Below are 57,671 nucleotides of genomic sequence, written 5' to 3'. Positions count from 1 at the left end.
TAATTGTTTCACTTTTCATATTGTACTTCTGTTGATTTGTATCGTATGGCTTTTAAAATTTTCCCGTAAACAGGAATTCACATTTACACAATTAACAATGCGTGTGCCATTATGCTATAAAATACGTTCTGAGGGTTTTAGGATAATTCAACAGAATTCATGGTGTATAAAGTTTACACACTTGTACAATGTTTATACAGGTTTTGTGTGTATCCGGCAGCCCAAATTCCCAACAAATACAGATGCTTTAAAGTAGTACATCTTTGTTTTTTATTTTGAAAAGTACTCAAAATGATAACCGGAATTTCTTTAATAGTAACGATAAAAAAAAGGAAATAGTATCCCCTATTTCCTTTTTACTCTTCACTCTTTACTCTTCACTCTTTACTCTTTACTCTTTACTCTTCACTCTTTACTCTTCACTCTTCACTCTTCACTCTTTACTCTTCACTCTTTACTCTTTACTCTTTACTCTTTACTCTTTACTCTTTACTCTTTACTCTTTACTCTTTACTCTTTACTCTTTACTCTCCACTCTTTACAAATCAATCTTTCTTCCCTTTTATCAATTTTCCTTCTTTAGTAAATTCAAGGTCAATTTTGTGGGTTAAATCTACATCAAGGTCTTTGTGTCCGTAATCAATGTGGGTGATTTTTTCGTTTGGATAGTTTTTAGCCACATAATCTTTGACAGCATCGGGAATAAAGGCAGTCGGAATAGGTTGGTCACCACCATCGACCTCACGGTAGGAACCGTCTTTCCAGAACTCTACTTCTGTTCCGTCTTTCAGCTTAACCTCGTATCCTTTTTCACCATGTTCTGCGTCTTTTTTCGCGACGTGTACAGTGGTGTAGCTAAAATGTTTTTTCAGAAAATCCTGAGCCGGCTGTGGCAGCTCTGTCACTGCGATTTTCTTCTGTGCGTTGGCCGATATTGCAAAACCCAGCAATAATACAGCAAATGTGATTCTCGTTTTCATGGCTTGTGTGTTTTAAAATTATTGTTTTACTAATTTACAACAGGAGAAAAAAGCTACAAAATACTTTAAGAAATCTTTATAATTTCTAATAAATTCATTTATAAGTTATTACTAAAAGCAGAAATGATCTAAAATAACACTTCACTGCTCGTTAATTTCATTATTTCAGTTTTTATGATTTGAGTCATAAAATGAAATTTTAGTCCCGGTTTACATTTGCGAATGTAAATGCTAAAATAAAACGAAAAAGCCTTCAATCTGTTCAATTAAGATTCAAAACCAATCCGATATCTAACTGTTTTTTTCGTTTTTTGTATGAATTGTATCCCATTATTTTTTCCTCTTTTTACCTTCATTTAAGCTGAGAATTTATCTAAACAGCTGTTAAAACTTTAATAAATATTAATGTTGAATTCTGTAAGAAAACGTATATTTGGGTAAACAGAATATTTAAAAGCGTGCAAAAAGAATCAAAATCAAATCATTTTATATTTCCTAAAACTCCAACCGGAGTTGACGGTCTGGACGAAATTACAGAGGGAGGTTTTCCAAAAGGACGACCAACCTTAATCTGTGGCGGAGCCGGCTGTGGGAAGACATTGTTATCGATGCAGTTCCTGATAAAAGGTATTACATTGTATGACGAACCGGGCGTTTTCATGTCTTTTGAAGAACCCTCGAACGACCTCACCCTCAATGTTAAATCATTGGGGTTTGACCTTGAAAAGTTAAAAGCAGACAAGAAACTTATAGTAGATTATGTAAGAGTCGAAAGATCTGAAATCGAAGAAGCAGGTGAATACGATCTTGACGGTTTATTCATCCGATTAGGACATGCCATCGATTCGATAAAAGCGACCCGTGTTGTTTTGGATACTATTGAGTCCTTATTTTCAGGCCTGGACAATCAGGCGATCCTGAGAGCTGAATTGCGAAGACTGTTTCATTGGCTTAAAACGAAAGGCGTAACAGCCATTATTACCGGAGAACGTGGTGAAGCAACCCTCACACGACAGGGGCTGGAAGAATATGTTTCAGATTGTGTGATCGTTTTGGATCACCGTGTTATCGAACAGGTTTCCACGCGAAGACTTCGAATTGTAAAATACAGAGGTTCTACGCATGGTACTAATGAATATCCGTTTCTTATTGACGAAGATGGAATTTCGGTACTGCCCATTACCTCCTTAAAACTCGATAACGAAGTTTCGTCAGAAATAGTTTCCACCGGAGTACCGGGATTGAACACCATGTTTGAGGGAGGAGGTTTTTTCCGTGGCAGCAACATATTAGTTTCCGGAACAGCAGGTACCGCCAAAACAACCATTGCATGCTATTTTGCAGCAGAACAATGCGAAAAAAAGGAGAAAACACTCTACTTTGCATTTGAGGAATCACCACAGCAATTGGTTCGGAATATGAAATCGATAAATGTTAATCTGGAAAAATATATTAAGAATGGTACTTTGCAGATACATTCTTCACGTCCGTCACTCAATGGTCTTGAACTGCATTTGCTTACCCTAAGAAAATTAATTAAAGATTTTAAACCCACGACCATCATTATCGACCCGATCAGCAATCTGATTACGGTGGGCAGTGAACATGAAGTCCGCTCCATGCTGGTACGATTAATAGACATGCTGAAAGCCAATAATATCACGGCTCTTTTTACTTCTCTGAATAAACAAAATGACAATTTCAGACCGGATCTCGCAGAAGAGTCCGTATCGTCATTAGTAGATACGTGGATAACAGTGCGTGATATGGAAGGAATTGGGGAACGAAACCGTGGTGTTTTTATCGTAAAATCGAGAGGAATGGGACATTCCAATCAGGTTCGTGAATTTATTATCTCAAACAACGGAATTGAATTACTGGATGTCGAATTCGGACCACAAGGAATCTTAACCGGAACAGCCCGAAAATCACATCAGATCAAAAAAACGATGTCGGATATTAAACTTCAAAACGAAATCAGTCGCAAAGACAGGGAGATTGCGCGGAAACGAAAGGTTCTTGAAGCTAATATAGAAGCGCTTAGAAATGAATTCGAATCTGCTGAAGAAGAATTAAGTATTCTCAAAGCAACAGAAGAATTACAGAAAAAGCTGGCTTCTAAAAAAAAATAGAGATCATATGAAAAAGGAAGTCGCAGAATGGCAGTTATTGCTTTATATAGCGGGACAAACGCCTAAGTCAATAACAGCACTCGAAAACATAAAAAAATATGCCGAAGAACATCTGGCAGGTAAATATAGTATTGAAATTATTGATTTACTTAAAAGTCCGCAACTGGCAGAAGGTGATCAAATTTTAGCAGTACCCACGTTAGTTAGAAAATTTCCGGAACCCATCCGTAAAATAATAGGAGATCTTTCTAACGAGGAAAGAGTACTTGTCGGACTTAATATCAAACCTGTAATCTCTCACTAATGGATGATTCCGCCGGCGGCACAAATATAAGCAAACATAAATTTATGCTTTTTGTCTCGGGCATGTCTCTAAAATCGGGACATGCCATAGAAAACCTGCGCAAAATCTGTGACAGGTATCTGGCAAATAATTACGAACTGGAAATTATAGACATCACCCGTGACACAGAACAGGCTTTAATTTATCAGATTGTAGCGGTGCCCACATTAATAAAAACAGATCCTGCACCAAAAAGAATTATACTGGGAGATTTATCAGATAAACAAAAGGTGTTACGGATACTAAATATCAGTGAATAATTTGGAATATAACAATAAAAATATAGAATCCTTATTGGAAGAAATAGCTTCATTGAAGGAACAACTTTATGAAGCCAATGGCATTGTCGATGCCATAAAACAAGGAGACGTTGATGCATTAGTAGTCAATACCAATGGAATTCCCCAGCTTTATTCGCTCGAGACCGCCGATTACACTTTCAGACTTTTAATAGAGAAATTTGGACAGGGCGCACTAAGTATTTCCAAAAACGGACTTATTTTATACTGCAATGATTACTTTGCAAAGCTTGTAAACCTGCCATCTGAAAAAATAATTGGAAACTATCTGTACGAATATTTCGATAATCCGGAAAACTTTACCCCATTAATAGAAGCCCTGAAATATGGTGTTACCACACACGAAATTGTGTTTAAAACCGAAAATGAGAAGACTATTTTTCCGGCTTATATTGCCTTAACAGATCTTGAACCATCAGTACAGGGAATTGGAATTGTGATTACAGATTTAACCGAAAAGAAAAAGCATGAAAAGGCATTAATAGAGCATCAGAAAGAACTGGAGGGAAAAATTCTTGAATTGAACAGGATTAACAGCAATCTCGAAGAATTTATTCATGTAATTTCACATGATCTTAAAGAGCCGCTTCGAAAAATCGTTATGCACAATACCAAAATTGACGGGAGTTATCTTTCAGAAATGGATGCTAAATCCATGAATGTAATGAAATTATCCGCATTGCGTCTGAATTCGCTTGTAGATGATCTGGTACGCTATTCTTCCCACACAGCACAGGAAGAACGTCTGGAAATAAATCTGGCAGAAATAATTACTGAAGTTAAAGATGATTTAGAAGTAATAATCAGCGACAGGAATGCCTCTATTGAAGTGGGAAAACTCCCTTTGATCAGGGCCTCAAGAGTACAGATGCGCCAGCTTTTTTCTAATCTTATTTCAAATGCCATTAAATACAGCAAAAAAGAAGTCCATCCGGTTATTCAAATTTCACAAATAGAAAATTTTAAATCCGAAATACCAAATCAATCCACTAAATTTGTAAAAATTCAAATCAAAGACAACGGCATTGGAATGGAACAAAACCATCTTATAAAAATTTTTACTATATTTCAGCGCCTTCATGCTAAAACCGAATATTCCGGTAATGGTATTGGTCTGGCGATTTGTAAAAAAATAATGGAAAACCATTCGGGAAATATTACTGTTGAAAGTGAATTGAACCATGGAACCACCTTTAATCTTTTTTTTCCAATAGTATAATGCCGATGCTAAATAACCTCCATATTGTTATTGCCGAAGACGACAGCGATGATGCTGAAGTGATGTACGAGACTTTTAATAAAAACCCGGATTTTGGAAAAGTAAGCCTTGTAAACAATGGTGAAGAGCTTCTGAATTACCTCAAAGACGTTTCTAATCCCGTTCCCGATGTGATTCTTACCGATATAAATATGCCCATACTGGATGGTATTGAAGCGCTGAAAGAGATTTTAAATGATACTAATTTAAAAACGATTCCGTGTTTTGTATATTCGACCAGCATAAATCCGTCCTATAAAGAAAAATGTGATTCACTGGGCGTAAAAGCGTATTTAATCAAACCGTATTCTTTTGAAGCTTTTGAAGAGATTCCAAAAAACATTGTTAGTATTATAGCACAAGAATAATCGTAATGAAAACCCTGAATTTTTTCGAATCCAATTATAAAAAACTGGGCTTTATGGTGCTCAGTCAGGATGCTGTTGACGAAATTAATACTGATGCTTATAAGCCTTACATTAAAGTGCTTTATTTACCTGAGGATTGTTCTGTAACCATCGATTTTAAACAGTACAAAACCACTGCGTCTTCCTTGTTTTTTATCAATAGCAATCAGTATCTGCAAATTGAAAAAGAGGGAAAAACGCAGGGTTATTTCATGTACTATAACCGTGATTTTTATTGCGTACAAATTCACGATGCCGAAGTGGCCTGCGATGGTTTATTATTTAATAATATTTTCGAAATGCCCATGACAGCCCTGCCCGACAAGGAAGTTTTATTTGTGGAAGGAATTTACAATCAGATTCAGGAAGAATTTGATGCTCCCGACGCTTCGCAGGAAGAAATGATCCGGACCTATTTGAAACAACTTATCATAAAAGCAACCCGAATCTGGAAAGTACAGCAATTAGGCGCTCTGAATAATGAACCTTCACGGGAAATGGATTTCTTCAGGGATTTTAGCCGCCTGGTCGAAATTCACTTCAGAAACAAACATACCGTGGCAGATTATGCTGATATTCTTGGCGTAGCCCCAAAAACACTATCCAATAAATTCAATCGTCTGGAACTTAAACAGCCCAACGATATTATTAAAGACAGAATCATACTGGAAGCAAAAAGGCTTTTAGGCTATTCTTCTTTAAGCGTAAAAGAAATTGCGTACCAGCTCGGATATGATGATCCGGCTTATTTTAACCGGCTTTTTACCAATAAAGTTGGCGACACTCCTTCCAATTTCAGAAAAAAATACCTTCAAGGGAAAAATGTACAATTAGAATAGACTTTTATCTATTTTTAACACCTTACTACCGCCATATCTTTGCCCTATCAAATTATAACTGATAAAACATAAAAGATATGAAAACTATTAAATTATTACCACAAGGTTTATTTATTGCAGCATTGTTTATGATAAACACAATGGCTACAGCACAAGAAAGACAAATTAAAGGAGAAAATGATCCTCAGGTCTTTACAGAAGTCCGTTCGTTTTTAAAAGCTTTAAATTCAGGTGACGGAAAACCATTAGAACAATTAAGTGTTTCTGATGCCAGAAATGTCCTGGTTGGCGCTCAAAAATCGGTAGAAGTTGATTATTCCGGTATCGATGAATCTGAAAAAGTAATTTCACAAAACGGATACAACGTTAAAATTCACATTACAAAACCAAAAGGAGTTAAAGCCAATGCGCCCGTATTTATCTTCATTCATGGTGGTGGATGGGTTTTAGGAGACTATCCTACCCACAGAAGACTGGTTCGTGATTTAGTTGTAAAAAGTGGTGCCGTTGCGGTTTTCCCGGATTACACTCCTTCTCCGGAAGCACAATATCCGGTGGCCATCAATGAAATTTACGCCGCCACACAATGGGTAGCAGAACACGGAAAAGAAATTGGTGTGGATGGTAAAAATCTTGCCGTAGCAGGAAACAGTGTGGGTGGAAATATGACAGCAGCGATCACTTTAATGGCAAAAGACAAAAAAGGACCGCATATTAAACTGCAGGTTTTATTATGGCCGGTAACCGATGCTAATTTTGAAACTGAATCGTACAATTCTTTTGCAAACGGAAGATTCCTAACCAAAAACATGATGAAATGGTTCTGGGACAATTATTTACCTGACACCAACAAAAGAAAAGAACTCTACGCTTCTCCGTTGCAGGCCAGCTTAGCCCAACTGAAAGACTTACCTCCTGCACTGGTGCAAACTGCTGAAAATGATGTTTTGAGAGATGAAGGCGAAGCGTACGCCAGAAAACTAAACGAAGCCGGAGTTCCGGTAACACTAACAAGATATGCAGGATTGATTCACGACTACGGTCTTCTTAATCCAATTGCGAATGTACCTGCTGTACAAACTGCCGTTGAACAAGCTGCTGTAGTGATCAAAACTACTTTGAAATAAGCCATACAAAAATTAAGATTTTAAAAGGGGATAGTTTAAAAAAGCTATTCCCTTTTCCTTTTTAATATTCAAAATAATGCAACAGATTAATTACTCCGACAAACCCCAGTGGAAATTCAAAAGTTATGCGGCAACACTTTTGGCCTGTTGCTACATCAAAAACCGGAGAAATAATTAGTATTTCCACAATCCCAAAAAGAGACGGCATTTAAAGGATTTTCGCTCCGGAAACCAGGTAAATAATTCATCATGATACCTTCTTCAAAACATACACATACCCTAAATAAAATTTTTATACTGAAATTTGTTACCTTAAAACTTTACTAAAACCACTATTTAACCATGCGCCAAAAAATACATTTCTTATTTGCTGCAACGCTGTTGGCTTCCTGTTCGGTGAAGCAATATCAGACGATAGACGACGGCATCATTGTAAGCGTGAAACAAAACACCAAGACAGATGTGCAGAAAGTACGTATCCAGGTACTGCAGGACGAACTCATACATGTTTCGGCAACTCCTGATGCTGCCTTCGCAAAAGATTCTTCACTGATAATTGTCGCCGGAAAATCAAAAGTTCCTTATAAAGTAGAAACGAATGTTGCCGATTCTATTTCGGTAGTCACTGCACGACTGAAAGTGATGGTTTCTAAAATAAATGGCGGAATCAACTTTAGAGACAAAGACGGAAAACTCATTTTAGCCGAAAAAGCAGGCGGAGGACGAAATTTCACGCCGATTGAAGTAGAAGGAACCAAAGGCTACACGGTTCGCCAGATCTTTGACTCCCCTGCGGATGAAGCTTTCCACGGACTGGGGCAGCATCAGGCTGATGAATTCAATTACAAAGGTAAAAATGAAGAATTGTTTCAATACAATACCAAAGTTTCCGTGCCTTTTATTGTTTCGAATAAAAACTACGGTGTTTTATGGGACAGTTATTCTTTGAGCCGTTTTGGTGAAAGCCGTCCGTATGCACAATTGAATACCGTTTTTAAATTATACGATAAAAAAGGAAATCCCGGTGCTTTGACCGGAACATATGTTTCTAATGTCAAAGACGTGCAAGACATCGAGCGCAAAGAAGAATCTATTTTCTTTGAAGACATTAAAAGCATCAAAAAATTACCGCAAAATTTCCCTTTAAAAAAAGCTGACGTTACGTATGAAGGATTAATTGAAGCACCGGAAAACGGGACGTATAAGTTTACGTTGTATTATGCCGGATATGTAAAAGTCTACTTAAACAACGAATTAGTTGTTCCGGAGCGCTGGAGAACCGCCTGGAATCCGAATAGTTATAAATTCTCTTTGCCGTTAGAAGCCGGAAAACGCGTTCCCTTGCGCATTGAATGGAAACCGGATGGCGGAACTTCTTATTGCGGTTTACGGGTACTGACGCCTCAGCCGGCAGAAGAAAAAAACAATCAGGTGTGGTGGAGCGAAATGACACCCAAAATCGATTATTATTTCGTGCACGGAAATTCTGCAGACGAAGTCATTAAAGGCTACCGTACCTTAACAGGGAAATCCCAGATTATGCCAAAATGGGCCATGGGATACTGGCAAAGCCGCGAAAGATATAAAACACAGGATGAAATTGTCGGTAATCTGAAAGAATTCAGAAAACGTAAATTTCCGATTGATAATATTGTCCTGGACTGGAATTACTGGGAAGAAGATGCCTGGGGAAGCCATGAATTTGACAAAAAACGTTTCCCGGATCCACAGGGAATGGTCGATTCTATTCATGCTCTGAACGGAAAAATGATGATTTCAGTCTGGCCGAAGTTTTACAAAACAACCGAACATTTCAAGGAATTTGATGAAAAAGGCTGGATGTACCAGCAAGCCATAAAAGACAACGTTAAGGACTGGGTTGGCCCTGGTTATGTCGGATCTTTTTATGATGCCTATTCCGGTGGTGCCCGTAAATTATTCTGGAAACAAATCTATGATAACTTATACCCGCTAAAAATCGATGCCTGGTGGATGGACGCCAGCGAACCAAACGTACTGGATTGTACCGATATGGAGTATCGAAAAGCGTTATGCGGCCCAACAGCGCTGGGTTCTTCTACCGAATTCTTTAATACCTATGCCTTAATGAACGCGGAAGCCATCTATGACGGACAACGCAGCGTGGAACCCAACAAAAGAGTATTTCTGCTGACAAGATCCGGATTTGCAGGTTTACAGCGCTATTCTACAGCCACCTGGAGTGGTGATATTGCGACACGCTGGGAAGATATGAAAGCTCAGATTTCTGCCGGACTTAATTTCGCGGTAAGCGGTATTCCGTACTGGACGATGGATATTGGCGGTTTCTGTGTGGAAGACCGATATGTAAGCGGACAGCAGCAATACGACAAAAATGGCCAGGAAAATGCCGATTATAAAGAATGGAGAGAATTAAATACCCGCTGGTTTCAGTTTGGTGCCTTCGCTCCTTTATACAGAGCACACGGCCAATTTCCGTACCGCGAGCCCTGGAACATAGCACCTGATACGCATCCGGCTTACCAGTCTATTTTGTATTATACCAACTTGCGTTACAGACTAATGCCGTACATCTACACCATGGCGGGAATGACGTACTTTGACGATTATACCATCATGAGACCTTTGTTTATGGATTTTGCAGCCGATAAAAAAGTACAGAACCTGAGCGATCAGTTTATGTTCGGACCATCCTTTATGGTTTGCCCGGTTTATAAATACGAAGCCCGTAGCCGCAATGTATATTTCCCGGAAGGCACCAACTGGTTCGATTTCTATACCGGACGTTATATTACAGGCGGGCAGCAACTCAATGTGGATGCACCTTATGAGCACATCCCGTTATTCATTCGCGAAGGATCAATTATTCCGGTTGGACCTGAAATGCAATACAGCACAGAGAAAAAAGCGGACAAAATTGTACTTTACGTTTACATGGGACAAGATGGAAAATTCACCTTGTATGAAGATGAAAACGAAAATTACAACTACGAAAAAGGAAGCTTTTCGAATATCGCTTTTAATTACAATGAAGCTTCCGGAACCCTGACCATTGGGGCGCAAAAAGGAAAATTCGACGGAATGATTCAAAATCGTAAATTCGTGATTGTACCCGTCAGTAAAGATAAACCGCAGGCTTTTACCTACGATGCCACAGGAAAAGAAATTAGTTACAACGGAAATCAGCAAACCGTAAAGCTGAAATAAGATCAAAAGAGGTTTATACGCATTAGTATAAGCCTCTTTTTTTATGAAATAAAAACCAAAATTCTGGCAGTATTCCGCACTGCTTTATACCTTTGGAAGGATTTCGCAAAAAACACAGTTCTTGAAATATTATCCTATATTGTGCTTCCAAAAGCTGCTTACTTTTAAATGAAACCGTTTAACCGATTCCTTTACGTATTTTTTCTGTCACTCATGGCCTGTCTGGATGCTGTGGGACAATCGTATACGTTTCATCATTTAAGAACAAACGACGGACTTTCGAACAGTACAATAAAAAGTATTTTAAAAGACCGTTACGGCTTTCTGTGGATTGGGACTGAATCAGGCCTGAACCGTTATGACGGCTACGGATTTAAAATATATTCTACAAAATCTGATAAACCTTCGTCCATCATCAACGACGATATTCGTGACTTACAGGAAGATGGCCTGGGGAATATCTGGATCAGTACCGAAGCCAGTTATATTGTTTATCAGCGTAATAAAGATAATTTCAGAAGCGATATTCCGAATGTACTCAAAGATTTGGGGATTAAAACGGATGAAAATTATAAAATCTACGTCGATAAAAACAAAGACTTATGGGTTTTGTCCAAAAACAAAATCTTTGTGTACGACACCCGTAAAAAAGTCTTAAAAACCTTTACCTCCCAAGAAAAAATAAACGACGCTGCCACTGTATTTTTAGGCGATGACGGCAATTCTATTTTTAGAGTGCTCCGATCCGGAACTATTTTAAAAACAGACAAAAGAAACGGAAAGGAATCACTTTTTAAACTGCCTGATGCTGTAGCACAGAATATTCAGAACAAAAAGAATAAAATTTATGTCGATTCCCAAAACGGATTGTGGCTTTTCTCGAATACCGCGGCGCTTTATTATCAAAAAAGCATCCACGCCGGATGGAAAAAAATCGCGGTCAGCAATACCGTAAATGTACAAAGCGATGTCATATTCGATATTAAAGATGACGGAAACGGCAAGGTATGGATTGGCACAGACCATCAGGGAATTTTTATCTTTAACACCGAAAACAGCAGCATTTCCCACATTACCCACAACCCGGATGACGCTGCTTCTATCGCATCCAATAATATCGGCTGTCTGTATAAAGATGATACCGGAACCATTTGGGCGGGCCACAACAAAAAAGGAATTTCGTATTATAATGCCAGTTTTGGCAATCTCGTGAATATCGAATTACAGGACTGTAAGGACGTCAGCACTTTCCTGGAAGATAAAAAAGGAAATCTCTGGCTGGGAACCGATGGGAACGGTCTGTATTTCAAGGAAAAATCCGCTGCAAATACAATCAGGAAAATGCCTCTGGCGAGCAATGTAATTGTTTCCTTACTGGAAGATCAAAAGGGAAGAATCTGGATTGGCACCTACTTAAACGGTTTATTTTGCTATGAAAACGGAAGCTTTCAGCATTTTACCAAAGAAAACAGCACTTTAAACTCGAATGACATCTGGAATCTAAAAGAAGACCGTTACGGCAACATATGGATTGGTACACTCGGACACGGCATTCAATGCCTCAGAAACGGTGCAACCCGTTTTGAAACCATAGCCAAAACAGTCAAAGGCCTCGAATTTACCCTGGATATGTTTTATGACAACGGAGACCTATTGTACGTTGGCACAGACAGCGGGCTTTTCAGTATTGATATTCTGACCGGACATCAGGTCAAAGCTTCGGGAAACAAAAGCAAAACCCAAAAATTCAGGCAAATATTTACCTCCAGTGTTTATAAAGATACCCGGAATAATATCTGGCTGGGGCATTCTAAAGGGGTATCGGTCTGGGATACCAAAAAAGATACCGTCTACTATTTTGACAAGACCAATGGATTGTCTGACAATATTGTAAAAGGAATTATTGAAGACAATCACCAGCACATCTGGGTCACGACAAGCAACGGATTATCGGTACTGACGGTTGAACCCAATGCAAAAGGCATCTTAAAAATAAGCAGCAGGAACTTTTCAACCAAAGACGGACTTCACGACAATTACTTCAACACCCACGGGATTTACAAACTCCGGAACGGAGACATTCTTTTGGGCGGAACAGAAGGATATACCACTGTAAACCCGAATAAAATGGCAGAAAAAAGCAAACCTCTTGCACAGGTCATTTTTACCGGACTAAGCCTCGGTAATGTACCCGTTCAGGTAGATTCGCTTTATAACGGGCATCGCTTACTGAAACAATCCATGGAGCAGACCTCTGAAGTTACATTTAGCCATGACGATCAGTTAATTGCTATTCAGTTTACGACGTCTGATTTGGTCAATGCCGATAAAGTGAGCTATCTCTATAAACTGGAAGGCTTCAGCAATCAATGGCTTCCGACAGAAAAAAATAAAATTGAGTTTTCATCACTTGCTCCGGGCACTTACACCCTTTTGGTAAAAGCCTCCAACAGCGACGGAATCTGGAACGAAAAACCGGCTGTTTTAACCATTACGGTCACTCCACCCTTCTATTTATCAGGTTGGGCGTTTCTCTTCTATGCACTGGCAATCGCAGCCATTGCAGTATACGTTATCAGTTATACGAAGAAAAAACATCAAAAAGAACTGGAGCAGCAGCGCATACAACTGGAGCATTTGCAGCAAATCAATCTGAATGAAATGAAACTGCGGTTTTTTACGAATATCAGCCATGATCTGAGAACACCGCTGACACTGATTACGATCCCGCTTCAAAACATTCTGAACAAGGAACTCGAAGAAAGCCTTCGCGCCAAGCTGGCGATTGTCTATAAAAATGTAGAGCAGCTGATGACGCTGATCACTTCGCTGCTGGATTTCCGTAAACTGGATGTGGGTACCGAAAGCCTGAATCTTACCTCAGGAGATTTTGTGTATTACATTCAGGAAAGATGCTCCCTTTTTCAATCGTATGCCACAGACCGGAATATGAAGTTCACTTATACCAGTGAAATGGAAACGCTTATGATGAAATTTGACAGTGTAAAAGTCCAGAAAATACTTTTTAACCTGTTATCCAATGCCTTTAAATATACTCCGGACGGAGGAAGCATCCATTTGCACCTGTACCGCGAAGGCAAACAGGTGGCTGTCTCGATTTCAGATACGGGTCAGGGAATTCCCGAAAAGGACAAGAAACCTATTTTTGAACGCTTTTATCAGGCTGCACAAAGCGAAGAAAATACCGGAAGCGGCATTGGCCTTCACATTGTAAGCGAATACATCACGATGCATGGCGGGAGTATTTCGGTTACGGACAATTTCCCAAAAGGAACCATTTTTACCTTCAGGCTGCCGGTTCAGAAAGTAAAAAACAAAGAACAGATTCCGGTAGTGGAAAATATTCCTGAAAAGAGAGCCAACGAAAAACCGGTATTGCTTTTTACAGACGACAACAAAGATTTCTGCGACTTCATGTCCGAAAGCCTTTCAGAATTTTATACGGTTCTCGTTGCCCATGATGGCCTTGAGGCCCTGGAAAAATTACAGCAAAATAATGTCAATATTGTGGTGAGCGATGTCATGATGCCCAAAATGAATGGTACCGAATTGTGCGCCCAGATCAAAACGACCATAGAATGGTCACATATTCCCGTAATACTGCTTACCGCCCGAACTGCCGAAGAATACAAAATAGAAGGACTTATGCTGGGTGCTGATGATTACCTGACCAAACCTTTCAATTTTAATCTGCTTAAACTCCGCATCGATAAATTTTTAGACTGGACCAAAAAATCGCATCAGGCTTTTAGCCAGAAAATGGATGTTGCACCTGGTGAAATCACGATTACTTCGCTTGACGAACAATTAATAGAAAAAGCAATCAGAACCGTCGAGGAAAACATCGCCAATCCGGATTTTACAGTAGAGGAACTCAGTGCTGTCGTAGGACTGAGCCGAACCCATTTATACAAAAAATTAATGCATATTACCGGAAAAGGCCCCGCGGAATTCATAAGGACCGTCCGATTGAAAAGAGCCAGACAGCTGCTGGAAAAAAGTCAGCTTCAGATTGCCGAAATTGCGTATGCCGTTGGTTTTAATTCCCCTAAACGATTCACTGCTAATTTTAAAAATGAATTCGGAATCTCCCCTTCTGAATATGTACGTAATCTGAAATAAGGTTTTAAGAAACCAGTCGCTTTCTGATCATACTCAGAAAAACAGGTGTAATCCCCAGATAAGAAGCAATTTGCTTTTGAGAAATCCGATTCCTCAGCATTGGATATTGTTGGTTAAAAAGTACATAACGGACATCCGCAGAGGTTGACAACGCCAGTGTAAGACGATTTTGGTACAGGGCAAATCCGTTTTGAAACAGAATCCTGAAGAAACGTTCCAGCTTCGTCACCTGGATATAAAGTTTTTCCAGATCCCTGTAATCAATTCCAATTACTTCTCCGTCTTCCAGTGCATCAATCGAATACGTAGCCGGAATTCCGGTAGAAAAACTCATAACATCGGAAGCCCACCAGTTTTCGGGACAAAAAAGAATATTGGTTTCTTCCCCGTTTTGATGGCTTTGGTAAATGCGCAAACAGCCTTTAGTCACAAAATAAATCATTTTGCTATGCTCACCTGCCTTTAAAAGGGATTCATTTTTAGAAACCGCCCTGCAATGTAATTTCGCTTTCAATAGCGCTTCTTCTTCAGCATCCAGCTGAATGTGTCTGGCAATATTTTGAAAAAAGAGTCCGTGCATCATTTTAATTTAAAAGCTAAATGTAAGGACTCTTTTGAAGGATAAGAAGTAAATCACTGTTTTTTATGCTTTAAAGAAGCCTGTCAAGCGGATAATCTTCCGGTAATTTAAAAAAACTTATTAATCGGGTAATCTCAAAATTACTATTGAATTCAAAGTAATCATACCCGTGATTTTTTCGCCCTGAAATATCCACTTCCCAGGTATACTTTCCAAAGCTGTGGTGAAACTCCGGTTTTTCCAGAATACTGAATTTCCGCGTTGGCATAATTTCAAAAGATTTTTGTGCAAAACGGGCTAATTCATCAAGACCATTCACCTCTGAATAGGGATCGATGTAAACGGCATCAACTGCCCAACATTTTTCAAATTCTTCTTTATACGCTTCCAGGTTATTTTCATTCCAGGCGGAAACATATTGTTCAATCATTTTTTCTACTGATGCATTCATAATGGTTTATATTTTTAATTTGATACAAACCTACAGCTGCTATTTCAGGAAAAAATGTAACTAGTTTAATAAATAAACTGTTTTTTCATGCTATTAAAAAACTTCCCGTCGGAAGCTAAAATTAAAAGTTTAAAAATTTTCAACCTAAATCAAATCCAAAATTTCAATTTGAGCGTAAGTATAAAAAACGGTACTCTTGATCGGGGTAAATTCAAATGGTAATAGGTTTTTTGGAGCATATTGGATTTGTCACACTCTTGATTATCGTTTTCTTTTTTTATTAAATTTTAAGAAGCTAAAAGTTGGAAAAATTAAACGTTCAGAGATTAAAAAGAACTTTAGATTATTTGGAAAGTAAACAGCGGGAGCTAAAAAACCACAAAGGCAACGATACCAGAAGCCTGGAATCTATGATCAAATATCTGAAAAAAGACATGATGGAACAGTTTAAATTATCCGACCATGTTTTATTATCCATGAAACAGGAAATTAAAAATACGGAAACTTTTATCGTCATTGTACAGAATATCATAGATGCCAATTCTTAAGATTCAGTAATCCGGTCTGAAGTGCCTTAATCAGAGTGATCTAAATGTATCACAAAAAAAAACGCCTCAGATGATGAGACGTTTTCTAAAACATTTATCGGTTTAGTTTTATGCTTTTGCCTTTCTTTTGACCGTACAGCCAATTTCTTTAGTTTCGGTGATAGCAGGTTTTTGATTGTTTTTTAAAGAAGTAATCACCTCTTCCACATATTTTGTCTTTTCGGTTTTAGTTCCTTCCGGATCATTATCGATCGCTCCGGTATATTCTACGACAGTCCCTTTTGCCGTTTTAGAAACCACAAAAAGATGCGGGGTGTGTTTTGCGCCGTATTGGTCGGTCACCACCTGCCCCTGGTCAAATAAATAAGGGAAAGCATATTTTTTCTCTTTCGCCAGATCCTGCATTTTATCAAAAGTATCTGCTTTTGAAGCTTCAGGATCATTCGGATTGATGGCAATGACAGGATAACCTTCCGGTCTGAACTTTTGATCCAGATCAATTATTCTTTGCTGATAGGCTTTGGCATACGGACAGGTATTACACGTAAATACCACAATAAACCCTTTTGCTTTTGGATAACTTTCGAAAGAAATGTCTTTATTATCGACATTTTTTAGTTTAAAATCCGGTGCCGCTTCCCCTGCTTTTAGCGTTTTGCCTTGTGCCTGAGCTAAAATCGCTGTGAAAATCAGCATAATAGTGATGTACTTTTTCATGATCTATAATTTTTTATATTCGGTTAATAATTGCTCATAGGTAAGTTCGGTTTCAATAAATTTTCTATTGTCGTTTTTAATGAAAAGGGTTGCCGGAATACTGCCCGACCAGGACGGATCGATCCTGTCGATATATTCCTGCGGATTGCTTTCGTTCAAAAGAAAAACGGGACTGGTTAGCTTCTTTCTTTTTACAAAGGGCACCACCGCTGTATTCAGTTTCGATTTAAAATCAACACTCACCAACAACACTGCCAGTTTCCCTGATCGATATTCCTGACGCAGTTTTTCAAAATGGGGCAATTCTTTAATACACGGCGCACACCAGGTCGCCCAGAAATTGACCACATACGTGCTGTCTTTTCCGTTTTTTATTCTTTCCTGCAGCTGATCAACACTAAGCAGCTTTACCTTCTGACTGTAACACATTACCGGGCAGCAAAGAAAAAAAATACAAATTATAAAGGCTCTTATTTTCATGGTATAATGGCGTAATAACTGTTTGAATATCAGGATTACTTCCTACAAATATAAACTAATACTCAAATATTTTTAACAATCAAATCCTGCATTTTATACTATTAGATCCAATTTTAACAAAATAAAGGAACTGCCAGCGTGAATTACTGCCTCTTAAAATTTAAGTGAAGATATTCCGGAATAAGCTTTAATTTTGCGAAAAATAAAAACTCCTGATGAATCTGTTCGAACTTACCGTAAACGATACTGAAAAAATTGCGCTGAATGATTTATTTTTTAGTGCTGAAAACAAAACCGCACTGGCGCAGACCATCAAAGAGCATCAGTATCTGGAGGAATTAAAAAAATACGATCTCAAAGCAGACCATAAGATATTGCTCTACGGTCATTCGGGATGCGGAAAAACAACCACCGCCAAAGCGATTGCCACTGCTTTAAACAAAAATATCGTCATTATTAACCTGAGCACATTAATTAATGCCCGAATTGGTGAAACCTCCCGAAATGTAAAAGCCCTGTTTGACAAAGCAATCCGTGAAAAAGCTGTTTTATTTCTGGATGAATTTGACCAGATTGGAAAAAGCCGAGACAGCGAAGATAAAGATGTGGGCGAAATGAGACGCCTTGTCAACACCATTATCCAGCTGATTGATTATTTTCCGTCTGACAGTTTACTGATTTGTGCTACCAATCATTACCACAGTATCGATACCGCTTTATTGAGAAGATTTCAGATCCGTCTGAAATTCGAAATGCCCGACGAAGAGCAGCTTGATCTGTATTACGACAACGTACTGGAACGTTTTCCTTCTCACCTGCAGGACATTCCCCGAAATTATAACATTTCGTATGCCGAAGCCAAAGATTACACTCATACCCTCATGAAAAAACAAATCATTGCTGAATTGGAACTTTCCCATAAAAAAAACAGCGTTTAGAATACTTGTTTCTAAACGCTGTTTTTATTTTTTTGAAGAACCGGACGCCCTAATACTGCATTTTTGACATGGTCTTTTTTTAGGTCATTTCTCCGTCACCGCTCCGTCACTCCTATACGTAAACTTCGTCCGCGAATTTTAGAGTTTATATTCCTTTTGCGCCATTTTGTCAGGTAAATAGTACACGGTCCACTGACTGCGATTTACCAGAAGACTTTGTAATTCATTTTAAATTATAATTTTTAGTTACCTCACTTCACGACCGTTGCCTCTACTTCAACTTTTAAGGTTTCGAAAAGCGACTTCACTTCCAGTAAAGTACTCGTTTGTCGGATCCCGTGTCTGGCGATCCAGTCCTGAAAAATATCGAAACAGGCAAAAAGTTCTGCTTCTGAAGTGGTATAGACATTTAGCCGCACTATGTTTTTACAGTCATAACCCGCTTCCTTTATCACTTTTTCAAGATTTCCCAAAGTCTGAATCAATTGTGATTTCATGTCGGCATCACTGGATATGCCCGCAGCATTAATTGCCGTTTGCCCGGAAACATACAACGTTCCTGCCGGATTTTTAACTTCTACAGCCTGTACATAACTTCGTTTGTCCTGCCATTCCCAGGGGTTAATTACCTTCTTTTCCAGTTTGTTGGTTTTGGTTTGGGCTATTACAGGCAAAGCACTTACCAATGCTATTGCCAGAATCTTTACTACATTTTTCATTTTTACAGTTTTAAATTATACCTGCAAAATTGAATCGACTGAAGCATTCTAACGCGTGACAAACATCACAAATTTCTAACGGGAAAGGAAAATTAAGACGAAAGCCGGCTTAAGGTTTCGCGGGAAACACCGAGGTAGGAAGCCAGCATGGTTTTGTTGACCCGCTGAAATAAGGAAGGATGCTGTTTCAGCAGCAAATCGTAGCGGTCTTTTGCGCTGGAAGTTAAAAAAGATAATATTCTTCTTTGGGAGGCAATATGCCCTGCATTGGATTTTTTAAGAAGAAAATGTTCCATCTTCTGCAATGCGGTACATAACTTCTGATAATTTTCAATTGAAATACAGAAAACATCGGTGTCTTCAATACACTGAAGAGACATCGTGGCTTTCGAATTTGTAAAAAACGCTATAAAGTCGCTTTCCCACCAATCTTCCATCGAAAAGGACACAATGTGTTCATTTCCGTTATCATCGCCGTAAACGAGCTTTAAAAGGCCTGAAACGATGTAATAGCACTCTACGTTGCTGTCGCCTTTGGCAATCAGAAATTCTTTCTTCTTAAAACTTCGGAAATGAAAATGAGAAAGTACCAATGAAAATTCATCATCCGTCAGTGTTATTATTTTCTCAATATGTTCTCTTAGTTTTTGATGCATTCGGTTTTGGGAAATGGATAATTTTTAAATTTTAGAAAGGTACCGGAAAAGCAAAAATATTCTTTTTATGGACAGCTCCGTTTTTTTTTTGCAACCATTTAATTGTCTTAAAATTCGCAGTAGACTTCTAATCAAAAGAGAGCTTTTTAAAACGAATTGGAAGTAAATCGGCTTTCCGTTTTGGAAGCTAAAGGAGCAAAAAAAACAACAAAATTTTGTAAAAAGTCCGTCTTTTTAAATAGCCTTCAATACAGAGCTGGCCTTGCAAAAAATTATACTCTTGATGCTAACAGTAAACGGGCCGAAAAAGTCATAAAACAGCTTCGAAAAAAAAAAACAAAATAGTACTTATTTTCTTTTTTTTTAAAGCAAACAATAACTTTAAATTAAAACCGTAAAATAAATGATAATCAATAATTTATAATTAACAAGATAAACTAATATTAGCCTAAAAAAGCAGCCTGCGCTATCATTTTAATTTTGTTGCAGCTCTGACAATAAAAGCACCGCTGCTGCACATTTTAATATCTGTTCTATGGTGGAAATTCCAAATAAAAGAGCGTATAACAGTCTTTTTGCAAATTCGCCGCCCGAAATACCCGTAAGCTTACCTTCAGCAGCCGTATTTAACCAACGGAAGGTGAAAATCAATCGTAAAAAATAGCGTGTTATACGCTGATTGAATTCCTGAGATCATAAAAAAACAATCGATAGCGGTGCTATTTTTTTTCAGGCCTGATAGTGAATTATTCATTCAGATAACAAAACACAATCATCTGGTTTACATTACACTTATGCCAATTCCTACAAATTGATATTTGAACAAAAAAGCACAATTTTAAGTCCCTCAAAAAGCAAATTTAATTTCTAAATAATTGAGCTTCCCTGCTTTAAAAACTTCAAATCAGCGTCCGCTTAAAACTTCCCGATTTTTAACGAAAGTCCGTTAAAAAAAATTAAATTTGGGCACCCTAATTCATACATTCAATTATGATTCAAAAGAGAAGTTTTATTGGTTTATCAGCGGTACTGGCATTCCTTTTTTTTGCACCGCTCACCTACTCGCAAACCACTGCTAAAAAAACAGAAAGCCGTTCTAAATTATTTGAAGAAACAACAACCGACAGTGATTACCTGATGGCGATTGAAAAAGCCAGTGCCGTAATGGAAACTGCCTATAACGATGCCGATTTTGACGGGGCAAGCCATCATCTGTTTGGCGAAATCAGAAGAACCCAAAGCAAGCTCGATTTAATTTTAGCCAGTCTGAAAGGAGCCAATCCGAATGTTCGGAACCAGCAAATGTACCGCGTGGTCCTAAAAGAAATTCAACAGGAACTGGACGAGCAGAATGACGCGATCAACTTACGCAATAAAAACCTGGAAAAAATCAAAGACCGTTTTATCGAATTGCGTAAAGATAAAACCCTCGTAGGTCTTATAAAAGATACCATTCGCCGCAAGCAGTTTAAAAACGAATTTGCCAATCTTCGAAAAAAATACAAGAACACCGACAGTCTGATGACTAAAAATCAGGGGGTTTTAAATAAAAATAAAAGATTGACCGTAGAAAGAAAAATTGCGGTCTCTAACGCGCTTATTACCGTAGAAAATAATCTTGAAAAGTCTGGAATCAGTATGCTGAAAAAGGAATATCCTTTTATCTGGAATATTACCGATTCAATCACAAACAAACAGGTTGCCCAAACCATTAAGGCAAAAGTACTAATCGAAGAGAGTGTTGCGGCGTACTACCTGAGCTATCGTGCCGGAGGACTGATTGCGCTGGCTTTTCTGATGGGATTGCTGGGCTGGTATATTTATCGCAATCTGAAATACCTGAAAAGTAACGGACATGCCGACAGTCTGGCACTTTTTAATTTTAAATACCTGAACAAAGGTGTTATCATTCCCGTAGCCATTATCGGGCTTAATATTGCCGTGGTCAGCAACCTGTATGCACCGGCCCTGTTTATTGAAATACTGGAACTGATCTTACTTGGAATCCTTACGATACTTTTTAAAAATAAATGGCCGGCAAACGCCATGAGAAACTGGACGTTCCTTTTGGGACTGTTCTTAGCCCTTTGTTTCCTGGACTTATTCATTAGCGTCGGATTATTGCAACGTTGTTGCTTTATTGTTATTAATGCCCTCGGAATCCGTTATGGGCTGGTACAAATCAAAAGTGTAAAAGAAGAATTATACATTAAAGGCTTCTTTAAATGGGCCAGTATTATTTTTATTCTTTTTAACGGATTATCTATTTTGTACAACATTTTCGGAAGGGTTTCCCTTTCTAACATGTTAAGCCTGACCGCTTTTATTTCGCTTACACAGATTATTGCACTGAGTGTGCTTTTAAAAATAATTCTGGAAGTAATCATTCTGCAAATCTACACGACAAGGGTAAAACGCGGCATTGAAAAGATTTTTGATCACGAAAATTTATCAGAAACCCTCAAAAAGCCTTTTATTATCATTATCAGTTATATGTGGCTGGTAGTCATTGGATCGAACCTGAATATCTGGGAATCCCTGCGGACTTCTTTCGGAGCCATACTCAGCCATCCGAACACCATAGGCAGTATTACCTTCACGTTAGGAAACATCTTATTGTTTTTTATTATTATCTGGATCGCGCATTTACTGCAAAAGTATGTAGCGTACTTTTTTGGCGAAATTGACGATGAAAACGAAGAAAACATCAATAAAAGACAACATTCCAAACTGCTTATTACACGACTTGTTGTGTTAATCGTCGGCTATCTGCTGGCAGTAGCCGCTTCGGGCATGCCTCTGGACAAATTAAGCATACTTTTAGGCGCTTTGGGTGTTGGTGTCGGACTTGGACTTCAAAGCGTCGTAAACAACTTTGTTTCGGGTATTATCCTGATTTTTGACAAACCGATTCAGATAGGTGACGTAGTCGATATAAGCTCTGAATCCGGTCGTGTAAAATCAATGGGACTTCGCACCACCAAAATCAATGCTCCAAATGGCGCCGAAATTATTATTCCGAACGGAAACCTGTTGTCGCAAAACATTACCAACTGGACGTATACGGACAATTTTAAACTGGTTGATATTGCTATTGAAATTACCGGAGATACCACTCCTGATGACATCAATACTACCATAACGGAAGCCCTCGAAAGCATCACTTTGGTCAATAACTCAAAACCATCCCAAATTTATTACACTGCCATTTCTGACGGAAAATATAAAATTCTGGTCAAATTCTGGTGCAGCATTTACAGGACAGAAGAAACGGTGAGTACTGCCCGTCAGGTACTGTTCACTAATTTTAAAGCAAAAGGCCTGACTTTTTCAGCATAAAAAATCAGTTTTAATTAAAACCAAAAAAGCCGTCAGTATTATACTTGACGGCTTTTTCATGGATTCATTATTTGAATTAAAACTTCCCGGCAAACTCTTTAGCAAAATCTTCCAGTTTGATTTTTCCATCCACAGGAAAATTACCTTTTAAGAAATCAGCCGCAATTTTACCGCTTCGCAAACCGGAACCCATTTCGGTATACAAACCGGCAATTTCTTCCGGTAATCCGGCTTGTTTCATTCCCTGCAGCGATTGTTCGTCAGTGAACTCAATCCACGACAAATCAGCTTTGTCGATTGCTGCTCCTATGGCTTTTGCTATTTCCCCCGGAGTACGCACATCGCTGACAATGTAACGGATATTTTTGCCTGTGGTTTCTTTTTGCAGTTCTTCTGCTGCCGCTGTTGCAATATCTTCATGATGTACCAGTGGCATCTTCGCATCAGCGGGATAATTAGCCCCCATAATCCCTGCTCCTTTTATCATCGGAACGTCATTGTATAAATTGGTAAAGAAAAATCCGGCACGTAAAAAGGTAACCGCTGTATTTTCCAGTTGATCATACACCCCCTCGATCTGATGAAGTCCTTTAATAGGTCCAGTTCCGTCCGGTAAGTCTGCACCAATACTGCTCAGCATTACCACACGTTTCACAGCTGCTTCCTGTATCGCGCTGGCGAAAGCTTTACCCGCTTCAACCGTATTCGAAATCACGTTACTGCCTCCTAAATTAGGCGGTGTCATGGCAAAAAGCGCATCTGCTCCTGCAAAAGTCGCAGCTAAAAAAGCAGCATCACTAACAGAACCAATAGCCGCCTTTGCACCTGCTTTTTCGATGGCTTCTTTTTTGTCCGCACTACTGCTGATTACCGTCACATCATGTCCGGCAGCTACAAGTTTATGGGTCAATGGTTTTCCGATGTTCCCTAAAGAACCTGATAGTATAATTTTCATCTTTAAATTGTTTTGTATTTATAAAAACAAAGGTATATTTGTACTTACTTTTATACAAGTACTTACCCTAAAGTATGTATCATGACCGCAATCAAAAAAACTTCGACCATACAGGAAAACAAACAATACGCTCTCGACACCTGTCCTGTGACCTACGTCATGGAAAAAATTGGCGGCTACTGGAAGCCCATTATCCTCTATCATTTGTCCACCAGCGACAAACGCTACAGCGAACTGAAAAGAGCCATTCCGGCCATCACCGAGAAAATGCTTATCCAGCACCTCAAACAATTAGAAACCGATGGCCTTGTGATCAGGGAAGCAAAACCGGTTGTGCCTCCCTTTGTGACCTACAGCCTGAGCAATGCCGGAAACGGCTTGATTCCCGTTATTCATGCTATGGCCGAATGGGCTTTTAAGGAAAAGGATGGGGTTTATGGAGGTTAAGTTTTAGAGTAACACAGCTGTCATTTCTTATCTTTTCCATTACTCTTTTTTCTATTTCTTCTATTTTACATACGGTTTCTCATTCCAGGGAATGAGGAATCGCACACCCGGTACTTCCTTCCCTAAAGCCGCCAATCTTATTGATTTACCTCTGTGATTTTCTTTAGAAAACCAGATCATGGCGAAACGGCTACTAAGCCAGCTATAGCTTTTTTCTTCCAATTATTTCAAAAAAGTACCACTTATAACTTTCCAAACTTGCTGCCTATTATCATGAATTATTTTTGCATTGATTTTCAATAGCAATTAAATTTAAGATTAAATGATATTTATTAAATAAAATCGTTATTTCAATATAAAATTTCATCTAAAAAAACTAAAACATGGGATTATTCAAAAGAAACAATAATAAAATCGAAAAGGCCGAAGTTCTTATTGAAGAAAGAAGTCATAGTTGTCCAATCACGGCGGTTGTTGAACAGGATAATAGGGTTGCTTATTTCTATTTATACGGAGATAATGAAGATTTTGGCATGAAATGCTGCTGGATCAGAAATTTGATGGAAGCGCCAAAGGAATTAGAGGAAAAATTGATGGAAAAAGGCATTCCTCCAATGCTAACAAAAGAGTTTTGTAAATTCCCTGAAGGACAAACAAAATTAAACAGAAACAACCTTGAAATTGTCTGGCTGGAGGAAGGAGATGGAGCAGCTTTGTTGGAAAATGGAGAAATTTTATGCGTAATTCCGAGCTGGAGTGGTAGCGGCGGATTTTATGGGTACGCCCGTGATTGCATTGGTACCGGTGATTTTGCCTGGGAGTTTACAGAAGAAAACGAAATGCATAAACGTGTTGAACGCTCTCTCGAATTTTTAAAATTATGGGATAATGACACAAATCCTTTTGGTTTTCTGCAGCCGGAGATTTTAGAGTACTACGATGAAATATTTGGAAAAAGTGAAAAGTATTATGCAATTGATAATTCAGAGTGGCCTCCAAAAGGTTTGTATGTACATGAAGGTCATGAGAAGATTGTTTTTGCAACCGTAGCCGTATCATTACGACCACAACCAAAGGTGGAAATGTATTCTGAAAATCCAGGCAAAATGAATAGGATTGAACTCGGGATGATTTTAAAATCGGGACTAAAGAATGATCAGATAAACACCATCGCCAGCTGGATAAGCGGAACAACAGCAATACCGTGGGATTTTGTTACTTTTTTGGCAGAAAATCACACAATAGATCTTCATGCCAATGTAAGTAAAAAGTTCAACTTTGCAGTCCTTACGAACCAATTAAATGTTTTGCCCAAAATTAAGTTAGCTAACTACAGAGGCTCAAATACTAACTTTTTATGGATTGTACCTATTTCACTTAGGGAAAGAGAAGAAATGATACAATCCGGAGTTGAAGCAGTGCTATCAAAACTTGACAATATTGGAGAAGAGATTTTTAATTTAGAGCGAGAAGAAGTTGTATAAATGATTTAAAAAACGGGATCAGTTCCCAAAGGTATTCTCCTGAAAAGTAAAGGCAAACGTCTGACTTTTTGCCCAAAATGATCAGCCAAGCGGCATAATCAACAAAAAGGCAACCTGCTGTTGGAACAGGTTTATCAAATCAGGATTGAAAAGACGTATCGAAGAAAGACGAAGATTTTAATACTACTCATGAATACAAAGCAAGCCTTATAATGTTTTCCATAAAAAGCGAAGTAAATAAATTAGGCGGGTTCTTTTGTTTTGATGATAATTTTTTTTTCGGATTTGTAATTGATGACGGCAAAATTGCCGGGCTCCATGCAGTTGAAAGACCGGAAAAAAATGATTACTCTTTACTTTAAAGATAAAACAGTTTAAACCTTTCACAATAATTAAATTCAACTATATAGAAAAGGACTAAAATTTTAACAATGATACGATATGAAAATGAATTTTGCTTTAGGACTTTATAGTTATACAAACAAATCGGTAGATTCAAACACCTTCAAAAAATTCTATATACTAATTACTGCCATTTTTGACAGCTGTGGAATAACACCAACTTATTTTGCCGCATTAGGAAATGGATATAGTGGCAATCTAACTAAATTTGGAGGGCAACAGCAAACTAAAGCAATAAGCACAAATTTTTCCGAAATCACTACTTTATCAATAGTGGCAAATCCAAAAAATAGTAATGAGCCTGGTTACGACAGCTTAGTCTCTGCTTCATTAGGATATATTGAAGAGACTGGGGAAACCTTGCTATGCTTTGCATTTGACGAAGAGGCAATTGATCCTCAATCAAACAAATTCGAGCAATTCATATGCGCCTTGATAGATTTGAAATTCTGGGACTTCGGATATGGGGCATCACAACGTGAAACAAATAATCCCGAGTTCCACATATTATCTCTGGACGACGGTAACCTAAGTGAAAAAGAGAATTCAAGCCTAATCAAGTGGTATGACTCCGCGCCTAAAGAGCGGCAAACGAAACTTCGAGGAATTTATCCAATAAACATTCTGAATGAGCGCCAGCTCAAATTAAAAATTGACGATTCTAATACTTTAGAGAACTTAATTAATAGCGATAAAAATTCATCGTTAAAACTAATTCCAAATAGTGCGCTCTGGCTCTGGAAAATAAAGAGAAGTGCGGTAAACAAACTGAGAAAGAAACTCGAAAATTCGGAGAGTTTAATTATCTAACATGCTGTATTTTAACAGTAATTCCATAAAGACTCGCGACTTTAGGCAAGGAATTTCTAGTGTGTTTTCTCCTGTGTCGGAATAACAAACTTAGTCTGAAATATAATCCTGCTCCATTCCCAACAAAAAGTTTCCTGAATAAGAATTTAAAATATTAAATTTAACCTCCTAAATCAGAACGCACAAAAACATGTGTACTCTTTTTAGGGATTACTTTTAATATCAAACCAAAAACAAAACAGCATCATGATATGGGAAATCAGGACAACATTAGAAAAGTAGCCATTGTGGGGTATAACAGGATTCCGTTTGCGAGAGCGAATACGTTTTATTCAGACATTAGTAATTTGCAAATGATGACCGCAACACTCGATGGTCTTATTGAAAAATACAAACTGCAGGGCCAATTACTAGGAGAAGTAGTGGGCGGCGCTGTGATCAAACATACTACCGACAATAACCTGATCCGTGAATGTGTCATGAGAACGGCTCTTGATCCCGCCACTCCGGCCTGCGACTTACAACAGGCTTGTGACACCGGAATTGAAAGTGCTATTTACATTGCCAATAAAATTGCTTTGGGTCAGATCGAATCCGGAATTGCCTGCGGTGTTGATTCCATCAGCGATATGCCGATTGCGGTGAGTGAAAAGCTGCGAAAAATACTGCTCGACGCCAGAAAAGCAAAATCGCTGGGAGAAAAAATCAAAACCTTTTTGAAAATCCGACCAAAAGACCTGACACCTTTAGTACCCAGAAATGAAGAATCGCAAACCGGTCTTTCGATGGGAGGTCATACCGAAATTACGGCTAAATATTATCAAATCGCGAGGGAAGATCAGGATCATCTGGCGTTGCAAAGTCATCTGAATATGGCAAAAGCGTATGACGAAGGTTTTTTTAGCGATATGATTACGCCTTTTAACGGACTGGACAGGGACAATAATTTACGAAAAGACAGTACTTTAGAAAAGCTGGCCAAACTGGCTCCGGCATTCGATAAAGCCAACGGAACGCTTACGGCAGGAAACTCTACGCCGCTTACCGATGGTGCCTCCAGTATTCTTCTGGCGAGTGAGGAATGGGCCAAAGAACACAATTTATCGATTCTGGCGTACATTACCCATGCCGAAGTTGCCGCTATCGAGTATGTAAAAAACGAACAGAATCTATTACTCGCGCCTTTGTTTGCTGCCTCGAGAATGCTCGAAAAAGCAAACCTGACCTTACAGGATTTTGATTATTATGAAATTCACGAAGCTTTTGCCGCCCAGGTTCTGGCTACCCTCAAAATTTGGGAAAGCCCTGAACTTAGTGCCGCCATTGGGCTTAAAAAACCGCTGGGCGCGATCGACAGAAGTAAGCTTAACGTAAAAGGAAGCAGTCTTGCGGCAGCGCATCCTTTTGCTGCCACGGGAGGAAGAATTATTGGTGTAATGGCCAAATTGCTTCATGAAAAAGGTGCCGGTAGAGGTTTTATCTCTATTTGTGCCGCAGGTGGACAGGGAATTACTATGATTATTGAAAAATAATACTTTTTAAAGTCTGTATTTTTGGTCTTTTTTTAATCACGCAAAGACACAAAGTCGCAAAGTTTTTTTATTAAATTTTACTTTGCGACTTCGCGTCTTTGCTTGAAGTAAACCTTTCTATAGATGAAGTTATAAATTTGAATAAAATATCTTTATTGTTATGGAAATCATTTTCACCCTGAGCGGAGCCGAAGGCTTTTTACATCAAAAGGGCTTCGACTCCGCTCAGCCTGACACCCAACAAGCTATTTTTATAATCTCGCAAAAGAGCAAAGAAAAATAAAATAACTTTACGCCTCTGCATCTTTGCTCCTTTGAACCTTTGCTCCTTTGAACCTTAGATAATCAATTAAAACGTAAATTCTTTAATGAGAAAATCCAAAGGAAATACTCATAATAATGATACCGATTACGATTGCCGTAATCACCACATACAGATAATCTTTTTCCAGAAGAAACGAAAATAGCGAAAGTAATACCCTAAAAACCGGAGTCAGAAAAAGCAATACAATCCCCAAAAATATAATAGATTCTCCCCTGCCTTGTATTACACCATTATAAACAGCTCCGATTACTTCAAAAATATTTCGGTCATTTTCTTTAAAAACCGAATAATTTTCGATGTCATTGCCGTGATGCAGCAAATAAACAATCCCTCCAATAAAGGCCACCGATAAGGAAATCCAAACGCCATAGCGCAATAAATTACCGACAATTTTCTGAAAATCTTTTTCTCCGAATTTTTCCTGTGCCATAACTTTAGATTTTTCCATTAAGTCCGCTGTAAATCATGTTTAACGCCAGTACGAAAATCAGGCAGGCAAAAAAGATACGCAGCTTTTTAGGGTTGGTACGAACTAATATTTTGGCTCCGGCCATTGCCCCAAACAATACACCGATCACCACCGGCATGCAGATTCCGGGCTCGATATATCCTTTTTGGATGTAGATTACTGAACTTGCCATTGCCGTAACGCCCATCATGAAATTACTCGTAGTAGTCGAAACCTTAAACGGAATTCGCATGATATTGTCCATCGCGATTACCTTAAAAGCTCCGGAACCAATTCCTAATAAACCCGACATCATTCCGGCAATTCCCATCATGCTGAACCCTCCTATTACATTTTTGGTTCCGTAATGTATGATCTGTCCATCGTGTGAAGGATACGTTCCTTCTAACTTCAGTTTTTTGGCCAGCAGACTGGATTCCAAAACAATATGTTCTTCTTTTTTTCGTAACGAATTGATGGCTGAGAAAATCAGGGTAAGTCCGAACAATACGGCGATAAAGGACGTGGGTGCAATAACGGAAAGCAATGCGCCTCCCACGGCTCCCAAAGTAGTGGCTATTTCGAGAAAAATCCCCAGACGCATATTGGTAATGCCTTCTTTTACATACGCTGCAGCTGAACCCGACGAAGTTGCAATGACAGAGACCAAAGCCGCCCCGATGGCATAATGAATATCGACTCCCAGAACAATGGTCAAAAGCGGGATAATAATGATTCCGCCGCCTAATCCTGATAACGAACCTATAAAACCAGCTAAAAATGCCCCCAAAATCATGATCAGGGTAAATGTGAGTACTGTCATTTGGATTTATTTATTTGAAAGCTAATTTACGAATACATATCCGCTATTGAAGCATGCTCTTTTAAAATGAATCCATAAAAGGCATAAAAAACAAATTAAACAACTGATTATCAGAACGTAAAATCAAACTTAAAAATACCTTAAAAATGCTGACACTTGTCAAAAAGCTTTGAATTCCGGGTTTTAGAATCTTCACTACCAGTTTAGTTTACTAACAAAATTACAGTGACGTTGTTTTGATTAGCCTGAATAAAATTTAGCGGCACAAAATAAACAACAGAGGTATTACACTACCCTAAAGTAATACTAAAACATAAAAATTATTGATCCTCCTTTTGACTTTACCCACAGATTATGAAATGTTTAGGTGATTTTCTGTAAGATAAAATTGCGGGATTGCAGGTAGCTTTGAAACATAACAGACTTTAAAAGTAACTAATTTTTAAAATATACTCTAATGAAAAAAGATAACAACATAAATTACGGTCAGGTAGAACGTAATTTTCACCATGATGAAGCTACACTTACCGATACCGAAAGAGATGCTTCCGTGGAAAATTTATTCGATAAAGATCCGTTCAACGAAGATGATGTTGAACACAAGGAAGATGACCTGCATGATATCAATCACGAAACAAATGATTATAACCGGAATGAAAATATTCCGAATGAGGAACGGGTAATTAATGAGGATGAACATATTACTAATGATCAGCCTGATAATCCGGATGATGATTTCAATCAGAACGATATCGATCCTCTTGAAAAAGACGGTGATTTAGACAATGATGATGCCAGTGAAGACCTCGAAGAATCCGATGAGCATTTTCCTGAAAAACATCCCAGAGAATAATTTATTTGAAAAAAACTAACATACAGCCGTTGCGAATTGCTCGTGACGGCTGTTTTTTGTCTTATTGTAAAATTTTATAACTGAATTTAAAAACTATATAAATTTGGAAGCAGGTATTGTTGTAATTTTAAGAAATTGATTCTAAAAAAATTAAACAATAACTCTCATGGATATTAGTACTCAAATCATTTGGCTTTTTATTCTGTCCATACCTATTTCCTGTATCAGCTGGTCGGTTACCCACGAAGAAATATTTCGCGAACCCCGGGAATGGTGTGTCAAAAATGCTGCTAACGGCCGTACTCTGTTAATCCGAAAAGCTTTTTACCTTTTTACCTGCGAATATTGCTTTAGCCATTATGTCACGATATTTTTTATTATTTTCTCTGATTATAAGTTACTCCTGGACGACTGGCGCGGCTATATCATTGCGGGATTTTCTTTGGTTTTTGTAGCTAATATTTATATGAGTCTTTTCGGATTGCTGAGACAGGCTATTAAAAAGGAGAAAGTAGAAATTAAAAAAATTGAAACTGAGGAGGAACATATTTCCCAGTCTTAATTTTGTGAACATGGAGATTCTGTAACAAATCCTAAAAATTATACAAAGAACAAAGTGCGAAAAAAGCTGTTTTTAGCCAATCAAAAAACAAAAAACCCGGTAAACTTAAACGATTTACCGGGTTTTGTTTAATTCAGATTATTTTTAATATTTTTTCTTCTCAGAGGATCACTTTTATAATCTTCTATCGATTTAATTTTTGACCAATACTCGAGAATGGTTTTAATAATCTCTTTAAATTTGTCATAACTGTAAGGTTTAATGACATACGTTTGAGTTGGAACAGAATAAAGATCTATTACAAAACACTGTGTAAAAGCTGTCGTAAAAAACAAACAGGGACAATTTAATTCTATACTTAGATTTTCATACGTTATATGTATGCGTTTTTCATCAGCGGTATTGAGCAAAACTATATCTGAAAATATTAAGAACGCTTTAATTTTTCTTGAAGTCAGGTAATGATACGCATTATTAGCTGAATTAAAGTAGAGCACTTCATTAGAAAGCTCCAATTCAGAGAAAATTTCCATAAATAATTTACGATCTCCCTGATTATTTTCTATAAGCACAATAGGTCCATTGTTATTCATAATAGTCTATTTTAGGTTATAAATAAGAGCATCGAACATCAGTATTGCAGCATTTATTTTATACTGCAATAGTATGAAACAAAGATTCTAAATTTTAGGAAATATTTTTTTACAGGATCGTTTTGAAAAATTACATAATTATCATTGTAATTTTAATCTGAATTTATATACGAAATTGGAGGAAATAAGGCTGTTACGGCTAAATTATATAATCAGAAAATTTAATTCTATAATAAAAAATGTCCTTATGGCCTTAATTTTGATACATAAAACAATTGATGCCAATTTATAAATCTAAAAGTCATGACAGAAAAGAATTATGATCCTGATAATGATAATTGTCCGGAAAAAGACACAGTAGAAAATCTTCACAAACGCAAACAAAGTACCAGTAAAACGGAGTCTGTTGAAGAATTTATAGATGATAGTCCAAATCGTATTCCTTCAGATAAAGTGAAAGATTTGAAGCAAAAATTTGATACTAAAAAGTAGTACCAAAAAGAAAATTTACTGAAGAGTATGAAACACAATAATCACTATACTTTTACAGTTAAAACTGAATCTGAATTGATTTTCAGATTTTAAAAAATGTTTAATCCAAAAATTAAAAAAATATGTCAAATTTCATTAATCCGTTACTACTTGGAAATACAGCAGAATTAGAGCAAAATACCTCCAAAATTTCTGCAAAACAATTGGTTTTGGCCGGAGTAGGTTCAATTTTAATTGGTGCTGCGCTAAAAAAAACCGGACATGCCAAAACAGGCGCTTTTGTAGCCGGCCTTGCTATCCCCTTGCTTACATCAGCTGTCTATAAAAAAATGAAGTCAAAAAAACTGGAAAATGTAAATAAAAGTACAGATATTACCGGAAATTACTATGAGCATTAAATCAAAAAAGCACTTCCTCCAGAAGTGCTTTTTTATTGCTTTATTGTGACCGAAAAGCAAATTGAACGATTAATTGATATTTCCTTCCACCCAATTTAAGGCTTTATTAAAAGCTGCTTTCCTGAAACCGCGAAATTCCCCGGGAACCACATAACTAAAGCCATTGGTAAAAGAAATAATTTCTTCCGAATCTGAAACAATGGCTGCTCTGTTCCATTTTCCTAAATGTTTAATTCCCAACATGGCATCCTGAAGCCATGCTCCCGCCGTAAAATTCTGAATGTCCGTATCCAACACCAGTAAAAAATTAATTTCATTAGTCTGATTTATTAATTTTTCCACGGCAGGCACTACTACAGTCTGAAAATCTTCTTTGGTTACTTCGGCTAATGCGCGAAAAGCAACTATATTGTCTGTGGTATCAATTTGATGTATCATTATTTATTCCATTAAAATTAGTAAGTCGTATTCTCTTCCAATAAGATAAAATCTAAGTTCTACTCTCGTACTCAAAAGTAATTCGGATCGCTATTATCAGACTTATATCCTCTCCTTATAATTTTACAAAATCCCTATTTATCAATTACTTAAAAGAACTTATCGCGTTACTTTTTGATTTTTTCAGGTTAACTGTTTTTTCAGAAATCGGATACTTTAGATAAAAATTACTAACTCAAAAATGATGGATCATGGAAAAAAAGCCAAAGAAATTTCCAGAGCAAAAACAAGAGCTTCCCGGTAATGAATATCAAATGAATCCACAACCTGAAATTATTCGGGAGAACTACACCGGCAGCGGAAAGCTGTTAGGGAAAACTGCCTTTATCACAGGCGGTGACAGTGGAATTGGGCGAAGTGTTGCCGTACATTTTGCACGTGAAGGAGCTAATATTGCGATTGTATATCTGAAGGAAGATAAAGATGCTCTTGAAACCAAAGCACTTGTTGAAAAAGAAGGACAGCAATGTCTGATTATCAGTGGTGACTTAAAAGACGAGAAGTTTTGTAAATCGGCTATTAAAAAATGTCAGACACTGTTTAAAAAAATCAATATTATTGTCAACAATGCCGCGGTGCAGTTTCCACAGACCGAACTTGAAAAAATTACGCCTGCCCAGCTTCAGAAAACATTCGAGACTAATATTTATCCGTACTTCTACATTACCAAGGCCGCTTTGCCTTTCTTAAAAGAAGGAGATACGATTATCAATACAAGTTCCGTGACGGCTTACCGCGGCAGTGAGCATCTGGTAGATTATGCCAGTACAAAAGGTGCCATTGTAAGTTTTACAAGATCACTGTCGACTATGCTGGCTCCCAAAAAAATACGGGTCAACGGCGTCGCGCCCGGCCCTATCTGGACACCATTAATTGTAGCCAGTTTTGATAAAATTTCCGAATTCGGAAAAGACAATCTGATGGGCAGAGCCGGACAGCCGTCTGAAGTCGCACCTGCCTATGTTTTTCTGGCGTGCGAAGACAGCAGTTATATCACGGGGCAGTTTATTCATATAAATGGCGGGGAGATTGTGGGGTAAAAAAGTTTGCCACGAATGGCACTAATTTTCACTAATTTTTTTTGAAATAATTAGATTGGCGATAAAAAAGCGGATATACTTATTTGGTATATCCGCTTTTTTTATTTTGAACCGCATGGTTTTTTGTATTTGTTAAGCTTAGGAGGCAGCAGAACATTATGGGATAACATTACTATAGCGGTCGTGAATTATGAATAGAATCTGATTCTTTATATATAAAACAATTTTAAAATATAACAGTACACAGTACGACAAACCCGACAGGTTTTAAAAACCTGTCGGGTTTAGATTGGCGAAAAAAAAGCGGATATACTTATTTGGTATATCCGCTTTTTTTATTTTGAACCGCATGGTTTTTTGTATTTGTTAAAGATATATTGTGTAACGGGTCTTAATGCTTTCTCATTTTCAGGATGTATACCGTGGGTATTAAAAAAATCTGCTGCATCACCTGTCTTGGCATACCAGATAATTGGTTTTCCATTTTTAAAACAAGTAGTAGTATCACACACCTTAATTTTTTTTAGTTCAAACTTGATCTCATCAAATGGTTCAATTGTAAAAGGGATTAATCCGTTTGCACTTAAATCACAATCTACTTTTTCATAATGATCATTAGACCATTGCATACATTGTTTTTTTGGAAAAGCATAACGGCTTATGATAAATCCCAAGCCAAAAACAACTAAAACTCCTATTGTAATAAACTTTACTTTCTTTTTGAAGTTGTCTGAAAACCTGGCTCTTAAATTTTCGATATAATTAAATCGACTAGTAGCGATCAATGCATTTTCAAATTTATTTTTTCTTTCACCTTCTTCCCTTTCGTCTTTTTCTTCATTATTTTCTTCTTTTATTGCAAATGCAAAAGGAATTTTAGGGCTGTCAATTGGATTTTCTACTGTCACTATACCTCTTTCTTTATATTTTCTAAAAGGTCGCGGTTGAAAATCAACTAAAACTGCTGCCAATTCTACAGCAAATCGGTTAGCCGGATCTTTTTCTCCTCTTAAGAAACTGCCGATCGGTCTAAATCGATCTGTTTGCTCCCTAAAATGATTCTTCTTTTCGGGATCAAATTCAAATTCAAAGAAAGAAGAGAAAGTACTTAAATCATCTTTATTACTGTTTGACTTAAATCTTTCCCAACATAAATTTCTAAGATTGGCTTGTGATGGAGGCGTCAAAAAATTAAAATATACGCCTTCTCTTTCAATCTCAAATTTTGCTCTCACAGCATTTTTATAATCTTCAAAAGTAATTTTTTGCATAAGGCATTCAGGATTTTTTAGGAATTCTCAGGAACAATTAGGAAACTCAGGAAACAGCAGGAATTCCGGGAATTCCTTGTCAATGCAGGGTTGTAAGCGTCGCATCTTTGCCATAACAAAATTAGTTAACGTTTTGATCTGCAGGTCAAAAACAAATGTACAAAACTAGTTCAATTAACAAGTGCGGAAAACCGTAAGACGGAGTTTATCCCGGGAAGTATAGATGAAAATCTTATAGTTCTACGCACTTCACTTCCCACCTCATAGGTATTGTTTACAAGCTCCGGACAGAATCCGGACGGCCATACCTATGTCATTTTTAAACTTTATAATCATGAAAAAATTAATGATATTGGGAGCGTTTGCATTATTGACAACTACATTATTTTCCTGCACAGCAGATGAATTAGATACTCCGGCCACAAAAGAGGTTCAAAAGAAAATTAATCCTGTACCGTCTTATGCTGATGGACCTGGTGACCAGCCGGTAATTGTTTTACCGCCACCAAAATAATATTTTATTTTAGGTACTATTTTTAGTATTAATTAGTAAATTCGGGGAAAGTAACTATCATGCTACGGTCCCCGTTTTTGTATTTATTCGTTTCTCTCTTTTTGCTTTCCTGCAATGAGCATAGCACTACACCGATTGATCCTACCCGCTTCACCAAAGAAGCCAAAATACTTCAGGAGAAGGGTTTTTCTAATTTACAAAAAAGCAACTTTAATAGTGCCTTCTATTACTTTAATAAATCAAAAATAACATTTGAAACCTATAAGGATAGCGCCAATATTGTCTACAATTTGATGCAGATGGCATATATCCAGCAAATAAACGGCGATTATTATGGCAGCAAGGAAACCTTAACCGAATCACTGCCCTACCTTAAAAATGACAACAACTACGGAGTAGCGATCAATAATTTTTTTGGTATTGCAGATAAGGAACTTTCCTTATACGATGATGCCATACTTTATTATAAGAAAGCCATTAAAGATTCAAAAGATACACTATCAAAACAAGCGCCTTTAAATAATATTGCCGTTGTCTATATCAAACAAAAAAAATATCCTGAGGCGATAGCTATTTTAGAATCCATAGTAAAGAGCAATATTTTAAGCGATAAAATAGCAGATAAAAGATCGCCCGAAATCCACAAAAGTAAAGCCAGGGTACTGGACAATCTGGGTTTCGCTTATTTTAAAAATGGAATGGAGGACAAAGGGCTTGCGTTTATGAAGGAAAGCCTTGCCTTAAGAAAACAGATTGAAGATCCGTACGGAAGCATTGAAAGCTACCTCCATTTAGCCGAATATTATTCCCGAACTAATCTTGCAAAATCAAATCAAAATGCACAGATGGCCTATGAACTTGCCACCAAATTCAATAGTGTTGATGAACGGCTGAAAGCATTGTCTTTTTTAATTTCGAATGGTTCGGGTACTCAGTATGCTCAAAAATACATTGTTATAAACGATAGCATCATCAAAATCCGAAACAATTTCAAAAACAAATTTGCCAAGATTAAGTACGATTCCAAAAAGGAAAAAGAAGAGAATCAGAAACTGAAATTAGAACGGGCTGAAAACTTATTATCGCTGCAGAAAGTAAAATACCAACGTATCTTTTTTATAATTGGCATTTTGGCACTTTTCTTTTTTGTTCTTTATCTCAGAAAGCGAAATCGGATTGAAAAAATAAAAACAGCCTACGACACCGAAACCAGAATTGCCAAAGATATTCACGATGAACTGGCCAATGATGTTTTTAATGCAATGACATTTACGCAGACACAATCCTTAGATACGGAAAATAAAGAAACACTGATTCAGAAACTGGATCATATTTATGCACGGGTTCGCAGAATTTCGAGGGAAAACAATACCATTGATACTAAACTCAATTATGCTGTAAATTTGAAAGAAATGCTTTCTACCTATAATATTGAACGTACTACTAATACTGAAGGTACCAACGTAATTATTACCAGCATCGAAAATGCCAATTGGGAGGATGTTGACGACTTAAAAAAGGTAGCCATCTACAGGGTTTTACAGGAATTAATGGTCAATATGAAAAAACACAGCGGTGCTTCTGTTGTGGTCGTAAAGTTTGACACTTCGGACAATTCTATCCTGATTAATTACAGCGACAACGGAAAAGGAGCCGAAAAAAATAAAATTATTAAAAATGGTCTTCAGAATATGGAAAACCGTATTCTGGCCATGAAAGGATCTATTATTTTTGATACAGAACCAGGGAAAGGTTTCAAAGTAAAAATAACTATGCCTAAATAACTCTATATGTTTAAAAAAGTAATTGTAGCCGAAGACGTTGATGCCATCAGTTTAGGAATTGAACAAGTCTTAAAAGATTTAAATATTGTAAATTTTCAACACTCCAAATATTGCGATGAAGCATTTCTGAAAATGCGCGCCGCCATTAATCAAAATGAACCCTATGATCTGCTCATTAGTGATCTGTCATTCAAAACAGGGCATCGCGAGGTGAAAATTAAAGACGGTGACGAATTGATTCAGAAAGTACGAGATTTACAGCCGGATATTAAAATTATCGCTTTTTCCGTCGAAGATAAAAGCTATCGTATTAAATCCCTTTTCGACAATTCAGGAATTGATGCCTTTGTGCTGAAAGGGCTTAACAGTATCGAAGAACTAAAAAAAGCCATCCATATGGTCTCCACTTCAGATCAGACCTTTATTTCGCCTGAAGTAGCTTCGGCCTTACAGGAAAAAAATAATTTCGAAATGGACGATGTTGACATTCAAATCCTAAAACACCTGGCATCAGGCACTTCACAAGATGAAATTATAGAAATTTTTAAAAGCCTGGAAGTAAAGCCCAACAGCAAAAGTGCGATCGAAAAAAGGCTTTCAAAACTCAAAGACTTTTTTAAGGCCAATAATACCATTCATTTGGTTTCGATTACAAAAGATATGGGGATTATTTAGTCTCATTACCATAATGTTACTACTCTATCAAGCTCCTTCGGGGGCTTTTTTTATGGCCGGAAATTAAAATAATCCGGATTATGGTTTTCCGTAAAATACTGGTTTTAAATAGGTTTAAGTTTGGATAATTAATCATTTAAAAAATAAAATTATGAAAAAATTAGTCGTTTTGTTTAGTTTATTCTTCCTGGTTTTAGGAGGTAGTGTTGAAGCCCAAAGTGGTCATTATAAAAGTGGAAAAGGTAGTTCCCATAAAGGTGGGAAGTATAAAAATTCAAGTACTAATAACCACTATAAAAAGAGGAAATAACTATTCCTGACTTCGATTGACATGAAAACGGGAAACGTCAAAAGAAGTTTCTGTATAATAAAAAACTTTAATTAACTAAACCTAAAAAATCATGGGCTTTCGATTTCAAAAAAGAGTAAAACTTGGAGGAGGACTTGGATTAAACATCAGTAGATCCGGAATTTCTCCAAGTTTAAGAACAAAAATGGGAATTTTTAGCAAAAATGGCTATTCGACCAAAACCGGTATATCCGGAGTACGATACCAGAATAGTGGCTGTATGGTATTCTTTCTATTTACAGGAGTCATAACATTTTTAATTTATACAATAAAACATATCTAATTATGGGATACCGAAAAGGATATTACAGAAAAGACGGGACTTATGTTCAGGGACATTATGCCAATAACAGATCCAAATCATTTTCAAATAAAAATAACGGCTGTCTGGTAATTCTTTTAGCAGGCTTGTTATTAGGTCTGCCAATGTCTTGTTCAGATTCATCTGCAGACTCATCAGATAAGCCGTCCAAATCAAATTCAAATTGTCCAACTAAAACCTGCGGTGATTTTTCATCTCAGTCCGCTGCACAATCTGCCTATAACAGCAATACAAACTGTTATAAAAACCTAGATGCTGACGGAGACGGAATTGCCTGTGAAAATTTGCCTAAATAAAAATTATAAACATGATAACACTAGAACTTAAAAGCCATTTCCTAAGATTGTATCAAATGGCCTTATCCGATGATCAGTTTGATGTTTTAGAACTTCAAATGCTGTATCATTTTGCCGATGAACGCGGCATTCCGAAAGAGGAACTCGATAAACTTTTCCAGAATCCGGTGAATACAGAATTTGTTGTCCCGGAAGAGCTGACCACACGAATAGAATACTTATATGATTTTACAAGAATCATCTGGGCGGACGGAAAAATTACTGATGATGAATTGAATATGCTGAAAAAGTATTGCAGGAAGTTTAATTTCCTGGACGAAAACATCACTGATTTATCGAACTATCTCATTGATTGTGTGCAGAAAAACATTCAAAAAGAAGAAATTATTAGTCAATTAAATGCGTAGCTTATGAAATCACTTACACAACTATTCAGCCTGAAAAAAACCGAGGATTCTTCCTTCAGTCTCTTTGAGGACAATGAAGAAGACAGAGAACAAATCAGAATCACCTACTACCAAAGCGGATTCGCTGCTTCTATTAAAGCAACCGGAAAACCCATTGTACTGAAAGCCTGTCTCCAGAACCTGTATATGAGTTTTGAAGACCAGTGCCGAAAACAAAAACTGGAACAGGACAGACTGAAGCAGCCGTATCGCGAAGAGCAGGAAAAAAACAGAACGGAGCTTAAGAAATGCGAAGCGGCGATTGGCATTTACGAAAAGAAAGAACAGGATATCAATGATAGTGTCGACCAGATCAAAAATGAAATTATCGAAGTAAAACGCAATCCCGACAAATACGGAATCGAGGACGGAAAAGGCCTGAAAGTCCAGTTTTATATCGGTTTGTTTTTGCTTCTTCCCATAACGCTTTATGTCCTGGTTTTTTATATTTCGGCTTCTTATTCTGCCTTTTTTAAAGAGTTTGCCAATGATAGCTTAACGGCCGCCATTTTTGATGCGGACGCACTGACCAATTCCTTTAAGGCCAGCTGGCTTGAAGGTGTTTTGGTAGTCACTATTCCGTTTGTCTTTATGGGACTAGGCTATGTCATTCATATGGTTCAGAAAGGGAAAGGTATTAAAAATGTCTTTAGAATGATTGCTTTGTTCCTGACCACCTTTTTGTTTGATGCCCTGCTGGCTTACCAGATCGAAAAGAAGATTTATGAGTTTAATAAAACAACAGACTCGGCACTGTATAATTTAAATATTGCTTTGGGAGAAGCGGAATTCTGGATGATCATTTTTGCCGGATTTGTGGTCTACATCATTTGGGGACTTGTTTTTGATTTTGTCATGAAGGAATTTGAAAACATTGATAAAATCAGGGCTTTTATAAGAGGTAAAAAAGAAAATCTTCTTGACCTGGAAAAACTAAAAAAAGATTACATCAACAAGACCAATGACTTCAAACAACAGGTGATTACCATTACCGGAAAAATCGCTGAACTTCAGTCTAAAATTGATGGATTTGTATTTCCCGTAAAAGAATACCTGCACTACCATCACCAATACAAGGAAGGCTGGTTTCAGGCCATCAATACGGAAATCGCTTTGGCTCATAAAGAAAAAACAGAACTATTGGAAAACTGTGAACTTCATTCTGAAGAACATCTGAGTAAGCTAAACTTAACCGATCCGGACTTTCAGCATTTGGTATATTTTAAAAATTAATTTATGAAAAAAATACTGAAAACATTCGCGCTCTGCTTGTTATTCCTTTCTGCTTTTTCCTGCAAACCCGATGCTGATAAAGACGAAAAAGAAACGGTAACTAAAAATCCTCCCGCAGAAAATTATAACATTAGCATTCTTCTGGACTTATCAGACCGGATTAGTGTTGAAAAAAATCCAAATCCGACGATGGAATATTATCAGCGGGATTTGGGATACATAAAATCGGTTTCAGAGGCTTTTACGCACCATTTAAAATCCAAAAGAATACGCCAGATTGATGATAAAATGCAATTGTTTTTTAATCCCGAGCCAAAAGATCCGGAGATCAATTCGATTTCACAAAAGCTGAAAATTGCTATTGATAAAAATAATGCTTCGAAGGATTTGCTGAATTCTATCAACTCCGATTATGCTGCCCGAACCTCAAAAATCTACGAATCGGCCCTAAAAGACAATAACTTTGTTGGCTCGGATATCTGGAGTTTTTTTGATACTAAAGTAAAAGACCAATGTATTGAAAAAGGAGAACGCAATATACTGGTCATCTTAACCGACGGTTATATGTATTACGACAGCACCATAATGAAAGAAGCCAACCGAACGACTTTTATTACGCCCGATTTTATTCGAAAAAATGGATTGAATACGAAGGACTGGGAGCAAAAATTTAAAAAAGAGGATTTTGGTTTTATCAAAGCCGGAGATGATTTATCGAATCTGGAAGTGCTGGTTTTAGGAATTAATCCCGGTAAAAATAATCCGTATGAGGAGAAAGTGATAAAAGCCTACTGGGCAAAATGGTTTTCTGAAATGAAAGTCAAACATTTCGAAATCAAAAATGCCGATTTACCCTCTAATATGGAAAAGATCATCAGGGATTTTATAGTGGAAAATCAGCATTAATTGACAGCAAATTGAAATAAAACTACGTATCAAGAGGATTTTTATAATCCTCTTTTTTTTTGCAGCCCTTGTAAAAAACCGCTAAATATTTCCCGATTTACGGTTTTCCATAAACTCCTGATTTTTATTGGTTTTACATTTGAGTAAATAATTAAACCACTAATAATTATACCAATATGGAAATCAACATTCAGCTTAAAGCCTTAGCAGATAAAATTATATTGCTAAAAGATAAAATCGAAACAGAAGAATCGACCAAACATGCTTTTGTTTTGCCTTTTATCAACATACTGGGTTATGATACTTTTAATCCGACAGAAGTTGTCCCTGAATTTACGGCCGACCTGGGCCTGAAAAAGGGAGAAAAAGTAGATTATGCTATTTTTCAGGATGGCGCACCGATATTGATTATTGAATGCAAAAGCTGGAAAGAGAAACTTACCATTCATAATTCTCAGTTATTCCGTTATTTTCATGTGACCAAAACACGATTTGCCCTTTTAACGAACGGAATTACGTATCAGTTTTTTACTGATCTGGATGAAAAAAACAAAATGGATGAAAAACCATTTTTAGAATTTGACATCACAAGCTTAAAAGACAATGCCATCAGTGAAATCACCAAATTTCATAAGTCGAATTTTGATGTCAATAAAATTGTAAGCAATGCCAGTTTGCTGAAATATACAACCGAAATAAAGAAACAGATTGACAATGAATTGCAAAGTCCATCAAACGAATTTGTAAAATTGTTTGCCAACAAAGTATACACGGGAAGACTAACGGAAAAAGTAGTCGATGAATTTAAAGAATTGGTACAAAAAGGGTTTAATCAATTTATCAGCGAAAAAATAAACGACCGTTTAAATGCAGCGATTACAAAAGAAAGTCAAAAGCAAAAAGAAGAATCTGAAGAAGTTATAATTCCCGAGGACAACAAAATTCTGACCACCGAAGAAGAACTGGATGGCTACCGAATTGTAGTGGCTATCCTGAGACGAAAACTTCCGGTGGGCCGAATTGTTTATCGGGATACGCAGTCTTATTTTGGAGTGCTGCTCGATGATAATAACCGTAAGCCTATTTGCCGGTTACATCTGAACGGGAGCAAAAAATACATAGGTCTTTTCAATGATAACAAAAGTGAAGTTCGTCAGCCCATTCAAACCATTGATGATATTTATTCATTTGAAAAAGAATTACTGGAAACGATTGATAGTTATGACACTGTTTAAATTCAGGTATAAATACGCATCTATTGCACCGTATTCAACTCTAAATTTATAACCTGTTTAAAATCTATCAATTACATTCAGAATTAAATTCTGATGTATTTGATGCATCGTTCCACAACCTTTCTTAACAGCTGAAAATTATGATTAAAAAACTACTCTTTCCCTTTCTATTTCTTTCCCTGCTAACCGGCTGCAAAAAAGTGGTACAGCCCCCCAAAATAAATACCTTCTACAAAGAAGCCATTACCGCCAATGACCGAAAAATTATTACGCCGGAAGAAGCTAAAACCTATCATGTTGATACCGATTATCAGTACGAATACAGGACAGGTAAATCGGGTCATTACGAGTACAACTATGATGTAAAAGGGGTTAATTCGAAAGGGGATTCTGTTTTTGGAAATATTAATGTTCAGGGTAAAAATGGTGCGGGAATACTGCGTTTCGATACCATTCCCGATATTGAAATTAAAACGGAATGGATTGGTCAGGGAAAACTAAAAGCAAAAGATCATCAGGCCAATGAATACTTTTTAATAGTCGATTAAAAACTCCAAAACTCAACCTATGAAATATGCCCCTCTCCTGCTATTGATGCTCCTCACCTCTTTTCATCCTGTAGAAACCAAAGTGTATATCTGTGGTCCTGTAGGAGCAAAAAAATACCATTATAATGAAAACTGCCGCGGACTAACAGCCTGCCGACATGAATTGACAAAAGTAACTGTTTCCCAGGCTCAGGGCTACGGACTGACGCTTTGCGGTTGGGAAGATTAAACAGTTTTACATTCTAAAACAGGGTAAAAAGAAAAGCCTGTTCCAATTAAGGAACAGGCTTTTACGTAAAAATAAACTAACACAAAAACTTAATTATACCCTTGATTTTGTTTGAATACTTTCTGATCTATAACGGTTTGTGGAATTGGAAATAATCTTCTGAAGGGCTGAGAAGCTGATTTTGCAGTTCCGGCCAAATCAAATTTGCCAAAACGGATACTTTCCGGTCTTCTTTGCAATTCCCAGTACAATTCGAAACCTAATTCTTTATACAATTGCTCTGCATCTAAAGAAGTAAGGGCTTTTCCCGGAGCATTTGCAAACAGGGATTCCCTTGTTCTGCTGGTACGCAATTTGTTTAAATCGTCCATTGCCAAACCTGTGCTTCCTTTTCTGAAATAAGCTTCCGCTCTAATGGCATACATTCCACCCAAACGGAACAACGGAATATCAACATTACTGTTACCGTTTCCTCCTTCGGGATCAAACTCATATTTAAAAACACGTGCTCCCTGATTGATTTCATTTTGGGCAAAAACAGATTTATTAGGATCTGCAAATGTTAATGTTGGCGTAAAATTCATTCTTGTACCTGTACTTTTTTCCATAAACAATGGAGAAACTTTAATACGGTTTCCTATCATTTCAAGAGATCCCGAAGGCAATAATATAGGCCCATACTGAAGTCCGGCCTGAATTCCTCTGTTGAAATGGAACCAAGGCAGGTTGGCACTTTTCGGTACGATGTCTGTTGCAGGAACACTTACGTCTGTACCATCATTCATAAACCAGGTCCCATCAGCATATTGGTAATGCTGCTCAAATCTCGGATCATCATGATTACCAGCCCATGAGGCATAGAATTCCGGCGTAATACAAGCAGCATTTGTACCTCTGTTTGCCGCAGATGCTCTTTGGTTTCGCTCCATAGACACATAAGCAAAACTGTTAGAGCCGTTTCTGATATAATCTATCTTTTGAGTAATGGCAAAAATAAGCTCTTTACCATTTTCATTATTTCTTGCGAAGTTTTTGAAAAAATCACTTTCCAGGCTATATTTCCCAGAATCGATTAGTAATGAGGTGTAATAAATAACACGGTCCATATCTGTTCCGGTACCTGATACAGCAGGTTCATTAAAATTGAAATTGGATGCAGCATTGTAACGGTCTTTAAACACTGCACGATTTAAATACATCGTCGCTAAAAAAGCATAACCAGCTTGTTTGGTGAATCTTCCGTGGTGTGTACGTTGGGTACCAATATCAGCTAAATCAGGAAGCAAAGCCTCAACATCTGTAATTAATTTGTCAATCTGAGTATCTGCTTTTAAAATTTGTAAAGTCGCTTTTGTATCCATTGGATCTTTATATGGAGCCTGTCCGTATAAATCCAAAGTGGTATAGGTGTAAAAAGCCAAAAGTGCTTTTGCTTCTGCAGCAAATAATTTCTTTTCAGGAATTGAACTTTGTTCAGCCGATTGTATCGCTGTTATACAACGTGTAATACCATTTGTTAATAAATCCCAGTTACCTACTATGATTGAATTACTGGAGCTCCAGGTAAATTCGTGCATATCTCTCCATTTTCCGCCATCTCCCCAGTCACTTCCGCGGGTTGGTAAGATTGCTTCATCTGTAGTGTATTCCTGCATGGCAAAAATGGCTCCATGATCGGTAAAAGTTCCGTCTCCCAGTCTGTCATAAGCGGCAGCAAGTGAACCCGCAGGATCTGAAACTGTATTTCCGGGTATTTCATCTAAAAAAACTTCATCCAGATCAGTACAGCTGTTTAGAAGAAAAATAAAAGAGAATAATGTTAAAACTTTTATGCTTAAAAATGTCTTTGTCTTCATAATTTATAATTTTAAAGTTGCTCCGAAACTGAACGTTCTCGAAGTTGGATAAGCTGCGTAATCAATTCCGATAGATTGATTTCCGTCGGTTGCTTTAGGAGTATTTACTAATGGATCAAATCCTGTATAATTTGTAATTGTAATTAGGTTATTTCCTGTAACATAAAGTGTTAAGCCATTCATCCAGTTCAATCCTTTCAAATCAAAATTGTAACCTATACGTGCCGCATTTAATCTTATAAAATCAGACTTTTCCAAGAAAAGCGTAGATAAAATTGGTGAGTTTGTTGGGTTTGCCCCTGACTCATAATATCCTGTTGCCACGTTACGATCTGATGCTAAGTTGTTAATATTTAAAGCATTCAATCCAGTATTATTCAACAAATAACCGCCTGTTTGTCCAATAATTGAGAATGAAAAACTAAAGTTTTTATATCTCATATCACTGTTGAAACCGTAGTAAAAAGTTGGTAAAGCGCCTTCAATAATAATCCTGTCGCTGTTATCAATTTTACCGTCTCCATTCTGGTCTTTAAATACGTTTGCTCCATTTTGATCAAAGCCAGTGTGCTCTAACAAATAGAATGAACCAGCCGCATAACCGCTTTTGTAAATATTAGCATTAACACCTGATTGTCCGGGACCTGAAATAGCACCTGTTAAGATTTCTGAAAGTGGTAAGTTTTCAATTTTGTTGTTTAATGTTGATCCATTCACATCAACATTCCAGCTGAAATCTTTTCTATCGATGATTTTAGAACCCAGCGTAATCTCAATACCCTTATTAACAATTTTACCGTCAATATTTGTCCAGATAAATTTTGTCTGACTCAAAGGAGTTGAAGGTATATACAAAATAGCATCTGTAGTTGTTTTATTAAAATAGTCTACAGTTCCATAAAATTTGTCATTCCATAAATTAAAATCAAGACCTAAATTATATTGTGTAACAACTTCCCATTTTAAATCCGGATTTGCTGTTCTGGAAACAGAGACACCATTTACAAGATTTAAATCATCATACAAATAATATCCGTCCGGACCAGCCAAAGAGTAACTTGCCTTAGTTTGTTTATTTGGTACTTCCTGATTTCCTGTTTGTCCCCAGCTTGTTCTAAGCTTTAGGTTATTGATTGTTTGGGAATCTTTCAGGAAATTTTCATTAGAAATATTCCATCCTAAAGCAAATGAAGGGAAATAACCGTATTTGTTATTATCTCCAAAACGTGTAGAACCATCAGCTCTCATAGAAGCTGTCAATAAGTATTTATTATCAAAACTGTAATTTAATCTTCCGAAATAAGATTGCAATTCGTTTTCCTGAGCATAACCTGTTGTACCGGACTGCGTTCCTGCAAAACCTGGATTAATAGATGGTTTTACACCTGCTCCCTGCGCTGAAATTCCATCAATACTGAAACTTGTTCCTGATCTTTCAAATTTTTGATAAGAGAATCCGCCAAGAACTTCAAATTTATGATTATCTAATGCCTTACTATACGTTAGATAATGTTCAATCAATGAATTTTTTGAATCAAGATTGTTCTGAACATATTTACCTTTTGGATTTAAATCGGTAAGGTTGGGATAAATTGTAGTATTTCTTTCTGATGTAGAGCGATCTACACCAATATTTAATTTATATTCTAATCCGTTGATAATTCTGAAAGAAGCCTCTAGATTTCCTAAAACTCTTAATGTACGCGTTTGATCTTCATAAATACTTAATAAATAAGCTGGATTATAATGTGCGTTCATATTAAAATTGGTGTACTTTCCGTTAGCATCAAAGACTGATCTGGTTGGATTAGCCATCAAAGTATGCACGATTAATTGTCCGTTAGAACCACCATCATCACTTGTTGGAACTCCGTCATCTGTAGTCTGGCTCGCCGTAAGATTCAGTTTTACATTTAAACGTTTGCTGTCTAAAAATGATTCAGAAGCATTAATTCTGCCTGAAAGACGTTTAAAATTACTGTTGTGAATAATTCCTTCCTGTTCCATTTGTGCAACAGATGCATAATAATTTCCTGACTCTGTTTGTTTTGCAAAAGACAAGGCGTTGTTTTTAGTAATTGCAGATCTAAAAATTACATCCTGCCAGTCCGTGTTTCCGCCATGATCAAAGGCTTTATCTTTTATAGCGTTTCTATATTGGCCTGCATCTAAGACATCTAATTTATGAGCAATAGAAGAAACTCCCATATAAGAGTCAAATGTTAATGTTCCTTCGCCTTTTGCTCCTTTTTTAGTCGTCACCAGTACAACCCCGTTAGAACCTCTGGCTCCGTAAATAGCTGCTGCAGAAGCATCTTTTAAAACGGTAATCGATTCGATATCGCTGGTATTCAAAAAGTTTAATGGATTTTTTGCTGCCGAAGCACCAAAACCAACATTACTTCCGCTTGGACTCACATCATCGTTAGCCAATGGCATACCGTCTACAACAAACAAAGGCGTACTTCCACTTCTGATAGAGCCCACACCACGAATGGTAACATTTACGCCTGCTCCCGGCTCTCCGCTTGTGCTAACCACACGAACACCGGCCACTTTTCCCTGAATTAAATTATCTACGGAAACGTTAACTCCCTGCTTAAAATTAGTAGCATCCAATTGTGTTACAGCTCCGGTAACGTCTTTTTTGGACTGTTTACCATAACCTACAACCACAACTTCAGACAATTCAGAGGTATTTGGCTCTAACTGAATCGTCATGAACTTGCTTTGAACTCCTGCCGTTTTTGTTTTATAACCTAAATAGGAAACTTCGATTGTTTTGCCTTCTGTTACCGAAAGTTCGAATTCACCATCAAAATTAGTAACGGTAGCATTTTTAGTACCTGTTTCTAAAACGGTTACGCCTGGCATTGGCAGACCGTTTTCGTCAACAATTTTTCCTTTTACTCTAATTTTTTCTGCTGAGTCTGAAACTCTTACCGGAGCAGTTTTCTGAATTAAAACTAATTTTCCGTTAATGTTATAATTGAAATTCGCTTTTTTAGAAAGGTCGCTTAAAATGATAGCGACAGATTCGTTTGTATAATTTACTGTGTAAACCGTATTATCGGCGATAATGGCTTGTCCGTAACTAAATTTATAGTCCGTTTGCTTGCTCAATTTTGAAAAAATAGAAACTAGTGTTGCTTTTTCTATTTTATTTTTTACATTTGATTTTTTAATATTGGTAGCACTGTAACCGCTTTGAACGGAGAGTGTTGCCAGAACTAAAAAGAAAGTCCACTTTAGAAAATTTAAATTGATTCGTTTAAAATACATGATTTAAGTTATTGGTTTTCGATACTTAATTATTAAATCGCAGTTGTTCTCAGCAACTGCTTTTTTTGTTTTTTAATGCACTTGTATTATTCCGTCATAAGTGTTGAATTTTAGGTTTGTGATATAGTTTATTTGTTTTAAGACACTTTCGAGTGAAGCGTTCTTTTCTATAAAAACAGTCACCGGCGTGGTGAGCACGGCCTCGTTTTTACATGAAAAAATTACTCCGTATTTATATTGTAAAATGGTAATCACCTCTTTTAATGTCGCCTGATTTAGTGTAATATCAGTAGTATACCAATTAATGGAAAGTGATTTATCTATTGGCCGCTTCGATAATTTGGTACCCAGAAATAAGGCTTCTTCATGAGGAACTAAATCCACACTCTGATCTTTGGCAGAAACATTTACTTTTCCGGTTACGACAAGTACTTCACATTTTGATTTGGAAAACTGAATATGAAAAGAGGTTCCGACAACCCTTGTTTTAATAGGTCCGGAATGAATAATAAAAGGATGTTCTTTGTCTTTTGCCACTTCAAAAAAAGCATTCCCTTTCAATAAGGATACTTTTCGTTCGTCCCCCTTAAACTGGACAGGGTATTGAAACGAAGAATTTGCTGCCAGATAAATTTTCGTACCATCACTTAACCGGATTGATTTTGGAGATGATGCCGTTTTAAATGTTACTTGCTTTTCGATTGCTGTATTCGGCTTATAAAAAAATCCTAAACCAACAAGAAAAAGAATACTGGCAGCAGCCATATATTTTAAATACGGACTAAAAATGTTCTTCTTCGCTATTCGAAGCTGAATCCCTTTATATATGTTTTGGGAAACTTCGTCGCTGTTTCCCATGGAAGCATCATCCCATTTTGATTTTTTAAATTCAGTAAAGGCAAAATGATCTAATAGATTTTCCTCTGCTTTTGAAGTTTTTTTCTGAGCACTTTTATCTATAAGATACCCCAAACTGTGTTTCATTCTTTTTATCATAATACTTATTATTACCTATAAGTATCGGAAATCGGAAATCGTACTATCCGGAAATATTATGAAACCATTAACAGAAAGTTATTTTAAAAAATTTTGATGTAAAAAGATATAAGGTGCGAGCCAGGCCAGGTCTTTCAGGCCTTCACGCAATTGTTTCAGACCGGAAGAAATTTGATTTTTAACAGTTTGTTTTGATATTCCAAGTTCTATAGCAATCTGGTCGATTGACATATCCTGAAATTTATACATCAGTAAAACCTCTTTTCTTTTTTCGGGAAGTTTGTCTAATAAGGAATAAAGAAGATCCATTACTTCAGGATCTATGGAGGTGAAATTATCAATAATATAATCTTCGAATTTATCTTCCAGAACAGTCTTGTCGAAACGGTTGTTCTGGTAATGTTTAAAAACCTGATTTTTTACTGCCCGAAATAAGTAAGGCTCAATTGCATTAATATTCAACTCCTCCTTTCTTTCCCATAAATTAACAAAAACATCCTGAACAATGTTCTGTGCCAAGTCTTTATCCTGAGTCATGGTATACGAAAAGGCATTTAGTTTTTTCCAGTATTGCGTATACGTTTTTTCGAATATTTCAGGGTTTTTCATAACAATATTGGGGACTGTTTTATGGTGTAAAATAATAAAATGTTATACCAATGTTTTTTGTCTGAAGGTTAACTTTTAATTAAATAATTAACTCTTTGAATGTAGTAATACTACTTTTTTACCGAAGAAATGATAATCTGTTTGCGATTTGTTTTTTTTAAACTAACACAAAAGCCAGATGATGCTTTTAAATTAGTAAACTCAAAGAGGAAGTATTCTCAGCTCTTCTCCCCTCGCCTTTTAATCCTAATAACAATCACATCACCAATTCAAATTATGAAACATTTCCTGTTTGCATTATGTCTTGCCGGTACCCTGCAATGCACTGCACAAATAAAAAACGAAAACCTGAAAATAAACCAATTACAAGTCATTGGCTCCCACAATAGTTACAGACACGCTATCGAAACGGATTTGTACAACCTTATTCAGGCGAAAGACACCACACGTTCCCTTAAAGGTTTGCAATACACCCATATTGGTATCACAGAACAACTCAATAAAGGCTTACGCAATTTAGAAATCGATGTTTATGCGGATACGAAAGGCGGAAAATACGCCCACCCAAAAGGACTGGATATCGTAAAATCACAGGAAGCTTATGATCCGCAGGGATTGATGAACAAACCGGGTTTTAAGGTTTTTCACATGCCGGATATTGATTTCAGAACGTCTTGTTACACTTTCGAAATTTGTCTTCAGGAGCTTAAAAAATGGTCTGATGCCCATCCGGATCATGTTCCTGTTTTTATCACTCTGGAACCTAAAGACGGCGAAGCCAACTTCTTCGGAACGAAACCGGAAGATTTCACTCCTGAATTATTTGATGCTTTGGATAAAGTGATCCGGAAAGAATTAGGAAAGGATAAACTAATTACACCGGATATGGTGCGAGGAAAATACAGCACACTCGAAGAGGCGGTTTTACATCACAACTGGCCTACCCTTAAAAAAGCAAAAGGAAGGTTTTTATTCCTGTTAGACAACAACGGCGCAAAAAGAGATTTGTACGCATTACATCATCCGTCCCTAAAGGGACGCGCCGTTTTTATAAACGCCGAACCCGGAAAACCCGAGGCGGCAGCTTTATTCAGAAACAATTCCACAGATCCTGAAATTGCCGAACTCGTTAAAAAAGGATACCTCATTCGCACCAGAGCCGATTCAGACACCAAAGAAGCGAGAGCCAATGATTATTCGCATTTTGAAGCCGCAAAAGCTTCAGGAGCACAAATCATTACTACGGATTACTATTTGCCAAGTACTTTCTTTACTTCTCCTTACGAGATTAAATTTGATGATGGTGGTTATGAAAGGATTAATCCTGTGAATGGTGTTGAGGAAAAATAAGTTTTCAGTTGCAGTTTTCAGTCGCAGTTTTCTGTAAGCTGAGACTGAAAACTGGTCTGAGACTGAAACTATTTAATTAACTGCCAGATACTTTTTTTACTTCTGCTTATAAGATTAAATTTGAATGTGATGGTTTTCGTTTATTTCACGCAGATTTTGGAGATAGAGCAGATTTTTTTGTACTCTATTTGCTAACTAACGACAAAGTTGTGTCATTTCGACGAAGGAGAAATCACATAAAGAGAGCAACGAACGTAGCCCGGCAATCAAAGTCATTACAAGAAACGAGGCACACTATAAAGCGGATTAAACAAAAGTGCTTCAGCACATGTGATTTCTCCTTCGTCGAAATGACACAAATTGTGTAGAAAATATACTTCATCTGCAGAATCTGAGTAAAAACCATACTATGATACTAAACGGATTAAACAAAAGTGCTTCAACACATGTGATTTCTCCTGCGTCGAAATGAAAAAAATTGCGCAGAAAATCCGCAAAATCAGCAAAATCTGCGTGAAACAAACTTCATGAACTTTGCTATAATTCTAACGTGCCTTGCGGTTAAACCTACTCTAACAAGATTATTGACAAAGCTTTGCGCACTTTGCGTTTGTTCAACATAAACTTAGACAAAAAAAACTTTGCGTGCCTTGCGTTTAAACTGGTCCCTGTTTCCAGTCTCTGTCCCAGTTTGCAGACTGTAAACTGCAACTGAAAACTACTTAACCTCTCCCGTTTTCAAATCAACACTAAAATGATCTGCCGGAACTTCGTGCATGAATTTATTGAAGATGATCAGGAAAAGACGCATTTGATTTTGTAATGGTTTTTCTTTTGAAACTGTTTCTTCCTTGTAGTTTTCAGAAAACAACTGTGACAGTATTTTATATTGTTTCACTCTTTCTGTTCCGATATCCGTTAAGGCCAATTCATCGGCGCTTCTGAAACGGTAAAAATCAACCAGAAAATCATAGCCGGTCCAGTTTTTGAAATCTTCTTTTTTGAGGTTATTTTCAGCGAGCAATGCAGCCGTTTTTTGTTCCGCTGCTTCCCATTCTGTTTTGAAGTTTTCTTTGTTTTTGAGGATTACATCAAAATCCTTATCCGATTTTATGTTCGCCAAAACCAGTAAATCTTCTCCGCTCACCTTCAGAATAAAATCTTTAAACGCTGCAGGCCAGTCATCTGCTAAAAAACGTAAACGAACGAGTTCTTTCAGATGAAAATCGGTAAACTCATGGTAGTTTTTTGTTTTCAGGATGTCAATATTCCAGATGTCTTTGGTTTGTTTGCTTTCCAGAAACTTATATTCTGTTTTGTACAAATCAAAAAGTTCATTGTAACGCGGAACATTATCAATGGTAATGGTTTGTATATCGACCCGATTATCTTTTTGAATCGTCAATAATTTATACGCCGGAATATAAGCTGCCAGAGAAGGCGTCTGAATATTGACCAGCGTATTACCCTTGGCCGTAGTCCTTACTCCTGTATCGTTGATGTGCATGTGTCCGCCAAAATGAATCTTCAGTCCCGCATCAGCAAAGACCTGCGCTACTTCCTCTGTTGGAACCCGGTTGAGCTGCCATTTATTGGAGCCTAATAGTTCTTTTATTTCCGCGGAAGCGTCGTCATTAAAATCAATCATCGGAAAATGACTGAAAGCAATCAGCGTTTTACCCTGCTTTTTTGCTTCAAGCGAAATATCACCGACCCATTTTATTAAATGTTTTTTGTTCGAAAGCACGTTGTTATACCCCGTGCTTGCTTCCGAGTAATTCTTCGGGTCTTTTGGATCGGCTGTTGCATTTTTCTTTGGAATATAAACATTTCCGTCAATTGCCATTAACCAAAGTCCGTCAATGGGTTCAACGACATAGCTTACATCGGGAACTTCATAACCGGGGGCTACCTCATAAGTTCTGTTGGATAGCAAAGAAGCTTCAGCAGCTTTTGCGTAGGTATAATTCCCGCTCGTATAAGCTGCAAAAGGTGTGGACCAGAATTTGTATTTTTTATTGGGATAAAACCCGAAGTCTTTCAGTCCTTCCGTAATTCCCAAATAACCCATTTTTGCGATATCGGCTGTAACGACAACAGGCTGTTCCAGGTCTAAATTAGGCGTATACATTTTGTCTTTGCTGTAAATCGGCTGATTTTTCCCTCCGTTTCCTAAAAAGTCTTCTTTACCGGATTCCTGGGCAAATGGCCCAACAGGATCGTGATTTCCTGTCGTAATAAAAAATTCAATTCCGTATTTTTTTCGGTATTTATTTAGAATTTCCTCTAATCCGCGAACATGAATCGGCTGGCCATCATCGGTATAATCGCCCGGAAGTGCAACATATTTTATTTTTCGTTTAGCGATATCGTCTAAAGCAGCAATAAAAGCAAAATAATTTTCATTAAAAATTCGGGTCGAATGCAATTGCGAAGCCATTGTTCGCAGCAAGGTATATTTTCCTGTCTTAGGGTTTAAAATTCCACGATATTCATTATCTGAAAATGTTCCGAACAAATCCTGTAAATGCACGTCAGATAAAAAAGCCACCTGAACGCCATCAAGTCTGGCCTGCTTCTGGGCTGAAAGCGTACAATTGAAAAAAAGCAGGACTAAAAAGCTTAAACGAACTGTATATTTTTTGTGAAAGAGCATTATATCATTCAAAATCATGGCATAAGAGTTTATAAATTGGCTTATATAAGTTTACAAACTACAATTTTAACTATAAAAACCCGGAATGGTTTTATGAAAGTGTTATCGAATAATAATCTTTTGGCGAATGCTTAATTGTTCACTGAAATGATAAATTTTAAGATTTCATCGGTATTCAAAATAAAGTCCGGTGTAGTGTGTCTGATGGCATTATTGGGCATAAAAGGCATATCTGCCGAATCCGGATCCTGAACTACAATGATTCCTCCGGCTTTCTGAATCGTTTTTAATCCTTCTGTTCCGTCAGCATTAGAACCTGACAGTAAAATTGCAATCAGGCTGTCGCCGTAAATTTCAGCTGCAGATTCAAAAGTAACATCGATACTGGGGCGGCTGTAATTTACTTTTTCTGAAGTGTCGAGAGACATAGTCTCCTCTTTTTCAAACAATAAATGGTAATTGGACGGCGCGACATATAAAAAACCAGGCACTAAAGGTTCTTTGTCTTCTATGATTTTTACGGGAACTTCTGTTTTTATTTTTATTAATTCTTCCAGCGTCATGTCGTCTGTTCCTCTTCTGTGAAGCACAATAACCAGAGCGAAAGAATTTAAAACGGATATATCCGGCAGGATTTGCATCAAAGCGTTCAGGCTTCCCGCAGACCCTCCGATAATAACCACTTTGCATTTTGCATTTATTTGATCTTCCGCCATATTTTTTCTTTCTCTAACTGTTTATATTTAGTGGTAGATATAGAATATTTTATAGTTTCTTTTGTCCCCAAAGCCAAAAATCCCAAAATGGAAAGACTTTCGTCGAATAAATTGATAACTCTTTTTTGCAAATTATTATCAAAATAGATTAAAACATTGCGGCACAGGATAAAATCGAATTCATTAAATGAATTGTCTGATACTAAATTATGCTGAGAGAAAACCATTTTTTCGGCCAATTCTTCATTAAACTTGGCAATTCCATAGTTGGCAATGTAATATTTTGAAAAATCCTCCTGCCCTCCCGAATCCCGATAGTTTTCGGAGTATTCCTTCATCATTCGCAAAGGGAAAATTCCTTTCTTGGCCGTTTCCAAAACTTTAGAATTGATATCGGTCGCATAAATAATCGACTTATCAAGAAGTCCTGCTTCTTTTAGCATAATGGCCATCGAATACACTTCTTCGCCACTGGAACAACCGGCATGCCACAAACGAATGAAAGGTTTTGGTGCCAGCTGAGGCAAAATTTCATTTCTGACGATCTTATAAAAAGACGGATCACGAAACATTTCAGTAACATTGACTGTAATTTCGTCAATCATATTTTTATAATACTCCGGATCGTACCTGACTTTGGATAAAAATTCATAAAAATTTTTGAATCCTTCTAATTGATATATTCGGTTTACACGCCTTTTCAGAGATGCCCTGGAATAACTTCCAAAGTCAAAACCGTAATATTCGTAAATATCGTTTATAAGCGTTTCTAACTCAATATCTTCAATCATAATAAATTCAAATTTTTGATAATGCTTCAAGCAGTTTGTCTACGTCAATGGGTTTTGAGACATAATCATCAGCACCTGCATCAAGACATTTCTCTTTATCACCGGTCATAGCCTGTGCCGTTACGGCCACAATTAGCGTATCTTTTCTGGAAGGTATTCTTTTTATTAACGGAATAGCATCGTAACCATCCATTTCCGGCATCATCATATCAATCAGAATAGCATCAATCTGCTCCTCTGTCTGTAACAATTTTAAGGCTTCTTCGGCACTTAAACAAGATAAACAATCGAATGATTTAACCTTGAGGGTATTGACCAAAGCGAAGATGTTTCTTGAATCATCGTCAATAATTAAGACTCGTTTTTTACTCATTTTTTACTGCTTTTACCTTAAATTTTATCATACAACCATACCCGCAACAACGACAATAACTGATCTATATCAACTGGTTTTGTGATGTAATCTGATGCACCCGCCCTGATACACTTTTCTCTGTCACCTGTCATTGCTTTTGCCGTAACCGCGATTAATGGCAATGTAATAAATTTAGGAATTGTACGTATTTTTTCTGCCGTTTCGTAACCATCCATATTAGGCATCATCATGTCTAAAAGAACGATATCGGTATCCGGATTTTCTTCTAATATTTTGATGGCTTCATTTCCGTCAAAGGCTGTGATGACATTCATTTTAAAAGTCTCCAGCGCTTTGGTCAGCGAATATATATTTCGAACATCGTCGTCTACAATCAGGACTTTTTTGTCGTATAATACATTGTTAA

At 37.2% G+C, this 57,671-nt stretch carries 58 protein-coding genes (2 of these 58 cut by a window edge); 35 read left to right on the top strand and 23 right to left on the bottom strand.

Annotated elements, in window-relative coordinates:
• Together GJU43_RS07100 and GJU43_RS07095 are read right to left on the bottom strand one after the other, a co-directional pair.
• Positions 1-19 carry the 5' portion of a glycosyltransferase family 2 protein gene (locus tag GJU43_RS07100; protein ID WP_154340091.1) on the bottom strand. The gene continues 1,448 nt to the left of window position 1, outside the view, so the window shows 19 of its 1,467 coding nt (coding positions 1-19); the start codon lies at positions 17-19; its stop codon lies off the left edge, out of view.
• Positions 20-545: 526 nt separating this feature from the next.
• Positions 546-980 carry a PepSY-like domain-containing protein gene (locus tag GJU43_RS07095; protein ID WP_154340090.1) on the bottom strand — a complete coding sequence of 145 codons (435 nt, stop codon included), beginning with the start codon at positions 978-980 and terminating at the stop codon, positions 546-548.
• A 458-nt stretch (positions 981-1,438) separates the two neighbouring features.
• On the opposite strand from GJU43_RS07095, the gene kaiC reads away from it, so the two are divergent.
• From kaiC to GJU43_RS07050, 9 genes are all read left to right on the top strand, one after another.
• Positions 1,439-3,112, top strand: a complete 1,674-nt coding sequence (kaiC, locus tag GJU43_RS07090; protein WP_370455531.1) for a circadian clock protein KaiC — start codon at positions 1,439-1,441, stop codon at positions 3,110-3,112.
• Between the two features lie 7 nt (positions 3,113-3,119).
• Positions 3,120-3,416, top strand: coding sequence for a circadian clock KaiB family protein (locus GJU43_RS07085; protein ID WP_154340089.1), 297 nt, complete (start codon positions 3,120-3,122; stop codon positions 3,414-3,416).
• The gene (locus GJU43_RS07080; protein WP_154340088.1) at positions 3,416-3,715 is read left to right on the top strand and encodes a circadian clock KaiB family protein; all 300 of its coding nucleotides are present in this window, start codon (positions 3,416-3,418) and stop codon (positions 3,713-3,715) included. Before GJU43_RS07085 ends, GJU43_RS07080 begins: the two co-directional genes overlap by 1 nt.
• Positions 3,708-4,973 carry an ATP-binding protein gene (locus tag GJU43_RS07075; RefSeq protein WP_370455530.1) on the top strand — a complete coding sequence of 422 codons (1,266 nt, stop codon included), beginning with the start codon at positions 3,708-3,710 and terminating at the stop codon, positions 4,971-4,973. The genes GJU43_RS07080 and GJU43_RS07075 overlap by 8 nt, the downstream gene beginning before the upstream one ends.
• 5 nt (positions 4,974-4,978) lie before the next feature.
• Entirely contained in the window at positions 4,979-5,380 is a 402-nt protein-coding gene (locus tag GJU43_RS07070) for a response regulator (RefSeq protein ID WP_229655017.1), read from the top strand.
• Between the two features lie 5 nt (positions 5,381-5,385).
• On the top strand, positions 5,386-6,258 hold the full coding sequence (locus GJU43_RS07065) for an AraC family transcriptional regulator (RefSeq protein ID WP_154340085.1): 873 nt from the start codon (positions 5,386-5,388) through the stop codon (positions 6,256-6,258).
• A gap of 77 nt (positions 6,259-6,335) precedes the next feature.
• Entirely contained in the window at positions 6,336-7,385 is a 1,050-nt protein-coding gene (locus tag GJU43_RS07060; protein WP_229655016.1) for an alpha/beta hydrolase, read from the top strand.
• Positions 7,386-7,727: 342 nt separating this feature from the next.
• Positions 7,728-10,592: a TIM-barrel domain-containing protein gene (locus GJU43_RS07055; protein ID WP_154340084.1), complete on the top strand. Its 2,865-nt coding sequence runs from the start codon at positions 7,728-7,730 to the stop codon at positions 10,590-10,592.
• Between the two features lie 168 nt (positions 10,593-10,760).
• On the top strand, positions 10,761-14,735 hold the full coding sequence (locus GJU43_RS07050) for a two-component regulator propeller domain-containing protein (protein WP_154340083.1): 3,975 nt from the start codon (positions 10,761-10,763) through the stop codon (positions 14,733-14,735).
• 4 nt (positions 14,736-14,739) lie between these two features.
• On the opposite strand, the gene GJU43_RS07045 is transcribed toward GJU43_RS07050, so the two are convergent.
• Together GJU43_RS07045 and GJU43_RS07040 are read right to left on the bottom strand one after the other, a co-directional pair.
• Entirely contained in the window at positions 14,740-15,318 is a 579-nt protein-coding gene (locus tag GJU43_RS07045) for a Crp/Fnr family transcriptional regulator (RefSeq protein ID WP_229655015.1), read from the bottom strand.
• 67 nt (positions 15,319-15,385) lie between these two features.
• The gene (locus GJU43_RS07040; protein WP_154340082.1) at positions 15,386-15,766 is read right to left on the bottom strand and encodes a nuclear transport factor 2 family protein; all 381 of its coding nucleotides are present in this window, start codon (positions 15,764-15,766) and stop codon (positions 15,386-15,388) included.
• 302 nt (positions 15,767-16,068) lie between these two features.
• Here GJU43_RS07040 and GJU43_RS07035 point away from each other — a divergent pair, with 302 nt between their 5' ends.
• Positions 16,069-16,314, top strand: a complete 246-nt coding sequence (locus tag GJU43_RS07035; protein WP_154340081.1) for a hypothetical protein — start codon at positions 16,069-16,071, stop codon at positions 16,312-16,314.
• A 108-nt stretch (positions 16,315-16,422) separates the two neighbouring features.
• On the opposite strand, the gene GJU43_RS07030 is transcribed toward GJU43_RS07035, so the two are convergent.
• Together GJU43_RS07030 and GJU43_RS07025 are read right to left on the bottom strand one after the other, a co-directional pair.
• Complete coding sequence (locus GJU43_RS07030) at positions 16,423-17,031, bottom strand: thioredoxin family protein (protein ID WP_154340080.1); 609 nt, start codon at positions 17,029-17,031, stop codon at positions 16,423-16,425.
• Between the two features lie 3 nt (positions 17,032-17,034).
• Positions 17,035-17,511: a TlpA family protein disulfide reductase gene (locus GJU43_RS07025; RefSeq protein ID WP_154340079.1), complete on the bottom strand. Its 477-nt coding sequence runs from the start codon at positions 17,509-17,511 to the stop codon at positions 17,035-17,037.
• Between the two features lie 215 nt (positions 17,512-17,726).
• Between GJU43_RS07025 and GJU43_RS07020 the strand changes: the two genes are divergently transcribed.
• Entirely contained in the window at positions 17,727-18,449 is a 723-nt protein-coding gene (locus GJU43_RS07020; protein WP_154340078.1) for an AAA family ATPase, read from the top strand.
• Between the two features lie 251 nt (positions 18,450-18,700).
• Here the strand turns inward: GJU43_RS07020 and GJU43_RS07015 are convergent, their stop codons facing one another.
• Positions 18,701-19,090 carry a RidA family protein gene (locus GJU43_RS07015; protein ID WP_229655019.1) on the bottom strand — a complete coding sequence of 130 codons (390 nt, stop codon included), beginning with the start codon at positions 19,088-19,090 and terminating at the stop codon, positions 18,701-18,703.
• A gap of 170 nt (positions 19,091-19,260) precedes the next feature.
• Entirely contained in the window at positions 19,261-19,824 is a 564-nt protein-coding gene (locus tag GJU43_RS07010) for a Crp/Fnr family transcriptional regulator (protein ID WP_154340076.1), read from the bottom strand.
• A 990-nt stretch (positions 19,825-20,814) separates the two neighbouring features.
• Here GJU43_RS07010 and GJU43_RS07005 point away from each other — a divergent pair.
• Entirely contained in the window at positions 20,815-23,163 is a 2,349-nt protein-coding gene (locus GJU43_RS07005; RefSeq protein WP_154340075.1) for a mechanosensitive ion channel family protein, read from the top strand.
• A gap of 76 nt (positions 23,164-23,239) precedes the next feature.
• Here GJU43_RS07005 and GJU43_RS07000 read toward each other — a convergent pair whose 3' ends face one another.
• Positions 23,240-24,118 (bottom strand): NAD(P)H-binding protein, encoded by an 879-nt coding sequence (locus GJU43_RS07000; protein ID WP_154340074.1) that lies wholly within the window; start codon positions 24,116-24,118, stop codon positions 23,240-23,242.
• A gap of 81 nt (positions 24,119-24,199) precedes the next feature.
• Between GJU43_RS07000 and GJU43_RS06995 the strand changes: the two genes are divergently transcribed.
• The 5 genes from GJU43_RS06995 to GJU43_RS23165 all read left to right on the top strand — a co-directional run bounded on the left by GJU43_RS06995 (position 24,200) and on the right by GJU43_RS23165 (position 29,076).
• On the top strand, positions 24,200-24,565 hold the full coding sequence (locus GJU43_RS06995; RefSeq protein ID WP_154340073.1) for a helix-turn-helix domain-containing protein: 366 nt from the start codon (positions 24,200-24,202) through the stop codon (positions 24,563-24,565).
• Between the two features lie 383 nt (positions 24,566-24,948).
• Positions 24,949-26,049, top strand: coding sequence for a suppressor of fused domain protein (locus GJU43_RS06990; RefSeq protein WP_154340072.1), 1,101 nt, complete (start codon positions 24,949-24,951; stop codon positions 26,047-26,049).
• 441 nt (positions 26,050-26,490) lie between these two features.
• Positions 26,491-27,261, top strand: a complete 771-nt coding sequence (locus GJU43_RS06985; RefSeq protein ID WP_154340071.1) for a hypothetical protein — start codon at positions 26,491-26,493, stop codon at positions 27,259-27,261.
• 251 nt (positions 27,262-27,512) lie between these two features.
• A complete protein-coding gene (locus tag GJU43_RS06980) occupies positions 27,513-28,793 on the top strand; it encodes an acetyl-CoA C-acetyltransferase (RefSeq protein ID WP_154340070.1) in 1,281 nt (426 codons plus the stop codon).
• 160 nt (positions 28,794-28,953) lie between these two features.
• On the top strand, positions 28,954-29,076 hold the full coding sequence (locus GJU43_RS23165; protein ID WP_255473787.1) for a hypothetical protein: 123 nt from the start codon (positions 28,954-28,956) through the stop codon (positions 29,074-29,076).
• 82 nt (positions 29,077-29,158) lie between these two features.
• Here the strand turns inward: GJU43_RS23165 and GJU43_RS06975 are convergent, their stop codons facing one another.
• Both GJU43_RS06975 and GJU43_RS06970 read right to left on the bottom strand, forming a co-directional pair.
• On the bottom strand, positions 29,159-29,566 hold the full coding sequence (locus GJU43_RS06975) for a DUF1634 domain-containing protein (protein WP_154340069.1): 408 nt from the start codon (positions 29,564-29,566) through the stop codon (positions 29,159-29,161).
• Positions 29,553-30,389: a sulfite exporter TauE/SafE family protein gene (locus GJU43_RS06970; RefSeq protein WP_154340068.1), complete on the bottom strand. Its 837-nt coding sequence runs from the start codon at positions 30,387-30,389 to the stop codon at positions 29,553-29,555. The genes GJU43_RS06975 and GJU43_RS06970 overlap by 14 nt, the downstream gene beginning before the upstream one ends.
• 457 nt (positions 30,390-30,846) lie before the next feature.
• On the opposite strand from GJU43_RS06970, the gene GJU43_RS06965 reads away from it, so the two are divergent.
• Both GJU43_RS06965 and GJU43_RS06960 read left to right on the top strand, forming a co-directional pair.
• A complete protein-coding gene (locus tag GJU43_RS06965) occupies positions 30,847-31,242 on the top strand; it encodes a hypothetical protein (RefSeq protein WP_154340067.1) in 396 nt (131 codons plus the stop codon).
• A gap of 166 nt (positions 31,243-31,408) precedes the next feature.
• The gene (locus GJU43_RS06960) at positions 31,409-31,804 is read left to right on the top strand and encodes a hypothetical protein (protein ID WP_154340066.1); all 396 of its coding nucleotides are present in this window, start codon (positions 31,409-31,411) and stop codon (positions 31,802-31,804) included.
• Positions 31,805-31,932: 128 nt separating this feature from the next.
• Here GJU43_RS06960 and GJU43_RS06955 read toward each other — a convergent pair whose 3' ends face one another.
• Positions 31,933-32,397 (bottom strand): hypothetical protein, encoded by a 465-nt coding sequence (locus tag GJU43_RS06955; RefSeq protein WP_154340065.1) that lies wholly within the window; start codon positions 32,395-32,397, stop codon positions 31,933-31,935.
• A gap of 303 nt (positions 32,398-32,700) precedes the next feature.
• Between GJU43_RS06955 and GJU43_RS06950 the strand changes: the two genes are divergently transcribed.
• Entirely contained in the window at positions 32,701-32,889 is a 189-nt protein-coding gene (locus GJU43_RS06950) for a hypothetical protein (protein ID WP_154340064.1), read from the top strand.
• Positions 32,890-33,011: 122 nt separating this feature from the next.
• The gene (locus GJU43_RS06945) at positions 33,012-33,287 is read left to right on the top strand and encodes a PrgI family protein (RefSeq protein WP_154340063.1); all 276 of its coding nucleotides are present in this window, start codon (positions 33,012-33,014) and stop codon (positions 33,285-33,287) included.
• Between the two features lie 69 nt (positions 33,288-33,356).
• On the opposite strand, the gene GJU43_RS06940 is transcribed toward GJU43_RS06945, so the two are convergent.
• Positions 33,357-33,725, bottom strand: a complete 369-nt coding sequence (locus tag GJU43_RS06940) for an STAS/SEC14 domain-containing protein (protein ID WP_154340062.1) — start codon at positions 33,723-33,725, stop codon at positions 33,357-33,359.
• Between the two features lie 251 nt (positions 33,726-33,976).
• Here GJU43_RS06940 and GJU43_RS06935 point away from each other — a divergent pair, with 251 nt between their 5' ends.
• A complete protein-coding gene (locus GJU43_RS06935; RefSeq protein WP_154340061.1) occupies positions 33,977-34,825 on the top strand; it encodes an SDR family oxidoreductase in 849 nt (282 codons plus the stop codon).
• Between the two features lie 335 nt (positions 34,826-35,160).
• Here GJU43_RS06935 and GJU43_RS06930 read toward each other — a convergent pair whose 3' ends face one another.
• Complete coding sequence (locus tag GJU43_RS06930; RefSeq protein WP_154340060.1) at positions 35,161-36,096, bottom strand: hypothetical protein; 936 nt, start codon at positions 36,094-36,096, stop codon at positions 35,161-35,163.
• Between the two features lie 334 nt (positions 36,097-36,430).
• Here GJU43_RS06930 and GJU43_RS06925 point away from each other — a divergent pair, with 334 nt between their 5' ends.
• The 12 genes from GJU43_RS06925 to GJU43_RS06870 all read left to right on the top strand — a co-directional run bounded on the left by GJU43_RS06925 (position 36,431) and on the right by GJU43_RS06870 (position 44,633).
• Positions 36,431-36,610, top strand: coding sequence for a hypothetical protein (locus tag GJU43_RS06925; RefSeq protein ID WP_154340059.1), 180 nt, complete (start codon positions 36,431-36,433; stop codon positions 36,608-36,610).
• Between the two features lie 59 nt (positions 36,611-36,669).
• The gene (locus GJU43_RS06920; protein ID WP_154340058.1) at positions 36,670-38,394 is read left to right on the top strand and encodes a tetratricopeptide repeat-containing sensor histidine kinase; all 1,725 of its coding nucleotides are present in this window, start codon (positions 36,670-36,672) and stop codon (positions 38,392-38,394) included.
• Positions 38,395-38,400: 6 nt separating this feature from the next.
• A complete protein-coding gene (locus GJU43_RS06915; protein ID WP_154340057.1) occupies positions 38,401-39,069 on the top strand; it encodes a response regulator in 669 nt (222 codons plus the stop codon).
• Positions 39,070-39,220: 151 nt separating this feature from the next.
• On the top strand, positions 39,221-39,379 hold the full coding sequence (locus tag GJU43_RS06910) for a hypothetical protein (RefSeq protein WP_154340056.1): 159 nt from the start codon (positions 39,221-39,223) through the stop codon (positions 39,377-39,379).
• 91 nt (positions 39,380-39,470) lie between these two features.
• Positions 39,471-39,701, top strand: coding sequence for a DUF4236 domain-containing protein (locus GJU43_RS06905; RefSeq protein WP_154340055.1), 231 nt, complete (start codon positions 39,471-39,473; stop codon positions 39,699-39,701).
• 2 nt (positions 39,702-39,703) lie between these two features.
• A complete protein-coding gene (locus GJU43_RS23060; RefSeq protein WP_229655014.1) occupies positions 39,704-40,036 on the top strand; it encodes an excalibur calcium-binding domain-containing protein in 333 nt (110 codons plus the stop codon).
• Positions 40,037-40,047: 11 nt separating this feature from the next.
• Complete coding sequence (locus tag GJU43_RS06895; RefSeq protein ID WP_154340054.1) at positions 40,048-40,443, top strand: hypothetical protein; 396 nt, start codon at positions 40,048-40,050, stop codon at positions 40,441-40,443.
• Positions 40,444-40,446: 3 nt separating this feature from the next.
• Positions 40,447-41,715 carry an ABC transporter permease gene (locus GJU43_RS06890; protein WP_154340053.1) on the top strand — a complete coding sequence of 423 codons (1,269 nt, stop codon included), beginning with the start codon at positions 40,447-40,449 and terminating at the stop codon, positions 41,713-41,715.
• Between the two features lie 3 nt (positions 41,716-41,718).
• Positions 41,719-42,621, top strand: a complete 903-nt coding sequence (locus tag GJU43_RS06885; protein WP_154340052.1) for a hypothetical protein — start codon at positions 41,719-41,721, stop codon at positions 42,619-42,621.
• A gap of 176 nt (positions 42,622-42,797) precedes the next feature.
• Positions 42,798-43,856 carry a type I restriction endonuclease gene (locus GJU43_RS06880; RefSeq protein WP_154340051.1) on the top strand — a complete coding sequence of 353 codons (1,059 nt, stop codon included), beginning with the start codon at positions 42,798-42,800 and terminating at the stop codon, positions 43,854-43,856.
• A gap of 140 nt (positions 43,857-43,996) precedes the next feature.
• Positions 43,997-44,404 (top strand): hypothetical protein, encoded by a 408-nt coding sequence (locus GJU43_RS06875; protein WP_154340050.1) that lies wholly within the window; start codon positions 43,997-43,999, stop codon positions 44,402-44,404.
• Positions 44,405-44,423: 19 nt separating this feature from the next.
• Complete coding sequence (locus tag GJU43_RS06870) at positions 44,424-44,633, top strand: hypothetical protein (RefSeq protein WP_154340049.1); 210 nt, start codon at positions 44,424-44,426, stop codon at positions 44,631-44,633.
• An 89-nt stretch (positions 44,634-44,722) separates the two neighbouring features.
• Here the strand turns inward: GJU43_RS06870 and GJU43_RS06865 are convergent, their stop codons facing one another.
• From GJU43_RS06865 to GJU43_RS06850, 4 genes are all read right to left on the bottom strand, one after another.
• Positions 44,723-46,489: a RagB/SusD family nutrient uptake outer membrane protein gene (locus GJU43_RS06865; RefSeq protein ID WP_154340048.1), complete on the bottom strand. Its 1,767-nt coding sequence runs from the start codon at positions 46,487-46,489 to the stop codon at positions 44,723-44,725.
• Between the two features lie 3 nt (positions 46,490-46,492).
• Complete coding sequence (locus GJU43_RS06860) at positions 46,493-49,771, bottom strand: TonB-dependent receptor (protein ID WP_154340047.1); 3,279 nt, start codon at positions 49,769-49,771, stop codon at positions 46,493-46,495.
• A 72-nt stretch (positions 49,772-49,843) separates the two neighbouring features.
• On the bottom strand, positions 49,844-50,755 hold the full coding sequence (locus GJU43_RS06855) for a FecR family protein (protein ID WP_229655013.1): 912 nt from the start codon (positions 50,753-50,755) through the stop codon (positions 49,844-49,846).
• 90 nt (positions 50,756-50,845) lie between these two features.
• Positions 50,846-51,376, bottom strand: coding sequence for an RNA polymerase sigma-70 factor (locus tag GJU43_RS06850; RefSeq protein WP_154340045.1), 531 nt, complete (start codon positions 51,374-51,376; stop codon positions 50,846-50,848).
• Between the two features lie 276 nt (positions 51,377-51,652).
• On the opposite strand from GJU43_RS06850, the gene GJU43_RS06845 reads away from it, so the two are divergent.
• Positions 51,653-52,726, top strand: a complete 1,074-nt coding sequence (locus tag GJU43_RS06845) for a phosphatidylinositol-specific phospholipase C1-like protein (RefSeq protein ID WP_154340044.1) — start codon at positions 51,653-51,655, stop codon at positions 52,724-52,726.
• A gap of 718 nt (positions 52,727-53,444) precedes the next feature.
• Here the strand turns inward: GJU43_RS06845 and GJU43_RS06840 are convergent.
• The 5 genes from GJU43_RS06840 to GJU43_RS06820 all read right to left on the bottom strand — a co-directional run.
• A complete protein-coding gene (locus tag GJU43_RS06840; protein WP_229655012.1) occupies positions 53,445-55,400 on the bottom strand; it encodes a metallophosphoesterase in 1,956 nt (651 codons plus the stop codon).
• Positions 55,401-55,513: 113 nt separating this feature from the next.
• Positions 55,514-56,098, bottom strand: coding sequence for a chemotaxis protein CheB (locus GJU43_RS06835; protein WP_154340042.1), 585 nt, complete (start codon positions 56,096-56,098; stop codon positions 55,514-55,516).
• Positions 56,080-56,889, bottom strand: coding sequence for a protein-glutamate O-methyltransferase CheR (locus GJU43_RS06830; protein ID WP_154340041.1), 810 nt, complete (start codon positions 56,887-56,889; stop codon positions 56,080-56,082). The genes GJU43_RS06835 and GJU43_RS06830 overlap by 19 nt, the downstream gene beginning before the upstream one ends.
• A gap of 7 nt (positions 56,890-56,896) precedes the next feature.
• On the bottom strand, positions 56,897-57,262 hold the full coding sequence (locus GJU43_RS06825) for a response regulator (protein WP_154340040.1): 366 nt from the start codon (positions 57,260-57,262) through the stop codon (positions 56,897-56,899).
• A 17-nt stretch (positions 57,263-57,279) separates the two neighbouring features.
• Positions 57,280-57,671 carry the final stretch of a response regulator gene (locus GJU43_RS06820; protein ID WP_154340039.1) on the bottom strand. 3,178 nt of this gene lie beyond the right edge of the window, so 392 of the gene's 3,570 nt are visible here — the last part of the coding sequence; its start codon lies off the right edge, out of view — the gene reads right to left on this strand; it ends in the stop codon at positions 57,280-57,282.

The organism is Flavobacterium sp. LC2016-23 (assembly GCF_009674775.1).
Classification (GTDB): domain Bacteria; phylum Bacteroidota; class Bacteroidia; order Flavobacteriales; family Flavobacteriaceae; genus Flavobacterium.
The sequence above is the reverse complement of the archived record's forward strand: the minus strand, read 5'-3'. Positions and strand labels throughout refer to the sequence as shown.

Excerpts from the sequence above, each read along its gene's own strand:
- GJU43_RS07095 (WP_154340090.1), bottom strand. The coding sequence starts at position 980 with ATGAAAACGAGAATCACATTTGCTGTATTATTGCTGGGTTTTGCAATA.
- GJU43_RS07085 (WP_154340089.1), top strand. The coding sequence starts at position 3,120 with ATGAAAAAGGAAGTCGCAGAATGGCAGTTATTGCTTTATATAGCGGGA.
- GJU43_RS07080 (WP_154340088.1), top strand. The coding sequence starts at position 3,416 with ATGGATGATTCCGCCGGCGGCACAAATATAAGCAAACATAAATTTATG.
- GJU43_RS07070 (WP_229655017.1), top strand. The coding sequence starts at position 4,979 with ATGCTAAATAACCTCCATATTGTTATTGCCGAAGACGACAGCGATGAT.
- GJU43_RS07065 (WP_154340085.1), top strand. The coding sequence starts at position 5,386 with ATGAAAACCCTGAATTTTTTCGAATCCAATTATAAAAAACTGGGCTTT.
- GJU43_RS07060 (WP_229655016.1), top strand. The coding sequence starts at position 6,336 with ATGAAAACTATTAAATTATTACCACAAGGTTTATTTATTGCAGCATTG.
- GJU43_RS07055 (WP_154340084.1), top strand. The coding sequence starts at position 7,728 with ATGCGCCAAAAAATACATTTCTTATTTGCTGCAACGCTGTTGGCTTCC.
- GJU43_RS07050 (WP_154340083.1), top strand. The coding sequence starts at position 10,761 with ATGAAACCGTTTAACCGATTCCTTTACGTATTTTTTCTGTCACTCATG.
- GJU43_RS07045 (WP_229655015.1), bottom strand. The coding sequence starts at position 15,318 with ATGATGCACGGACTCTTTTTTCAAAATATTGCCAGACACATTCAGCTG.
- GJU43_RS07040 (WP_154340082.1), bottom strand. The coding sequence starts at position 15,766 with ATGAATGCATCAGTAGAAAAAATGATTGAACAATATGTTTCCGCCTGG.
- GJU43_RS07030 (WP_154340080.1), bottom strand. The coding sequence starts at position 17,031 with ATGAAAAAGTACATCACTATTATGCTGATTTTCACAGCGATTTTAGCT.
- GJU43_RS07025 (WP_154340079.1), bottom strand. The coding sequence starts at position 17,511 with ATGAAAATAAGAGCCTTTATAATTTGTATTTTTTTTCTTTGCTGCCCG.
- GJU43_RS07020 (WP_154340078.1), top strand. The coding sequence starts at position 17,727 with ATGAATCTGTTCGAACTTACCGTAAACGATACTGAAAAAATTGCGCTG.
- GJU43_RS07010 (WP_154340076.1), bottom strand. The coding sequence starts at position 19,824 with ATGCATCAAAAACTAAGAGAACATATTGAGAAAATAATAACACTGACG.
- GJU43_RS07005 (WP_154340075.1), top strand. The coding sequence starts at position 20,815 with ATGATTCAAAAGAGAAGTTTTATTGGTTTATCAGCGGTACTGGCATTC.
- GJU43_RS07000 (WP_154340074.1), bottom strand. The coding sequence starts at position 24,118 with ATGAAAATTATACTATCAGGTTCTTTAGGGAACATCGGAAAACCATTG.
- GJU43_RS06995 (WP_154340073.1), top strand. The coding sequence starts at position 24,200 with ATGACCGCAATCAAAAAAACTTCGACCATACAGGAAAACAAACAATAC.
- GJU43_RS06990 (WP_154340072.1), top strand. The coding sequence starts at position 24,949 with ATGGGATTATTCAAAAGAAACAATAATAAAATCGAAAAGGCCGAAGTT.
- GJU43_RS06985 (WP_154340071.1), top strand. The coding sequence starts at position 26,491 with ATGAAAATGAATTTTGCTTTAGGACTTTATAGTTATACAAACAAATCG.
- GJU43_RS06980 (WP_154340070.1), top strand. The coding sequence starts at position 27,513 with ATGGGAAATCAGGACAACATTAGAAAAGTAGCCATTGTGGGGTATAAC.
- GJU43_RS23165 (WP_255473787.1), top strand. The coding sequence starts at position 28,954 with ATGGAAATCATTTTCACCCTGAGCGGAGCCGAAGGCTTTTTACATCAA.
- GJU43_RS06975 (WP_154340069.1), bottom strand. The coding sequence starts at position 29,566 with ATGGAAAAATCTAAAGTTATGGCACAGGAAAAATTCGGAGAAAAAGAT.
- GJU43_RS06970 (WP_154340068.1), bottom strand. The coding sequence starts at position 30,389 with ATGACAGTACTCACATTTACCCTGATCATGATTTTGGGGGCATTTTTA.
- GJU43_RS06965 (WP_154340067.1), top strand. The coding sequence starts at position 30,847 with ATGAAAAAAGATAACAACATAAATTACGGTCAGGTAGAACGTAATTTT.
- GJU43_RS06960 (WP_154340066.1), top strand. The coding sequence starts at position 31,409 with ATGGATATTAGTACTCAAATCATTTGGCTTTTTATTCTGTCCATACCT.
- GJU43_RS06955 (WP_154340065.1), bottom strand. The coding sequence starts at position 32,397 with ATGAATAACAATGGACCTATTGTGCTTATAGAAAATAATCAGGGAGAT.
- GJU43_RS06950 (WP_154340064.1), top strand. The coding sequence starts at position 32,701 with ATGACAGAAAAGAATTATGATCCTGATAATGATAATTGTCCGGAAAAA.
- GJU43_RS06945 (WP_154340063.1), top strand. The coding sequence starts at position 33,012 with ATGTCAAATTTCATTAATCCGTTACTACTTGGAAATACAGCAGAATTA.
- GJU43_RS06940 (WP_154340062.1), bottom strand. The coding sequence starts at position 33,725 with ATGATACATCAAATTGATACCACAGACAATATAGTTGCTTTTCGCGCA.
- GJU43_RS06935 (WP_154340061.1), top strand. The coding sequence starts at position 33,977 with ATGGAAAAAAAGCCAAAGAAATTTCCAGAGCAAAAACAAGAGCTTCCC.
- GJU43_RS06930 (WP_154340060.1), bottom strand. The coding sequence starts at position 36,096 with ATGCAAAAAATTACTTTTGAAGATTATAAAAATGCTGTGAGAGCAAAA.
- GJU43_RS06925 (WP_154340059.1), top strand. The coding sequence starts at position 36,431 with ATGAAAAAATTAATGATATTGGGAGCGTTTGCATTATTGACAACTACA.
- GJU43_RS06920 (WP_154340058.1), top strand. The coding sequence starts at position 36,670 with ATGCTACGGTCCCCGTTTTTGTATTTATTCGTTTCTCTCTTTTTGCTT.
- GJU43_RS06915 (WP_154340057.1), top strand. The coding sequence starts at position 38,401 with ATGTTTAAAAAAGTAATTGTAGCCGAAGACGTTGATGCCATCAGTTTA.
- GJU43_RS06910 (WP_154340056.1), top strand. The coding sequence starts at position 39,221 with ATGAAAAAATTAGTCGTTTTGTTTAGTTTATTCTTCCTGGTTTTAGGA.
- GJU43_RS06905 (WP_154340055.1), top strand. The coding sequence starts at position 39,471 with ATGGGCTTTCGATTTCAAAAAAGAGTAAAACTTGGAGGAGGACTTGGA.
- GJU43_RS23060 (WP_229655014.1), top strand. The coding sequence starts at position 39,704 with ATGGGATACCGAAAAGGATATTACAGAAAAGACGGGACTTATGTTCAG.
- GJU43_RS06895 (WP_154340054.1), top strand. The coding sequence starts at position 40,048 with ATGATAACACTAGAACTTAAAAGCCATTTCCTAAGATTGTATCAAATG.
- GJU43_RS06890 (WP_154340053.1), top strand. The coding sequence starts at position 40,447 with ATGAAATCACTTACACAACTATTCAGCCTGAAAAAAACCGAGGATTCT.
- GJU43_RS06885 (WP_154340052.1), top strand. The coding sequence starts at position 41,719 with ATGAAAAAAATACTGAAAACATTCGCGCTCTGCTTGTTATTCCTTTCT.
- GJU43_RS06880 (WP_154340051.1), top strand. The coding sequence starts at position 42,798 with ATGGAAATCAACATTCAGCTTAAAGCCTTAGCAGATAAAATTATATTG.
- GJU43_RS06875 (WP_154340050.1), top strand. The coding sequence starts at position 43,997 with ATGATTAAAAAACTACTCTTTCCCTTTCTATTTCTTTCCCTGCTAACC.
- GJU43_RS06870 (WP_154340049.1), top strand. The coding sequence starts at position 44,424 with ATGAAATATGCCCCTCTCCTGCTATTGATGCTCCTCACCTCTTTTCAT.
- GJU43_RS06865 (WP_154340048.1), bottom strand. The coding sequence starts at position 46,489 with ATGAAGACAAAGACATTTTTAAGCATAAAAGTTTTAACATTATTCTCT.
- GJU43_RS06860 (WP_154340047.1), bottom strand. The coding sequence starts at position 49,771 with ATGTATTTTAAACGAATCAATTTAAATTTTCTAAAGTGGACTTTCTTT.
- GJU43_RS06855 (WP_229655013.1), bottom strand. The coding sequence starts at position 50,755 with ATGAAACACAGTTTGGGGTATCTTATAGATAAAAGTGCTCAGAAAAAA.
- GJU43_RS06850 (WP_154340045.1), bottom strand. The coding sequence starts at position 51,376 with ATGAAAAACCCTGAAATATTCGAAAAAACGTATACGCAATACTGGAAA.
- GJU43_RS06845 (WP_154340044.1), top strand. The coding sequence starts at position 51,653 with ATGAAACATTTCCTGTTTGCATTATGTCTTGCCGGTACCCTGCAATGC.
- GJU43_RS06840 (WP_229655012.1), bottom strand. The coding sequence starts at position 55,400 with ATGATTTTGAATGATATAATGCTCTTTCACAAAAAATATACAGTTCGT.
- GJU43_RS06835 (WP_154340042.1), bottom strand. The coding sequence starts at position 56,098 with ATGGCGGAAGATCAAATAAATGCAAAATGCAAAGTGGTTATTATCGGA.
- GJU43_RS06830 (WP_154340041.1), bottom strand. The coding sequence starts at position 56,889 with ATGATTGAAGATATTGAGTTAGAAACGCTTATAAACGATATTTACGAA.
- GJU43_RS06825 (WP_154340040.1), bottom strand. The coding sequence starts at position 57,262 with ATGAGTAAAAAACGAGTCTTAATTATTGACGATGATTCAAGAAACATC.